Source organism: Cutibacterium avidum 44067 (genome assembly GCF_000367205.1).
GTDB classification, from domain to species: domain Bacteria; phylum Actinomycetota; class Actinomycetes; order Propionibacteriales; family Propionibacteriaceae; genus Cutibacterium; species Cutibacterium avidum.
In genome coordinates, this window is record NC_021064.1 from 807,402 (window position 1) to 865,072 (window position 57,671).

Consider the following 57,671-nt stretch of genomic DNA (forward strand, 5'->3'; position numbering starts at 1 on the left):
CCACGACTTGTTCCAGGCGATTTGTCGAGTGAATCGTCCCGATGACCCGTCGAAGGACTACGGCTACATTGTCGACTACAAGGATCTCTTCCGCTCAGTGCAGTCCGCGTTCGCTGACTACACCAGTGAGGCTTTCGAAGGGTACGACAAGGAGGACGTCGAGGGTCTCATTAAACAGCGTGCCCTTGAAGCGAAAGCCAAGATGGAGGGAGCTCGTGACTCGCTGCACCAACTACTGTCTGAGGTTCCCGCGCCGCGTGACGATGCGGCTCATATCCGGTTTTTCTGCGAACCTCCTGCTGGCGAGGATGAGGCTGATGCCGATTCGCGCAAACGCAGCACGTTCTATGGGCTGGTGTCTGCGTTGACGCGTTCGTTCGCAAACTGTGCTGATCGTCTGGTCACGGACTTCAACTACACCGATGCGGACGTTGCCAAGATTCGCATGGATGCGCACAACTACAACCAGTTAAAGGACGCGGTCATGCTGGCTGCACAAGACTGGATCGATCTGCGCAGTTACCAGGAAGATATGCGTTTCATCTTGGACACCTACGTTACTGCTCAAGACAGTACGGTTGTCTCGAAACTTGATGACACGCCTTTGGTGGAGCTGCTGCTGGACAATGCTTCAACCACTCCGATCGACCAAATCTTGGGCGGGATCACTGGGGATGATAATGCGAAGGCCGAGATCATCGATGCGAACTTGATCAGCGAAATTATCCGCAAGATGCCGATGAACCAGACCTACTACGGCAAGATGTCTGAATTGTTGAAGAGGCTCATCGGAGAGCGTCGCCTTGGGGCATTGTCGTATGCCGAGTACTTGCGGCAGGTGACCGAACTGGCTCGTCGTATCCACAGCCCGGAGGAGACCGAAAACTATCCGGTACCGATTCGTGATTCGCAGGCCAAACGTGCCCTGTATGACTTTGCGAAGGAACAGAGCGACTTCGATGGCCTCGATATTGAAGATGTGGCCTCACAAGTACACCTTGCAATCGTGGACTCAGTAGAGGTGGGATGGTTAGCGAACCGCGCGAAGCAGCAACGCATTAAGAACGCGATCGCCCAGACCCTAGAGGACTACGAGTTGTTGGAGCCAAGAATTGACCAGCTTGTGGAGGAAATCTACGAGTTGGCAACCAGGCAGGAAGAGTACTTCGATGACTAAAGAGGAGCTTCAAGTCGGGAATGTCCCCGTGACGGTTCTTCGCAAACAGAACTTGAAGAATGTGTACCTACGTATCCTGCCACCCGACGGGCAGGTAACCGTCAGTGCACCTTCTTACGTTACGACTGCGGAACTATCCGACTTTCTCCTCTCGAAGCTCCCGGACATCTACCTGCGACAGGAACGGATGCGTTCACAACCCCGGCAAACGGAGCGAACCTACGTCTCAGGCGAGGCTCACTACCTGTGGGGCAAACCGTATCGGCTGCAAGTGGTCTACGACGGCACTCGCGCCTCGGTGGTGAAAAAGGCCAGCAAACTGGTGATGACTGTGCCTGCCGGTTACACGCTCGAACAGCGCGAACGCGTGATGACGGAGTGGTACCGGGCTGAGCTGCGCAGAGTTCTCAAGTCCGCTACCAGGCGCTGTGAACAAGTAACTGGCGTTGAAGCTGAAGAGTTTCGAATCAAGAACATGAAGACCCGTTGGGGCACGTGCAATATTCCCGAGCGGCGCATCTGGTTGAACCTGCAACTGGTCAAGAAGCCACCGGAGTGCCTCGATTACGTTATTACCCACGAACTCGTTCACCTGGTTGAAGCGAACCACACCCACCGGTTCCACGAGTTGGTGGAAAAGTACTGCCCGGCGTGGCGGGAAGCCAACAAGGCGCTGAAGGAGATGCCGCTCGACCACATCAGCGAAGGAGACGTGCCGGTTGCCACCCGCGATGCGTAGCCACGCTGATGTGTACGACATCAACAAGAAAACCGGTGCCCTCATTCTGGGGAAAAACCGGCTAGACGACTACGCCGAAAAGTACCTGACCGAGCACTACCCAAAAGCGCTCGAAACGCCGATGGCCATCCCCGTCGAGGAGCTCGCGAAAGAAAGCGGCCTGCAAATCAAAGAGGCGCAGCTGTCCGCCAGCTCGGATGTATTTGCCTGCTGTGTTCTCGTCGATGGCGAGGTGAGCATTTACGATCCAGCCACCGGTGAATGCACGCCGCGCTTCTATCCAGCCGGGACGATCCTAGTTGACCCCACCTCCGAGTGGTCGATGGGCGAGGGTGCACGACGAAACGCACTCATGCACGAAATCCTCCACTGGGAAAAAGACCGCACCTTCTTTCAAATCCACCATGCGCGCCTAGCTGCCACAGGTGGAAGCCTGGAGCCAATGAAATCGCGGGTTTCCACCACGTTCTTCACGCCTTCGGAGAAATCAAGGCGCAAGGAAACCGAACTTCAGTGGCTCGAATGGCAAGCCCACCGGCTCGCTCCGCGGGTGCTGATGCCAAGGCCCACGTTCACCAGCGCGGCCAACGACATCCTGGACTCCTCACCCAATCTGAGCTGCGGCACCTTACTCGATCAGCTGGCCGCCATCTTCGAGGTTTCCCGCTCGGCTGTGAAGTATCGACTCCTTGAAGTCGGACTGAAATCCCGGATCGCCAAACTCGCCGACTACGAGCGGGTCTACAGCTTCATGGACGAAGGCAAGGAAGACTTCACGGCGCTCAGCTACCAAGATGCTGCTGTCCTTCTCAGCGGGCACCCCCGTTTGCGTAGATGGGTACAAGCTGGCGACTACATCTTCGTCGAAGGCTACTTCGTCAAGAACAGCACAAGGTACGTGCGCATCGACGCCCACGGCACCTACCGGCTCAAACCCGCTGCGAAGAAGAGCCCGGCGAAAGCCTTCCTGCGCATTCAATCCGTCGTCACAAAGGACTACGTCGGCCTCGACAAAGACCTCGACTCGCTGTTCCACCTCGAACACCGCCAAGGCGTCGACAAGCGCATCATCTACATCGACCCAGCTCATCAAGCCACACCCGACGACCACGACGACCAGAAGGTGTTCGCCTCCGCCGCCGGGACGATGAACTCTATCCTGGAGGATGCCGCAAGGCTAGACGACATCGTTGGTGATCGCCACTCATCCTTGTGCCAAACCATCGCCAACCTGCTCAAGTACCGAGAGATCCGATACCCACGCACCTTCACGGAACGCACCGGCCTGTACGACGCGCTCTTCAACAAGATCCAGAATGACACCGTGCCCACGATGAAGCGAGAAACCCTCATGGCACTTGCCATCGGTCTTGGCCTCAACGCTTACGCCACCATCAAGCTCATGGAAAAGGCGCAAATACACCTGAACAGGGACATGCGACCGGACAGCGTCTACTTGCTCATGCTCGAACGCTTCCCCGGAATCTCCATCTACGACGCCAACGGCATACTCGAAGCCCACGGAATAGAACCGCTGGGAAGCAAATCCCGCTCCAGCTAAAACTCGAAAACTCCGCAAGTCAGGATCAAGCCCCGCAAGGGGCCTTTTTCATGCCCGAAAACCGTCGAACACGGCGTTGACCAGCGGTTTCATTCCCGACTTGGCGAGTCAGGATTTAGCTCTTGGACTTCGGCAAGCTCTGGTTTATGAGCAGATCAACACACCTACGCGGGCCGCCCTGCATTGGCGAACTTCCAGCAACCTGTCCGGTTTCGACTTGTGTCGTGCCGGACAGGTGAGGGCGAGCTTGCTTGCGGTGGCCAACGGGGCTGTTCGCCCTCAAGCCCGGGTCTGGTGCCGGGTGCTCATCTGGCGGATGGGCGACCTCCACAGCGAGTGCTGGCTGTGGTTGTAGACAAGAACATTCACTAGTGAGACCTGCTCTGGGAGCGCTCGGCGGGTCACCACACCTTCCACTCCTTCACGGGGTGGCGGGTGGGGTGGCTCGCCTTTGTCGTTTTCTGGACGGTTCTCACTTGTGATCTGAGCGCTACGGCGCAGGTCTCCGAAACCCCCGTGACTGGGGAGAACGGAGACTGCCATGAAGGTCACCTTCAGGCACGAAGCCGACAACAACAAGCACGAATCCATCACCGACGTCTACGAGATCGACCCCGGCGAGTTCGCCGTGATGGTGGAAACCGACCGCCGTAAACGCGCTGCCCAAGCCGGTCGTCCGGTCGACGAGGTCAAGCCGAGGTATCCGCAGCAGATCCTCGACGACATGGCCCGGCAGGAAGAAGCCGTCTTCCACGAGGCGTACCGGGGTGATCGCGGCCCCGGCGCACGCAAGTGCAGTTGCGGTGCCGGATGCGCCCCACGCCGCGGCTGCCGGGTGCCGAAGAACACGCCGTGGTCGCTCAACTGGTTCACGGAGATCGAACGCGACCCGGAAGACTCTGCCGCGTCGCCGGAAGACCGGCTGATCGCCTCTGAAGATGCCGCCCAGAAGACCCGTGAAATTCAGGCGCTGCGGGAAGCGATCGCCGGTTTGGAGGGTAAGACGCGGCAGGTGATGGAGCTGATGCTCGCCGACGCGGACATGAAGCAGTCCGACGTTGCCCGCACCCTGGGCCTGTCGCGAGCCCGGGTCTCACAACTGTTCAAGGAAGCAGCTGCGGTCCTTCGCGCAGCGGTGGAGGCGACGCGATTTAACACTTCCGATGGTGTCGGCAGTGGGGTGAAGGGAGCAGCCACCCGGGCCACTCCCACCAGTAAGGAAGGCAGGTGAAGGAGATGACCCAGCATCGGCTCAAGCTCCATATCGCCAAGCACATCCCCGATGATCCGGGGATCGTCGGCACCCGCACAGTCACCCTGCGCGAACGCATCATGCGCAAGCTCCTGGGCCGCAAGCAGCGCGTCACCATCGTCGTGCCCGGCAACTCGGTCAAACAGATCGACATCGCCGAAACCGACGACGACCTGATGGCGCTGGCCGACGCGGTCGGTGTCACCCGCAAGGGCGGTGAGGATCGATGATCCCGGTAAGTGACGCGAACAGGTTCATCGGCGCGCTGAACCGGATCGCCGAAGGCGTCACCATGCTCGCCGCCGCAATTGAGGAGACCGCGTGGGAGGGGTTCGAGGATCACGCTGGGATGCTCGGTGCTCGTCCGATCGCAGCCGCCCAACTGACGCAACCCGACCTAGAGCAGGCCGCAGCCGAATACGAGGCCACCCACCGACAGGCACCCGAACCGACACCTGAGCCGGAGCCGGTGTCGCTGGCGCAGGTGCGTGGCGTCCTCGCCGGGCTCTCCAGCCAAGGCCTGACCGAGCAGGTCCGGGAACTGATTGTCGCTACCGGCGCAGACCGGCTCTCGGCAGTCGACCCGTCCAAGTACGGATGGCTGCTCGCCAAGGCGAAGGAGTTGTCCGATGCCTGACCAGCACGCGCTGCTCTCAGCGTCCGGTGCGCACCGGTGGCTGAACTGCCCACCCAGCGCCGTCCTCGAATCCCGCGAGCCGGACTCGTCGTCGGCGGCGGCCGAGCAGGGCACCGCCGCACACGCCCTGGCGGAGTGGAAGCTCCGGCGCGCCCTCCACCAGGCACCCGGCTTCAAGCCGGAATCGGACTGGGTAGATGAGGAGATGGAGCACCTGACCGACGACTACGTCGCCTTCGTCCAGGAACACATCTCGATCGCGCGGGAGACCTGCGGTGATCCGCAGGTGCTGATCGAGCAGCGCCTCGACTTCTCCCACGTCGTGCCGGGCGGGTTCGGCACCGGCGACTGCCTGATCATCGCCGAACCCAAGCTGCAGATCATCGACCTCAAGTACGGGCAAGGCGTCCTCGTCGAAGCCGCGCGCAACCCGCAGTTGATGTTGTACGCACTCGGTGCAATCCACGCTTTCGGGGATCTGTATGACATCGAGACCGTGGCGGTGACGATCTATCAGCCTCGCCGGGGCAACGTCGACACCTGGGAAACCTCCGTTGCCGACCTCGAAGCGTGGACTGAGGCCGAGGTCAAGCCGAAGGCCGAGCTGGCTGCGGCGGGTGGGGGCGAGTTCTGCCCCGGCTCGTGGTGCCAGTTCTGCAAGATCGCCGCGACCTGCCGGGCACGCGCCGAAGCCAACCTGGTGCTCGCTCAACACGAGTTTGCGCCACCGGCCGAACTGTCCGACAGCGAGATCGCCGAGGTGCTGGCTCGGTTGCCGTTGTTGAAGTCGTGGGCATCCGACGTGGAGGCCTACGCCCTCGCACAAGCGGTCAACCAGGGCAAGCACTGGGATGGGTTCAAGCTCGTCGCAGGCCGGTCGATCCGCAAATACACCGACGAAACCGCCGTCGCCGAAGCAGCTAAGGCTGCCGGCTACGCCGACATCTACGACCGCAAGCTCATCACGCTCACTGCGATGGAACGCCTCATGGGCAAGACCACCTTCACCGAGGTGCTCGGCGACCTCGTGGTCAAGCCCGTGGGGAAGCCGACGCTCGTGCCCGACACCGATAAACGACCAGCGCTCGACATTCGCAGCGCACAAACCGAATTCACGAAAACAGAAAGCAGGTAACCATCATGTCAAACCAGAATCCGACCCGCGTCGTCACCGGCGAAGTACGCCTCTCCTACGTCCATGTCTGGGAGCCGAACTCCATCCAAGGCAGCAAACCCAAGTACTCCGTGTCGCTGATCATCCCGAAGACCGACACCGCCACCATCACCGCGATCGAGCGCGCTATCGACGCGGCGACCGACGCCGGTACGGCCAAGTTCGGAGGCAAGCGCCCAAACAAGGCAGCCCTGAAGCTGCCGCTGCGTGACGGTGACACCGAGCGCGACGACGAAGCCTACGCAAACAGCTTCTTCGTCAACGCCAACAGCCTTACCCCACCGCAGGTTGTCGACGAGAACGTGGCCCCGATCCTCGACCGCTCCGAGGTGTATTCGGGTTGCTATGCCCGAGTGAGTCTCAGCTTCTACGCATTCAACACGAACGGCAACAAGGGCATCGCCTGCGGGCTGGGCAACATCCAGAAGATCCGCGACGGCGAACCCCTCGGCGCAGGCCGCATCTCCGCCGAGTCCGACTTCGGCACCCCCACCGCCGCCAGCGACGACTTCCTCAACTAAACCGGCCATCTCGTGGAGGGAGCCAGCAGACCCTTGTTGGCTCCCTCCCTGCACCTACACCCAAGAAGAGAGGTTCGCGTTGCAGACGTTGGCAAGCGACGTAGAATCGTTCAGCCCTGTCAACCTCGCCAAGTCCGGCGTGTATCCGTATGCCGCTGCCCCTGAGTTCGAGGTGCTCCTGTTCGGCTACAGCATCGACGGCGACCCAGTGAAGGTGGTCGATCTCGCCAGTGGCGAGCAGTTGCCCGACGAGGTGCTCGCGGCACTGACCGACCCGGGCGTCGTCAAGTGGGCGCATAATGCGGCGTTCGAACGCGTCTGCCTGTCCGCCTGGCTGCGCTCGCATCATCCCGAGCTGCTTGACGACAAGTTTCTTGATCCGACGCAGTGACGCTGCACCATGATCTGGTCGGCGTACCTCGGCCTGCCGATGAGCCTCGACGCGGTCGGTGCCGCCCTCGACCTCGACGTCAAGAAAGACAATGCAGGCAAGAAGCTGATCAAACAGTTCTGCACCCCAGCCACACCCACCGTGCTCAACGGCGGCGGCACCCGCAACCTGCCCGCATCCGATCCAACCGGCTGGGCGCAGTTCATCGAGTACAACCGACGCGACGTCGAAGTCGAACTCGCAATCCACGACCGGCTCTCCCTGTTCCCGATGCCCGAAGCCGAATGGGACGCCTACGCCCTCGACCAGGCCATCAACGACACCGGCATCAACTTGGATCGCATCTTCGCGGATGCCGCCGTCGTACTCGACGACCGGCATCGTGGGGCGACGTTGACGAAGGCGCGGGAGCTGACCGGGCTGGAGAATCCGAACTTGCCGATCCAGTTGAAGGAATGGCTCACCACCCACGGCTGCGAGATCGACTCGCTCGCCAAGGCTGATGTCGAAGCCGCCCTCGACACCGCATCTGGTGTCGTGCGGGAGGTCCTAGAGCTGCGCGGCGATCTGGCGAAATCGAGCGTGAAGAAGTACCAGGCCATGCACAACGTCGCAGGCAGCGACGGGCGGGCACGAGGCCTCATCCAGTTCTACGGCGCAGGACGCACCGGACGCTTCGCCGGACGCCTCGTCCAAGTACAGAACCTGCCCCGCAACTACCTGCCAGACCTCGAACAAGCCCGCACCCTCACCCGGCAACGCAACCACGACGCCCTCGAAATGCTCTACGACTCCGTCCCATACACCCTGAGCCAGCTCATTCGAACCGCGTTCATCCCCAGCCCCGGATGCCGGTTCATCGTCGCCGACTACTCCGCGATCGAAGCCCGCGTCATCGCCTGGCTCGCCGAAGAAGCCTCCACCCTCCAAGCCTTCCGGGACGGCAAAGACCTCTATTGCGAGACGGCTTCGCGCATGTTCGGCGTCCCCGTCGAAAAACCCGGCGTCAACGCCGAACTCCGCCAGAAAGGGAAAATTGCCACGCTGGCCTGTGGCTACAACGGCTCTGTCGGAGCGCTCAAAGCGATGGGTGCGCTACGGATGGGGCTGGCCGAACACGAACTCAAACCCATCGTCGACGCGTGGCGGGCAGCGAACCCACACATGCTTCAGCTCTGGGCCGACGTCGAGCAGGCCGCGCTTGACGCCATCACCACCCGCCGAGCCATCCGGCTGCGCAACCTCAGCTTCACGGTCGAGTCCGGCATCCTGTTCATCACCCTACCTTCGGGCAGACGGCTCGCCTACGTGAAGCCCCAGCTTGGCGAGAACCGGTGGGGCGGCACCTCCATCACCTACAGCGGCGTCACCACCGGCAGGAAGTGAGGGCGGCTGGAAACCTACGGCGGCAAGCTCGTCGAGAACATCGTCCAAGCGGTCGCCCGTGACCTCCTCGTCCACGCCATGACACTCGTCGCCCAGGCCGGGCACCAGATCGTCATGCACGTCCACGACGAAATCATCATCGACGAACCCGAGGACTCCGACTTCACCATCGCCGACGCCTGCGCTCTCATGGCCACCCCACCAGCCTGGGCAGACGGACTGCCGCTGGATGCCGACGGGTACGAATGCAACTACTACCGCAGGGATTAGACGCGCCAGAGAGGCAACTCGCGCCAGTTGTCAGGTGCGCCTGTGCGAGAAAACGGCACGATGGGATTGTGCGGGTAAGTGTCGAACAGCTTCGGTAGCCGGTCGGCTGGAGACAAGTCCAGTTGGCGGTGCAAGTATTGGATAAGGGAGAGCTGCCCGAATACGCGGTTCATTCCTTCAGCTACCGGAGCCAGCCTGACGTCATTGTTCAGTTTCGGTTTGATGTCGTAAACGCGGTTGAACATCCTCGCATGATGAGCTGCGTAGTTGCGCAGAATATTCAAGGATTTCAGCCACGATTCGTGCTGAGGACCGGTTAGGCCGCAGGGTTGGGCAATCCGTTTGCGCACGATATTGGGCGACATGCCGTACAGGTATGACAGCATTCCCCAATCCATGATTTCGACGGCCGCCCAGATGGGTAGAGTCCCGCGATATTTGGATTTGTGGTGGGCGACGAAGTCCTCCTTCGACGCTTTCAATGCCGACTGGTACTTTCTCAGCCACACCTCATGCACGCTACGCCCGTCTTTGTTTCGCTGCCGTGCCCGGGCGCTCAAACGTTGAGGATCCAAATAGATCAGCGGGTCAAGGCGGCCCAGTTCGTGACCGAGCTTGGTTCGAATAGCCAGCTCCACGCGATCAAGCTCGATGAACACGCTGTGGCGCAATTGTTCGTCAAACCCATAGAGGGCTACCACCAGGTCAAACGATGCTCCGTCAACGAATTCATCTCGGGCAGTGCCGTCGCCTTGGGAGAAACGGCGCATCGGGTACCAGTATCCGGACAAGCGGTAGTAGTTAAATCGCGCCAGCAGCGTCTCGGCATGCTCGGGATCATTCACTCGCATCCCACGCTGACGAAGCAATTCGACCTGTTCACCGTAGGTCTTGAACTGCTTCACCTGCTCCACGCGCACCCCTGTTTGATACGAAAAACGAAGACCGGCCCTGGACTCCCACCGAGGCGGGCAGTGGAACCGGTCATGTTGACTACAAGGTTACCTGATTGATGACGCCGAAGCAAGAGCACGGGGCACGGAGCCATCGGTACGTTCACACACCAGTGTGCCCTCTGACCCGTCCGGATTCGCCGGCCCTCGGGGGCGTATGGGCGAGAGCCTTTCTCACGCCGTGTCCGGTTTCGGCGCCTGCCGTGCCTGACAGGTGAGAGCCTGGCGCATCCCGCGCCCGCGATTGTCTACCTGGCTCTCAGAAAAGGAGCCGGTCATGGCTACCGCGCTACAAGCGTTCACCAACCACGAGTTCGGCACGATCCGAACCATCACCTCCGGCGGGCAGATCCTGTTCTGCGGCAAGGACGTGGCGACCGCCCTCGGCTACGCCAACACGAAAGATGCACTGGCGCGTCACTGCAAGGGGGTCGTGAATCACTACCCCCTTGAAACGCCTGGTGGCATCCAGCAGGTCAGGTTCATCAGCGAAAGCGACCTGTACCGGCTGATCGTCTCCTCCAAGCTGCCGGGCGCCCGGCAGTTCGAGGCGTGGGTGTTCGACGACGTCCTCCCGTCGATCCGCCGTCACGGCATGTACGCCATCGACGAGCTTCTGTCCGACGACGAGTTCCTGGAACGGGCGATCGCCACTCTGCGGGCTGAGCGGGCCAAGCGGCTCGCCGCCGAACAAGCCCTATTGGAGGCGGCACCGAAGGTGTCCTATTACGACGTGGTGTTGACGTCGCCGTCGCTGATCACCACCACCGAAATCGCCAAGGACTACGGCCTGTCGGCGAAGAAGCTCAACCAGATTCTGCGCGAGGAGCAGGTGCAGTTCCATCAGTCCGGCCGCTGGTTCCTCTACGCCAAGTTTGCTGAGCAGGGCTACACCCAGTCCAAGACACACGAGTACGACAAGGGCAAGACCCGCACCCACATGTACTGGACGCAGAAGGGCCGCCTGTTCATCTACGACCTGTTGAAGAACGAGCGTGGCTTGCTGCCGGTGATCGAGCGTGAAGGCGAGGACGCCCGATGACCACCACTCTCGATATCGGAATCCCGAAGAAGAACATCGAAGGATACCCCGACCCCACCTGCTACAAGGCGCTGAAAGACATCCAGCGCGCCGAATACGGCTACCGGCCGTTGGTCTACATCTGCTCCCCGTACTCCGGCGATGTGGAAGCGAACGTCCAGCTCGCCCAGCGGTTCTGCGCGTTCGCGGTGTCAGCACGCCAGATCCCACTCGCCCCACATCTGCACTATCCGCAGTTCATGGACGACATCGACCCGGACACCCGCGAGCTGGCCATGTTCTTCAACCGCATCCTGCTGTCGAAATGCGAACAACTGTGGGCCTACATCGGACAGGTCAGTGCGGGGATGCGCGCCGAGATCGGCTGGGCACACCAGATGGACATCCCGGTTCGCTTCTTCGACGCCGACTTCCAGGAGGTGCACCCCGCATGACGTCGTTCACCTTGTGCGCCGCCACCAGCAGCGGCAACCCGCACAACAACCACTACCCAAACCACCACCACATCACCGACCAGGCCGGGCTCGTAAGGGTGGCTAGGTTGGATCATGTCGCTGCCACCTACACCGGCGACCGGCGCTCCTCGGCGAGCTTCATCTCCTCGGACTGTGTCGTGATGGACATCGACAACGACCACACCGAAGAATCATCCGACTGGGTGACACCGGAGAAGCTCGGCGAGTTGATAGCGGGGGTGGTGTTCATGACCGCCACTTCCCGGAACCACCAGAAGCCGAAAGGCGTGGTGTCGGCCAGGCCGCGTTTCCACGTCTACTTCCCGATCACCGAAGTGACGGATGCCGACACCTATGCGGGGTTGAAGCGTCGCTTGGCCTCCCGGTTCGCTTTCTTTGACCGTAATGCCCTGGATGCTGGCAGGTTCATCTACGGCACCCCTAACCCACAAGTTACGGTGCATGAGGGCGATCAGCTGCTCGATGCATGGTTGGATGCGGCTGACGAGATCGACGTGTTCGCCGCCTTCGATGCTTCCACTCTTGTGATTGGTGAAGGCTCGCGCAACGCTACGTTGTCGCGCTTTGCTGGGCGGGTGCTCATCCGCTACGGGGAGACAGATCAGGCTCGTGACCTGTTTGACCGGAAGGCGAATCTGTGCGAGCCACCGCTCAGTGATAATGAGCTGGCGACGATCTGGAACTCGGCATGCAGGTTCGCTTCGAAGGTCGCTGCTGATCCAGGCTATCTGCCGCCGGAGGCTTATGAGGCGTTGGCGGGTTTGCGTCCGGATGATTTTTCCGATGTTGGTCAGGCAGACATATTGGCTGGCGAGTATGCGAACAAGATCCGCTACTCACTGGCTACCAAGTGGCTTGTCTACGACCATGGCGTGTGGGATGAGAACGACTTATCCGCACAGGGCGTGGTTCAGGAATTGACCTCCCGCCAGCTCGAAGAAGCCGACCGCTTGATCGCATCGACGTGGGAGACCATGACGGCAACCGGCGCAGATCTCGTGATGGCCTCCGCCTCGTCGAAAGCACGCGGCATCGCGAAGCTCACGCCTGTGCAGGCGTCCGCGTTTCGGGCGTGGGATGAGGCAAAGAATTACCACAAGTTTGTTCTTTCGCGGCGTTTGTCACGCAATATCACGGCCACGTTGAAAGAAGCTGGGCCGATCTTGCAGGTACGTGTCCGTGACCTTGACGTCGACCCTTACCTGCTCAACACCCCAACGGGGACGTGGGATCTGCGCGACGGTAGTAGCCACGAGCATAACCCTCGATCTATTGACCAAGCAGACCGCTGTCGGGCCCAGCGATGAGGGCGTACAGATCTGGGCCGACGCGCTCGACGTGTTCTTCCAAGGAGATCCTGAGTTGATTGGTTACGTGCAGCGCATTGTGGGGTTGGCGGCTATCGGTCAGGTTTTCGTCGAAGCGCTCGTCATCGCTTACGGGGATGGTCGCAACGGCAAGTCCACGTTCTGGAACACGATCGCCCGAGTGTTGGGGACGTATTCGGGCACGATCTCAGCTGACGCGCTCACTGTCGGGGTGCGCCGCAACGTCAAACCCGAACACGCCGAAGCTAGAGGTAAACGTCTCTTGATCGCGGCTGAAACCGAGGAAGGCATGCGCCTATCGACCTCGAACGTTAAACAGCTGGCTTCGACCGATCAGATCTCGGCAGAGAAAAAGTTTAAGGATCCCTTCGCGTTCACTCCGTCCCACACGCTGGTCTTGTACACGAACCATTTGCCGCTTGTGGGAGCCATGGATGCAGGCATCTGGCGGCGTCTGATCGTCATCCCGTTTAACGCCACCATCGAAGGCGACACGGATGTGAAGAACTACGCCGACCATCTCTACGAGCATGCGGGCGGAGCAATCCTTTCCTGGATCATGGAGGGAGCGCGCCTCATTCACACCGAGGGGTACAAGCTCAAAGCCCCACCTCAGGTCGTTCAAGCCTTACAGGCCTATAAGCCTATAAGGAAGACAACGACTGGTTCTCGCAGTTCCTTGAAGACTCATGCGACGTCGAGGATGGCTTAGCGGAGCGTGCGGGTGACCTCTATCAGACGTATCGGGCGTGGGCGCAAAACACCTCAGGATGGGCGCGCCCGATGGTCGATTTCAACGCTGCGGTCGAACAAGCCGGATTCGTGCGGAAAAAGATCAAGCACGGCATGTACGTCTACGGGCTCGCGATCGCATCCGAGTTCGGCAACTAACCCCATGGTGACGAGCTGTGACGAGCCATTCCCTACCTTACGCATGTGAAATTACATGGTGTTTTCTCTATATAAAAGGTTAGGAACGACTCGTCACATGCCGTCACCCCTGAATTGAATTCAAGGAGTGACCATGAACGAACGAACCATAGAACACCAACTGAAGAAAGCCGTCGAAGCCTCCGGGGGCTTGTGCTGGAAGCTTGTCTGCCCTGGAACCACGGGCGTACCTGACCGACTATGCCTGATGGGAGGCCGGGTCGTCTTCGTCGAAGTGAAAGCACCCGGCAAGAAGCCTCGGCCGATCCAACGCCGCCGGATGAGCCAACTCCGCGCCCACGGCTTCACCGCGCTGGTCGTTGACTCGGTGGACGGCATCAAGGAGGTGCTTGATGCGCTACCGGCCGCATGACTACCAGCAGACCGCCACCCGGTTCATCCTCGACCACCCAGAGGCCGCCATCCTCCTCGGGATGGGACTCGGCAAGAGTGTCATCACCCTGACGGCGATCTGGGAGCTGCTGCTGGACTACTTCACCGTCTCTCGCGTCCTTGTCGTCGCGCCGTTGCGTGTCGCCCGAGACACCTGGCCCGCCGAGGCCGCCAAGTGGGATCACCTCGACGGCCTGTCGGTGGCGGTGGCTGTAGGCACCAAAGCTGACCGGCTCGACGCACTCGCCAAGTCGGCGATGGTGACCGTCATCAACCGCGAAAACATCCCCTGGCTCGTCTCCCAGTTGGGTGAGGCGTGGCCGTTCGACATGGTCGTCATCGACGAACTGTCCAGCTTCAAGAATCATCGGGCGAAGCGGTTCACAGCGTTGGTGAAGATGCGCCCGCACGTCAAGCGCTGGGTCGGCCTGACTGGCACCCCAGCCTCCAACGGGCTGATGGATATCTGGGCGCAGTTCCGGCTCCTCGACGGCGGGCAACGCCTCGGCAGGTTCATCACGCGCTACCGCGACCGCTGGTTTACCCCGGATAAGCGCAACGGGATGCAGGTGTTCACCTACAAGCCCCGCGAGGGTGCGGAGGACGAGATCTACGAGGCGATCGCCGACATGACGTTGTCGATGCGCACCACCGACCACCTCCAACTCCCGCCGTTGACGGTGACGACGACACCGGTGGTGCTCGGAGCCCAAGAACGAGTTGTGTATGAGCAGCTGAAGGCCGACCTGGTGGTTGATCTGGATGGGCAGGTAGTGGATGCCGCGAACGCAGCCGCGCTGTCGGGGAAACTGCTGCAGCTCGCCTCGGGCGCGATCTACGACGAGCATGGCGAGACGGTCGAGGTGCATGGGGCGAAACTCGACGCCCTCGAAGACATCCTCGAAGCCGCCAACGGACAAACCGTCCTCGTCGCCTACTGGTACCGACACGACCGCGAACGCATCCAGCGTCGCTTCCCGGACGCCCGCGAACTTAGAATATCGGCGGATATTGCGGCGTGGAACCGGGGCGACATCCCGCTCGGGCTGATCCATCCCGCGAGCGCTGGGCATGGGTTGAATCTGCAGGCCGGTGGGCACCTGCTCGTGTGGTTCTCGCTGACCTGGAGCATGGAGCTGTATCAGCAGACCAACGCCCGGCTGTATCGGCAAGGGCAGGCCGATCCGGTCACCACACCCACCTTGCCGCCACCGGCACCCTCGACCAGGCCGTCCTGGGTGCTTTGGAGGCGAAGGACATGACTCAGGCCGCGTTGATCGACGCGGTCGCCACCGAATTTTCAACCACCCTCAGGAAGGAGTCGTCATGCATGTGATGACCAAATACCTCGACACCCGCAAAGCCGCCATCAGCGCATTGCAGGACTTCGCCGTGATGGAGCAGATCATCGACACCACCGACGAGGCGATCAAGACCGCCTACACTGATGCGACCAGTCCGGGTTCGCCGAAGCTGGACGGTCTGCCGCGTCACACGGATGTGCATGCTGGGGAGATGCGTGTGGCGGCCACGTTGGATCGGATCGACATCTACCGTGCCCGCTACGGGCAGGCGCGTGAGTACATGGCGTGGTTCCTGCCCGCCTGGCAGCTGCTCACCGACGACGACAGGTTCGTCCTCGAAGCCTTCTTTCTCGGCGAAGGCTCTCAGGATGATGCGGTGCAGGCGGTGTGTGACCACTTCTACGTGGAGCGCACCAGCGCCTACCAGAAGAAGTCCCGCGCACTCGCCCGGCTGGCGTCGGCGCTGTATGGGCAGGCGGCGTGAACCCAGCCGCCAAAAGGTGTCAAGAACAGCGGATGCATTTACTGTTTCCGGCCTGCAATGATGTAGGTGGTTGAAAAGTAGGAAAAGCCCCAGGGCAAGCCCGGCGACAGGCTGGGAGCCTTGGGGCTTTGCCATGTCAGCAAAAGGAGCGTGCGGGATGCCGGTCAAGCCTGCCTGTCCGTGCTCCCAGCCCGGCTGCCCGAACCTCACCCACCAGCGTTTCTGCGAAGCCCACGCCAAGGCCGAAGACGAACGCTACCGCAAGTGGCAGCGTGACCCGAAGATCAACCGGCGCTACGGTGCCCGCTGGCGCAAGATCCGTGCCGCCTACATCACCGCCCACCCCTTGTGTGAGGACTGCCTCGCGGCTGGCAGGTACACGCCCGCACAGGAAGTCCACCACGTCATCCCGTTGGAGCACGGCGGCACCCACGACCCCGGCAACCTCCGCGCCTTGTGTAAGCCGTGCCACTCCCGACAATCGGCGTTCGACGGCGACCGATGGAGGCAAGTACCTCGGGTGTACACCTACTGACATCTGCGCCACGTTCCGCCCTGACGCGGCCAAGAACGCGAACCTCAAAATTGCCCACCTCGACCTTGTTCGCCGCACTCGAGGCAACCTCGCGGCGCTGGCAAAGGGGGTGGGGCCTCTCGATCTCTACGACTCGTTCACGGGTCAGCGGGCGGGGCCAACCGCGCGCAAAGTTTCCGAATCAAACGAGGTATTAACACTTCGCGGCTTGTCGGCAGTACCAGTGAGGGACGAATCTCCACTGATGCTTGCACGGTTTTCTTGCGCCACCCGTCCGGTTTTGGGTTTCCCAGGGACGTACAGATGAGGGCGGACAACTCCGGGGCAGCCAAACCGGTGTGGTGAATCCCTCCATGGCAGGCGTTTGTCTGCCGTGAGTTAACAACTGATTTCTAGAAGGAGGAATCATGGCAGATCAGATGGTGCTGAAAACACAGCAATGGTTGAACGCGACCTACAGGAACAAGACGGGGTTTGGTTCAGTTGAAGAAACTGGGAGAACCGGGTGGGACACGATTTATGCCTTAATCCGTGCCCTGCAAATCGAACTGGGGATCACGGCGACAGCAAATAATTTCGGTTTGGGAACGCAATCACGTTTTAAAAGCCGCTGGCCCAACGGAATCAGGAAGAACGCCTCTGAAAGCAATGTACATGGGATCATCCAGGACGCCCTGTGGTGCAAGGGGTATCGGGTCGAGTATGGTGGCATCACTCTTGAATTCACCGATCATGTGGCAGATTCAATTATTGCACTCAAGTCCGATATAGGAATTGGTGGCACCAGTTCCACGATCGACCTCGAGCTGATGATGGCGCTCTTGTCTATGAAACAGTTCCGCATACTCGCAGACTACGGTGGTACTCAATCTATTCGCGACGCACAACAGTCGATCAATCGTAAATACAAGGAATACACCGACATCATCCCTACTGACGGCCTATACGGACGCGAGATGAATATCGCCCTGATCCAGGTACTCCAAGCACTCGAAGGGTTCACACCTGACGAAGCTACCGGAAACTTTGGTGCGGGCACACGTTCCAGGTTGCAGACTACTAGTGGAGGCACCAGCCAGTGGGTGTGGCTGGCTACTGTAGGCCTGGTCAGTAACGGTTACTCAATCACGCCAACCAGCACATGGAATAGCGAAGTTGAAAACATATTGAGGCAGTTCCAGCAAGCACACGCTCTGCCAGTGACCGGGGTGGTTGATCCAACGACCTGGATGAGCCTTCTGACCTCTAAAGGCGACCCCAACCGTGCGTGTGTGGCTTGTGATACACGTTTCGAGATCACTGACGAACTCGCCGAGCACCTTAAGGCAGATGGTTACCTGATCGCGGGTCGCTATCTTTCAGAGCCTGGTCAAGAGGACGTAGCTGAATCAGACTACTTTAAGGCGCTACGCACGGGTGAGCTAGAACGCATCGTGAGTCATGGGCTGCAGTATTTCCCGATCTTCCAGGAGTACTCAACAGCGCTTAGGCACTTTACCGCCGATACTGGGCACCGTCATGCGAAGGAAGCCCAAGCCGCTGCCCAGCGACTTGGTGTGCCACCCACGGTCATCTACTTTGCAGTGGACTACGATGCCACAGATCCCGAAGTAACCAGCAACATCCTGCCCTATTTCAAAGCGGTCACGCAGAATCTTGGCGGCGGCTATCGAGTAGCCGTCTACGCATCGCGTAACATCTGCACTCGAGTAGCTCAGGCAGGCTACAGCGTGGCCTCGTTTGTTTCCGACATGTCCACCGGATTCTCAGGCAACCTCGGATTCCCGATCCCACACAACTGGGTCTTCGACCAGTTCCACGAAATCAGCGGATACCGAGGGAAATGGGATCTCGACCGGGTAGCATTTTCTGGACGGATCGCTGCGGTTGGATCGGTTCTATCCTCAGGCGCGAATCCGCAGCCGACTGTGCCATATCAGGCACTTCCCGTGCCCAGCCTGAATGCGATTACGCCATTCACGCGGGTCTTACCGTTGATTCGAAGCCTAGAGGATGCATATTCTGATTATGCCGCAGGTGACTGGGCGAGTTATGCGACGCATCCAGACTATCACCCTAGTGATATTGTGCCCGGTGTGCTGCGGTATCTAGCACGGGATTATTTACAGCATTGGAAATTCTCCATCGCGGCAAGTACTTTCAACGATATTTCATTTGAGTTGTATCTGAAGGATTCGCACCCTGGACTGGTTAACAGTCTTGAACCCTACATTGGTGAGCAGAGAACACCGTTCACCGATACTCATCGGCACGGCAAGAACGATCTCGCCCATCTGGCCTACACTCTGTACTGCTACCTATACACAACCCTGACACCGGATCACTGGGCAGGCTGGGCAGGAGATCTTGCGACTGGCATGAATGACCTGCATCGATATATGCAGGCACATCCTCATCTAAATCGCACGCGAGCAGCAAATGCTCTCATCGGAGCCGACCCAGATTACCCGGCAACGTACTTTATCAACGCTGGTATTGACACAAACGCGTTAGGAGTATCATGCAACTTCACTGATATCTGTGACGATGCAGACGCCATCACATTGGTTCCTACGATTCAAGGACGCGGCAACAATGGCATCCGATCTCTGTCTGATTCCATGGAACAGTACTATCTGAGTATTGTCACCGCGAACCGCTACAGCGTCTACGAACATGACGGGCTTGACTACTCCTCAGTTGATTCGCTCTATGACACGACCTGGAGCAGAATGAACGGTGTCCTCGAGGGGTTCTACGGAGGGCTGCTTGAACTCGCTGGAAACTCTAGCTGTAGTTGCGCATGACGTTGGTGACGCCTTCGGGGAGTCGTGTGGCGGGTGGCTGGTCTCGGCAGGCGGTGTGGGGTCGATGGTAGTTGTAGTGGATGTTCCAGATGGCGACGGCCTGGTTTCTCTCTGCTTCTGTAGGGGCGGGCGTAGAGGAGTTCCTCGGCCAGGATCCGGTTGTAGCGCTCTACCTTGCCGTTATGCCGGGGTGTGTAGGGCCGGATCCGCTGATGGATGATGTCTTCGGCAGCAAGGCGTTGGGTGAACTTGCCGCTGGTGTAACACGAGCCGTTGTCAGTGATCACCCGGCTGATGTGGGCGATGCCGTGGGCAGCGAAGAACGCTTCCGCGTTGCGCCAGAACCCGAGCAGGGTGTCGGCGGTCTCGTCCGGGAGGGGTTCGGTGTAGGCGAGTCGGGAGAACCCGTCGATCGCCGAGTGGAGGTAGGTGTAGCCGACCTTGCCGCGTTTGGAGACGTTGCCGCGGCCGTGGAGGCGCCAACCCCCGCCCTCGGGGATCCGGCCGACCTTCTTCACGTCCAGGTGGACCATGTGACCGCGGTAGCGGGCAGTGATCGTGCCCGGTTTGCGTAACGGTTCTCCATCGACATCGAGCCAACGGCGGCGGTTCAACCCGAGCCGGGCCAGCCAGCGCCCGACCGTGGCCTGGGAGATCGAGTAGCCCCGGTCGGTGAGTTCGATCCAGATCAGACGGGCTGACCACTTCCGTTCGCGGCGCAGCGAGGCGATGAGCTCGACGACCTTGTCGGGGGTCTGAGACGGACAACGCGAGGGTCTGCTGGAGTGATCTGCAAGACCGACCTCGCCGTGGCGGCGGTACCGGTTCACCCACTTCGACGCGGTCGCCCTGCTGATGCCCATCTCGGCGGCGACATGAGCGATCGGACGGGACTGGCAACGCTCAACCAGACGCAGGCGTGCCTCGAAGGACGAGGCTGCATTACGGTGGTGAATCAAGGGCAGGCTCCTTGCTCAGACGGACGGTTTCGCAACTTCCATCCTGACGAGGGCCTGCCCCCTACGTCACCTCCACCGCGTCAACAACCTCATGCTCCGCAACATCTAGCCAGGAGGAACGGCAAGCGTGCGTGAGAGCGTTTGCTAACTACCTCTTCACTCGCTCTCACTAGAAGCACCTGACGCGGCAGGGGTGGCACTATCTGCGGTGCCGCCCCTGTTGGGCTTTGCGCTGCGGCGAAAACTGTAAAAGCGCCAAAAAACTGTTGCGCACGTAATCGTCATACCGAGACAAACCCACAAGAGGCCCTTGCTTTGCAGATACTCGATAAAGTCTCCAGGAGAAATGAATGCGGATGTGACGAAGGTGGAAGCAAGCGAGATACATACCATGGTGGGTAATTTCACTACACGGAAGGCGTTTGCAGTGGCAGCCACCCAGTGAATTGGAATAAACAGCATTCCAGTGCCAAACCCTAGAGCCAGTAACGCCCACGATATTTCAATAAAAGGGTTACTGGGTGGCGCTTCATTGCCGTATAGTTGGACGGGGTTCAAGCGCATCCACCAACCTATAAGCGGGGGTATCGAACAGATCAGCAAGTAACGCAAGTACTCGATTGCGCGAGTTCTGACTGACACATGCGTCTCCTCCTGCGCTCATGCGCGTTGAGCGATCCGAGCTGGTCGAATTCTACTGCCAGTTAATTCTAGCGATCACGTCTACTGTATCCAGCGGAGATGGCTTCATGTCTAAAGATGGCACCAACCGAGGCGGCCGCCGCGTCAGGGCAGGCGCGAAACCAGACCCTTTGAATGAGAAGCTCGCAGCCGGACGACCCGCCACCCGCCTGGAGGAACCACTGAACGAACCGTTCGATTTTGAGGGCGGCGACATCGGTGCGGGCGCGGTGCTGGCCGGGGAGACCATGCCCGAACCGTCCGACTACCTGTCCGAGGTTCAGCGCGACGGCAAACCGCTGGGCGCTGACATCGTCTACCGGGAAACCTGGCAGTGGCTTGATCAGCGGGGCTGTTCGCAGTTCGTGGCACCAAGGTTGATTGAGTCGTACGCGCAGGCCTTCGCCCGCTATGTGCAGTGCGAGCAGGCGATCTCCAAGTTCGGCCTGCTCGGCAAACACCCCACCACCGGTGCCGCCATCGCGTCCCCGTTCGTCGCCATGTCCCAGTCGTTCGGGAAGCAGGCGAATGTGTATTGGTACGAGATTTACGAGATCGTGCGCGCCACCTGCACGACCGACTATTCGGGGGCAGCTCCTGGTGATGAGGTGATGGAGCAGCTGCTGAAAGCCCGCTCCTGACCAACCCGGCCTATCTGTGTTTTTCGCGTCTGCCCGCTTCCGGGTGGGCGCTTTTTCGTGTCCTGAAAGTGAGTGTGTCCATGTCTACTGTTCATACTGCCGAGTCCGTGTGCGCTGGTCATCCGGACAAGTTGGCCGATCAGATTGCCGACCAGATCCTCGACGACATCCTCTGGGAGGACAAGGCGGCCCGGGTGGCGGTGGAGGTGATGGCCGCAGGCAGACGGATCATCGTCACCGGCGAAATCACCACCAACTACCGCCCGCGTATTCGGGAGTCGGTGCGCACCGCCCTCGCGCGTGCCGGTTACAGTCCGCTCGGGTTCTTGATCTATGTGTGGACGCGCCGCCAATCCGGCGACATCAACGCAGGTGTCACCACCTCCCTGGAGGCCCGCGAAGGCGACAGTTCGGCGTTCGCGCTGCAGGGGGCAGGTGATCAGGGCACCGTCTACGGCTACGCCACTGCTGAGACCCCCGAACGCCTCCCACTCCCGCTCGTCCTGGCACACCACATCTGCCGACGCCTCGACACCGCACGGGTCGACGGAACCATCGGCGGGATCAAGCCGGACGGGAAAGCACAAGTGAGTGTGCGCTACGACGACACCGGCACACCCATCGCGGTGGAGGCGGTTGTCGTGTCGGTGCAGCACGAGGCGGGCAAGGATCTGGCGGTGTTGGAGCGTGAGGTGCGCTCGCTGATAGTCGCCCCGGCCTGCCAGCCTTACCTGCCCGTGGACAGCAACACCGAGGTGCTGATGAATCCGTCGGGCAGATTCGTTGCGGGCGGGCCACGAGCCGACACCGGCCTGACGGGCAGGAAGGTCATGGTTGATACCTACGGCGGCCTCGCACCCCATGGCGGTGGCGCGTTCTCCGGTAAAGACCCCTCGAAGGTCGACCGGTCCGCCGCGTACATGGCGCGGCTCATCGCCCGCACGATCGTCGACGCCCGCCTCGCCGAGGAGTGCCAGGTGGCCATCTCTTATGCGATTGGGAAGGCTGATCCGGTCGCCTTCAGCGTGGACACGCTCGGCACCGGCGAATACGCCGACCTGATCCTCACCAAGGCTGCCCGGGACGTGTTCGTGCTACGTCCGGCGGGGATCATCGACGCCCTCGCCCTGCGCATACCCCGCTACCGGGATCTGGCGTTCTATGGGCACATGGGCCGGGACTGGCCGCGCTGGGAACAAACCTGGCGCTTTGAACGCGACCTGCGGAAGGCGGTGGAGACACATGCGCATCGAGCAACTGGCAATCGCTGACCTCACGCCCGCCGACTACAACCCGCGCAAAGACCTGAAGCCCGGCGACCCCGGGGCAGTCCCATCTGCCCAATCTGCACGTGACGGGCGCAGGTAGTGGTGGTCAGTTCTTCCCCCGCTGGACCTATGAAGAAGCCACCGACGACACCCTCCTGGGCGCTAGTGGCGACGTCGACGAGTGGGGTTACCGTCGCGTCGATAACATCACCGACGCGATCCTGACCCACTACCAGCAGGCCTTCGGGTCGCAGGTCACCAAGGACGACATCTTCTTCTACGTCTACGCGGTGTTGCACTCTAAGCAATATCGCACCCGCTACGCCGCCGACCTCAAGCGGATGCTTCCGCGCATTCCCCTGGCCGCATCAACCGCGGACTTCGAGGCGTTCGCCGAGGCCGGTCGGCGTCTGTGTGATCTGCACGTCGGCTATGAGAACGTCGAGCCCTACCCATTGCACGAACCGACCCACCCGCTCGACGTCGACGAGTGGGACCTGTACCGCGTCACCAAGATGCGGTGGAAGGGCAAGACCACCAAACGCGACCTTGTCTACAACTCGACCTCACCTTGTCTGACATCCCCGAGCAAGCGCACGAGTACATGCTCGGGTCGCGCTCCGGCCTGGAATGGCTCATCGACCGATACCGGGTGAAGCCCGACAAGGCCTCGGGCATTGTCAACGACCCCAACGACTGGGCGCGCGAGCATGACGACCCTCGCTACATCGTCGACTTGGTGAAGCGGGTGACCCGGGTGTCGGTTGAAACCGTCAATATCGTGAGGTCACTTCCTGAGTTGCCGATCTGACTATGTGTCTGCCAGGTGGCCAATCGACTGCTCATTGTTGGCACATCGTTGTGGGGCCGCGCCGAGGTGGTGAGGCGTCGATTTGGGTTCAGGGCAGGTAACCGTATATTCTTGTTCAGTTCCCGAAGGAACCCCCGAACCCAACGATTGCGTCGGGTGCGTCATGCGCCCGGCCCTGAACAGGAGATCTCCCAGTGGCTGCTGTGTGTGACATCTGCGCCAAGCGCCCCGGTTTCGGACACAACGTCCCCTGGTCGAAGAAGAAGACCAATCGCCGGTGGAGCCCGAACATCCAGCGCGTCCGTGTCGTCGAGAACGGCACGCACAAGCGCATGAACGTGTGCACGTCGTGCCTCAAGGCTGGCCGAGTCAGCCGCTGAGCAATTGCGTTCGACGTTAGAACCCGCCGTAAGGCGGGTTCTTTGTCGTTGTGGGTGTCATTGCCCGTCGGTACGGTGGCACTGTGAATGCAGTGACCAGGTGGCACACCCGCAGCCAGCAGGAGCTTCATCGCCCTTTGGCGGAGGCGGTGGGAGCCAAGACGGCCAAAGCATTTGCTGCGATGCACGTCGAGACGGTGGGCGAGGCCCTCGGTCACCTTCCGCGTCGTTACCTCACCGGTACCGAAACCACGGATTTGTCCCACCTCGTCGTTGACACCGAAGTCGCCTTGGTGGCCGACGTCGTCGGCGTCGAGGTCCACACCAACAAGACCGTGACAGGTCGAGAGAGGCGACCGCGTCAGCGGCTGGAAGTCATGCTGTCCGACGGCAACGCACGTCTGCCCGTCACCTTTTTCGGCAAACCTCACATCGTGTCCTACTGGCAGCGCATTTTTTCTGCCCACACTCACGGCATCTTCGTCGGCAAGGTGGGGGAGTTCCGGGGCAATCCGCAGCTCGTCCATCCCGACTTCGTCATGGTTGACCGCAACGGCAAGGTCGTGGCGGGTCGTGAGGAGGGCAAGGTGATGGCTGCGCAGGTGCAGCGTCACGGTTTGCTTGGTCTCTACCCGCAGACCTCGAAGTTGCGCACCTGGGAGATCGCCTCGGTGGAGTCGATGCTGCTCGAGTCCACCCCCGAACTTGAGGACACCCTGCCCGGATGGCTGCGTCAGGAGGCTGATCTGCCGAGCCTGTGGCAGGCCTACCACGCCATCCACCACCCGCATTCGGTGGAGGAAGCCAATCGCGGTGCCGAACGACTGGTGTGGGAGGAGGCCATCGCCACCCAGGTGACGATGGCGGTGCGTCGACGTGATGCCGAGAGTCATGATGCGCCGGTGTGTCGACGTCATGACGACGGCCTGCTGGCAGCCTTTGAGTCGAGACTCCCGTTCACCCCGACGGCAGGCCAGGACGAGATCAGCCAGGCCATCGACGCTGACCTGTCTTCCGATCACCCCATGCACCGACTGCTGCAGGGGGAGGTGGGTTCCGGCAAGACCTTCGTGGCCTTACGCGCCATGCTCCAAGTCGTCGACGCCGGGTACCAGGCCGTTCTGCTGGCACCCACTGAGGTTCTCGCCCAGCAGCATTACGCCACGATCACCGGGATGCTGAGGGAGCTGGCCGCTGGCGGTGGCCTGGATGCCCCGGAGAACTCCACCGGAGTTGCCCTGCTCACGGGTTCGATGAAGACGGCTGGAACCCGAACCGCCTTGGCCGACATCGCCTCGGGAGCGGCCGGAATCGTCATCGGAACCCATGCCCTGTTGTCAGGCAAGGTCATCTACAACAACATCGGTCTGGTCGTCGTGGACGAGCAGCACCGCTTCGGCGTCGAGCAGCGCAGTGTCTTGACGACTGGTGACGGTGCTCGACCTCACGAGCTCGTTCTCACTGCAACGCCGATTCCTCGCACGGTTGCCATGACGGTCTTCGGTGATCTCGAGGTGTCGACCTTGCGAGAACTGCCGTCCGGACGTGCCGACATCCAAACCACTGTGGTTGATCTGCCAGCCCACCGCTCGTGGCTCGCCCGCGCCTGGGAGCGCATCCGAGAGGAGTGCGAGGCCGGGCATCAGGTCTTCGTGGTGTGTCCTCGTATCAGCAGCGATGACGCTGACGACGTCGAGAGTGGTCGCCCGCCGACGGCTGAGGTCGAGGAGATCGCTCCTCAGCTGGCCTCCGGTCCGCTCACAGGACTGCGCATCGACGTCCTTCATTCTCGGCTGGACGCCGATGAGAAGAAGGCCGTCATGGATCGCTTCGCTGACGGTGAGTCCCAGGTCCTCATCTCCACCACGGTCATCGAGGTCGGCGTCGACGTCCCCAACGCCACTATGATGGTCATCATGGACGCCGACCGCTTCGGCGTCTCCCAGTTGCACCAGTTGCGCGGACGTATCGGGCGAGGAAAACTGCCGGGCCTGTGTCTTCTGGTGACGACGGCCCTGCCCGGAACGACGGCCCGTGAGCGGCTCGCCGCGGTGGCATCATCCCGTGACGGCTTTGAGCTGGCCGAATTGGACCTGGCCCAGCGTCACGAGGGCAATGTGCTCGGATCCTCCCAGTCGGGGTATTCCTCGCCGCTGCGGTTGTTGCGGGTGCTCGACCACGCCGAGATCGTCGCTGCGTCCAAGGATCTCGCCGAACGGTGGGTGCAAGAGGAACCTGAGGATCCCCGGCTGCTCGACGTCGTCACCGCGACGGAAATGCTGGCTGAGGGCGATCTCATGGAACAGGGATGAGCTGCCCAGGCGTGACAAAGGTCCGGAACGTTGATGACGATCCGGACCTTCGCGAGTGGTCTGTCAGTTGTCCTTGGGCTCCGGACCGAAGGCGAAGGTACGGCCGGTGATCTGATCGGCCTGGACACGCACGTAGTTGCGCTTCACGGTCGGCACCCACGGCAGCAGGGGCATCTTGTCGCACAGCGCGAGCTCGGCCTCGTCGGTGATGACCTCGGCGCTGCCGCGCACGACGACCGACCAGCCGGTCTCCTCGGTCCAGCCGTCGGCCTCGAAGGCCACACGGTTGTTGGTGACGATGTCCTCAAGCTTGCTTCCAGCGGCGGTGCGGAAGACGATGCTCTGCCCGTCGACGACGTAGTTGACGGGGAATACCTCGGGCTGGTCATTGACGCTGGTGGCCAGGCGGCCGACCTCAGCCGTGTCAAGGTAGCCCCAGCAGCTGTCCTCCGGGACCTCGGTGATCGGGTTCTCCTCATTGATCATGGGGCCATTCTTCCTGAACACGGCCCATTTCGGGAGCCGACCGGCACAAAGTTGCCGATATTGGTGAGGATGGCTCGCCACATGACCATGTCGAGGGCCCGCGCGGTCCAGGAGTGGATGCAATGGGTACGGCGACGATGCGGGCAGGATCGGGCGAAACCGCTAGCCTGGAGGGATGAGCAGGATTATCTCGGGTCGTGCTGGCGGACAGCGTCTGGCCACCCCGTCAGGACGTCTCACACGTCCTACGACCGATCGGGTGCGCGAGGCTGTCTTCTCTGCATTGGCAGCCTGGAACGGAACGTCTGATGAGGCTCCCGAGGACCAGCTTGCCGGGCAAGCCTTCTGCGACCTGTTCGCTGGGTCCGGAGCGGTGGCCCTCGAGGCTGCCAGTCGCGGTGCATCGACGGTCCTTGCCGTCGACCGGGACCGCTCAGCGTGTCATGTCATGACGGAGAACGCCCGGACCACGCGCCTGCGGATTCAGGTGGCCGCCCAGACGGTTTCGACATTTCTCTCCGACAACCGGCAGACCTTTGACGTCGTCTGGTTCGACCCGCCCTACGACTTGGCTGACGACGTCATGGATGGCCTTATCGCCGCCACGATTCAGAACGCCCTGGCCCATGACGGACTGGTCGTGGTGGAGAGGTCGCGCCGCAGCCGAACCCCTCACTTCCCGGAAGGGTTTGAGTCGTGGAACTCTCGTTACGGTGAAACCGTCGTCTACTACGCCCAGCGCAACCGCGAGCCCATGGAGCAGCAGTGAAAGCAGTTTTTTCAGGATCCTTTGACCCCATCACCCTCGGCCACGTCGACATCGTGACGCGAGCCGCCGAGCTTGTTGACGAGGTCGTCGTCGGGGTGGCGGTCAACTCGGCCAAGAACGGCATTTTCTCCATGGAGGAGCGGGTGACCTTTGTCCGGGATGCCGTCGCTGACATCCCGGGTGTCGAGGTCGCCCTCGTCGATGGGTTGCTCGTCGACTTCTGCACCGAGCAAGGAGCTGACGCGATCATTCGTGGCCTGCGCTTTGGTGGGGACTTTGACTACGAGCTCCAGATGGCCCACCTCAACAAGGCCATGAGCGGGATTGAGACGATCCTGCTGCCGGCTGGGCGCGAATTCGGGACGATCAGCTCCTCCATGATTCGCTCGGCGGCATGCAACGGGGGCAACGTCTCAGAGTTCGTGCCAGCCATCGTCGATGCCGCGCTGCGAGAGAGGTTCCCGCACTCATGACTACCGGGTGTTCTTGGGCCATGGCCAGGCATCTGGGAGTCGACCATGAGGTCGCAGTCAGCAGGTCAGCGGGCTAGAGCACTGGTGAGGGCCTCTCGGTCTGTGAGCCCATGGGTGGGATGAAGGACGAGCTTGGGCGCTCGTCCGGTCTGTATGGCTTCATCAACCCACCGGGCGAAGAGATCGCCCATGGGGAAGGACACCGACCGTCCCGCCCCGGTGTCCCAGTCCGCGCTGAATTCCAGCGGCTCATCGGCCTGTTCCTGAGGCTGGGCGTTGTGCAGATCGGGCAGCATGTCCGACATGGCCAGGGCTTCCGGCTTTGGCTTGCCGTCGTTGGTGAACAGGCCGAGCGAATACTCCAGCTTCGGGAAATCCAACAGCTGGTCTGACACGTCGTGGGAGCACCACCATGTCACCGCCTCAAGACTCGGGGTGGTGGCCACCGAGGCCAGGGACGACGTGACGAAGTCCGCTGCCCGGTCGTCGGGAACGTGGCTGCGAGGCGCACCAATTTCCTGCAGCCAGAGTGGACGGTGGGGATCAGGGCTCCAGGCCCGGGCCAGTTCGAGCAGATAGCGCGGGAACCACGTCAGGGCGGGATGTCCCTCCCCGAAGTGCGGTCCGACCTGCGCGAACACCCAGGAATGGATGGTCGTCGAGGAGCCCAGGGTGACGGCGTGACGCGGGGTGAAGGGATGATCGTCAACGAACCAGAGGTCGTCGTCGAACCCGAACCAGAATCGTCCGTCTGGCCACTGGTCCCGCATGGTCCCGAGCATCGTCTCCAACCACGTCTGGGCCTCATCGATGGTGCACCCGCTGCGCGTCGGATGATGATGCCCCGGGGCCAGAGCCGCATACTGCGGGAACTCATTGCCCACCGTCATGCCGGTGACGTTCGGCTCTTCCCGCAGGCGTGTTACCAGTTGGATGATGAGTTCGGTCTGGCCAGCCTTGACGAGCGGATCGGTGAAGAGATTTGACTCGTGCCATGTGACCACCCAGGAGGGCAGGAAATCATAACTCGACAGATGTCCGTTGAGGGCGTCGACGGTGACCTCAAGGTCGAATTCGCCAGCTGCGCGCACGACGGAGACGACGTCATCGAGGGCGCGGGGACGCACCAGACCGCGATTGGGCTGCAACAACGGCCACAGTGGGAAGATCCGTACGTGATCGAGGCCCAGTCGTGCAATTGCTTCGAAGTCGCGTCGTGTCGCATCGATATCGAGGTCAAGCCAGCTGTGGAACCATCCCTGCGACGGTGTGTGATTGACGCCAATCCTCATCGGTTGCGTCCCAACCTCAAGGTCGCAACCTGGAAGGGACGCATGGACAGACCGATCGTGTCGTCAGCAAGGTCAGCGGTGATGACTGACGGACCGACCTGGGCGTGCGGGTTGCCCTCAAGGGGTTCCTCGAGCAGGTCGGACTCGACGGCGGACGTGGCGCCAAAGCCCACCGTCATAGTGGTGTGAACATGACGCCCGTAGGGCTCGTACAACCGGACGATGACGTCACCAGAGCCATCCTCAGCCAATTTGACGGCCTCGACCGCAATGCCTTCGACGCTGACCAGTGGATCGACCGGCGATCCCTGACGACGACGTACGCACAGGTTGGCGGCATACCCGTCACGCACGGCATCGGTGAGATCGGCTCCGACGTGCAGAGTGTGGAAGAAGTCATGCTCTCCCTCGTCAGCGCGCGGGTCGGGGTAGCGGGCTCCCTTGAGAAGGGAGGCGCGGGCCATCGACCACGTGCCACCGTTGTCCTTGGGATGGCGGGACACATTCCACCCATAGGTACCGGAGTTGGCGATGGCGACGCCGAATCCGGGCTCGGAGATGTACACCCAGCGATGGGCATGAACCTCGAAGCGGAAGGCATCCCACGAGGTGTTGGTGTGGGTGGGGCGGGTGATGTGACCCATCTCGATCTCGTAGTCGGCGTGATCGGTGTGGACGTCCACCGGCCAGGCCAGTTTGAGCAGACTGTCTCGTTCGTGCCAGTCGACATGGGTGCGTACCTTGACGCGCGGATCTCCCGGATTCACGGTCAGCGACTGGGTAGCGCGGGAATCCCCGAACGTCCTTGTGACGCTGATGGTCACCGAATCACCGTTGCGGGACATGGTGGCCTTGCCATCATCCAGGTCGGTGACGTTGTTGGCGTAGAAGGGATCGATGTCCCACGCGTCCCACATGTTCGGGAAGTCAGGGTGAATTTGGAGAAGATTGCCACGCTGACCAGCTGGTATGGCGTCGCGACCGGAAGCAGGGTCGACGAGGTGGGTGATGAGGCCGTGCTCGTCAACGGTAAGACGCAGCAGGCCATTGTCGACGACGAATCCGTCAGCCGCATCCTCAGCCTGAACCCCGTGGGCAATTGCCGGAGCAACTCCGGCACCCATGGCCACGGTGGAAGCCCACGGACGAGTCATCGGAGCAGAATCGAAGACGACCTGCTCGTCACCCTCTCCGGCTAGCAGCTCCTGGGCATGGTGAATGAGCTCGGTGAGTTCGTCAGAGATGCGCCGGTGATCGGCGACGACCTCGCGATACACCCACGCGATCGCCGATCCAGGCAGGATGTCGTGGAACTGGTAGAGACAGATGGTCCGCCAGATCTCGGCCAACCACTCACCGGGGTAGTCCATCAGGCCGCGTACCGCTGCGGTGGCGCACCACAGCTCGGCGTCGCGCAGCAGGTGCTCATTGCGACGGTTGCCCTTCTTGACCTCGTACTGGCTGGTGAACGTGCCGCGATGCAGCTCGAGGTAGAGCTCTCCAACCCAGGCGCCCGGATCCTCGTGCTCGGCCTCGGCGCGGCTGAAGAACGTGGCCGGAGGCTCGATGGTCAGCTTGGGGGATCCGTCAAGATCGGCGACACGACGGGCCTGGGCGAGCATTTCGCGGGTGGGACCACCGCCGCCATCTCCATAGCCGAAGGGCACCAAGGAGGAATTGGCGCGGCCCTTGTCCTGGAAGTTGGACCTGGCGTGTTCGAGGTCGCGGGCCGAGAGGTCAGAACCGTAGGTGTCAGCCGGCGGGAAATGGGTGAAGATGCGGGTGCCGTCGATTCCCTCCCACCAGAAGGAGTGGTGGGGAAACTTGTCGACCTGGTTCCACGAGATCTTCTGGGTCAGGAACCACTGGGCACCGGCCAGCTTGGCCAGCTGCGGTAGGGCTCCCGAGTAGCCGAAGGAATCAGGCAGCCACACCTCGGGGCAGTGGTGGCCGAACTTCTCCATGAAGTACCGCTGCCCGTACAGCAGCTGACGGCACATCGCTTCCCCACCAGGCAGGTTGGCGTCAGACTCCACCCACATGCCTCCAACCGGGATGATCCGGCCGTCGGCGACTGCCTTCTGCAATCTGGCGAAGAGGTCAGGATGGTCCTCCTCCAGCCAGGCCGAGTGCTGAGCAGCAGGGAAGGCGAAGAGATGGGTGGGGTCATTCTCGATGAGATTGAGCTGGTTGGAGATGGTTCGAGCGACCTTGCGTCGGGTCTCGCGCAGCGGCCACAACCAGGCGGAGTCAATGTGGGCATGGCCGATGGCCGTCATCGTCTGAGCAGAGTCGTGGGCAGGACGAGCGAGGACTGGGGCCAACTCGGCCCGAGCAGCTGATGCTGTGGAGGCAACGTCGAAGAGATCGATTCTGTCCATGGAACGATCCAGAGCACGACGGATCTCCCACCGGCGCTCGGAATCCTCCGGTAGCTGGGAAGCCAAACCGGACAGAGTCATGATGTCAGCGATGAGCTCGCGGACCTCGTCGTGGACGACGACGAGATCAGCTCGCTTGAGGGTGTAGTAGGCGTCAGTCGAGGCAGTGAGTTTGTCCCCGTCCTCGGTTGGCTGGAAGGGAGGCTGGGCCAACAGGATCGGGTTGGAGGCAGCCTCGACGTAGATGTCGATGTGACCTTCCGTGTCGATCTCGACGGGAATCCACGTGTTTCGCGGGTTGAGAGCCTTGATGACCGACCCGTCCGGACGCACCACGAGGCCCTCGGACTGGAACCCGGGGGAGTCCCAGACGCCCCCGAGGTCGACGATCATCTCGAGATGGTCGTCGCGATGCTCCGGCGGAACGGTGGCCATGAGATGGAGCCAGGTCGTTCCCCATGGCGGGCCCCACTTGTCTCCCACCCGGAACGGCTCATAGCTCAGCGACAGCCCCTCGCTGATCGAGATGGGCTCTCCCTGTCCGCGGACTCCGGGGCGACTGTTCGGTCCCTCGGTGGTGTCAGTGACGGGAGCCCACTCGACGTCGAGTGGGCACACCGTGGTGGTCTCGGCGGGGCGAATCTTCTCAGCGAGATGACGGCGCACCCGACCGTCAAGAATGGGGGCGTGATCATGCATGGGGAGTCCCTGGCGGTTGCGACATTGACAACGGATAATTTCAGAATTGAAGTGTAGTGACTAATACGGTTTAGTCAACTCACTCGGAAGAAAGTGCCCAGACGATCTCCAACAGAGCGTTGCGAAGAGAGTCGGGCGCATCCTCGTCCAGCAGCATTGCGGTGAGGTCGAGGGGAGGACGGCCGCTTCGCAACAGGTCTGCCAAGCGAGTTTTCGTGGTGAATTCGATCTGAGCAGCATCGATGAGCGTGATGGCTCTCATCATGAGGTCATCGGCGCAGTCGGACGAGACCGAGATGGTGGTTTCGACGACCTCGTCCAGACGATGCTGCCCGAGATCAATCGTGACGGGACGCCCTCCTGCGTGGACGCTCACGCGCCATCGCCGCATCACAGCTGTGTGTGGACCTTCGCATGGACCGATTCGCAGCCGTCCATCGGAGTCGAGGTCGAGAGGAGTCGTCCGCAGGCTGTCGTCGTCCTCAAGCAAGTCAAAGTGGCCGGCAGCGCCCGGGACGACGACCAGAGTGAGATCGGTCGTCACGTCTCCTCTGGCCAACGGGTCGGTGGCAGTCGGAATGATGGTTCCAGGTTTGGCAAGGACAGGAACCTCGTCGATGGTGCGAGACATGGTGACGAAACGCTGTGGCGAGTAGGTGAGCCCAGTGAGGAGGTCGACCCACCGAAGACCATCATCGAGAGGGGGTAACCAGGTACGCGTGGTCGCGAGTCCCGTGACGGGGTCGCGTTTGCTGGTGACCGGCCGCACCAAGAGCTGGCTGCCGAACCAGTACTCATTGCGATCGACATAGGACTCCTCCCACTCTGGGTGAGTCCAGTAGGTAGGTCGGAGGAGAGGGCACAGGTCGCGATGGCCTGACAGATTCTCGCTGTGCAGATACGGGATGAGACGGTGACGCATCCGCAGGCACTGAGTCATGACCATCTCGGTTTCAGTGCGGTAATGCCACGGCTCCTTGGACCCGAACTCGTTCTTGGTCGAGTGCAGTCGATTGATGGGGGAGAGCACCCCGAACTGCGCCCATCGAGCCATGAGCTCGTCATCGCGGGACCCGAAGATGTGCCCACCGATGTCGTGGCTCCACCATCCGTAACCGATATTGGAGGCGGTGGCCGTGAACTCGGGCTGGAAGTCCAGAGTTTCCCAGGAGATGACGGAATCGCCCGAGAAACCAATGGGGTAGCGGTGAGACCCGGGTCCCGCGTAACGCGAGAAGGTCAGCGGGCGGCGACGGCCATCCGGGCGGGGGCGTCCCGAGTCGATGTGGTGAACGTGGTTGAGCATCCACAGTGGGTCCAGTCCGGGTACCGAGCAGGTCTGTCCTTGCTGCCAGTCCACCCACCACAGATCGACTCCCTCGTCCTCCATGGGATGAAGGACGTCATCGACGTACACCGTGGCAAAGTGTGGATCGGCAATGTCAAAGGGGATGGGATCGCCTGAGTCTGGATCGACTCCCATATCAGTGGCGACCTGTCGGTAACACTCTTCATGACGACGGATGCCATCGGCCGGGTGCAGATTGAGGCAGGTCCGTAATCCCCGCTGGTGAAGGCTGGCAAGGAAGGCGCGAGGGTCGGGGAAGAGTTCTCGATTCCATGTGTATCCAGTCCAGCCATGTCCCAGAACTGGGTCGATGTCGGTGAGGTGCCAGTCCATGTCAATGACGGCCACCGACAGCGGGATTCCGTCCGCCTCGAATCGATCCATGAGGGTCTCGTACTCGTCGGCGCTGTAATTGTGGTAGCGAGACCACCAGTTGCCCAGGGCCCATCGCGGAATAACCGGTTGCGGTCCGGTGATGCGGTAGAAATCTGCGGCTGCGGCAGCATAGTCATGGCCGTGGAGGAAGAGATAGACATCCTTGCCACCGGAATCAGCTGGGTTGTACCGACGTACCGGTTGAGACCATCGGGTGGGTCCGTCATCCTCCAGTGCGAGTGAATGAGAATCATCGAGGACGGCCCATCCCTGCGCACTCGCCACACCTGCGCCCATGTCACAACGGCCGTCGACGCAGTCGAGAGTGCGAGCGGTCCCGCCCAGATTGGTGGGGATTCCGAATGGGTTTTGCGAGAGTGGGTCATCGCCCCAGTGCCACACGGCGTGGTAATTGCCGACGCTCGTTATCGATGCGTGCAGCCCTTCCGGGGAAAACTCCATGCCGTCGTAGCGAAGCTCGTAATACCGGTTTCGAATGATGATATGGCCATTCGCCTCATCAATGGTGTTGGTGACCTCGTGGGGCGTGCGGTCCGCGACCACCTGTGTCGGTCGGTCCTCGAAGGGCTCCGTAGGGTCATCGCGCCACTCACAGCGAATGAGTCGATCGGTGATGAGGGTTATGCGGTAGTGATCTGTGGCAAGACAGGTTGTCTGAGGCATGACGTCTCCCAGCGTTGGGGACTCTCACCCTAATAGCCAATGAACCGTTCTGGAGGGCATCGTGAAGGCATCGCTGAAACGTTTTACCCATTCTCCGGTTTGGCCCTAGGATGATGCTGCGCGGGTGAAGGCCATGTGCTCCCGGGCGAGGATGCCTTGTGACCTGCGCCCATCAGGGCATTCATGCTTCCGGAAGGGACCGTGGCTTCATGGGCAGGACGACGATCAAGGACATCGCCAGAGTCGCCGGTGTGTCGCCGGGCGCGGTGTCCTTTGCCCTCAATGACAAGCCTGGAGTTTCTGAGGCTACCCGAGCTCGTATCAAGGCTGTGGCCAAGGACATGGGATGGCGTCCGAACGTCGCCGCGAAGGCGTTGTCGGTCAATCGAGCCGGTGCTGTCGGTCTCGTCATCGCCCGTGACGATCGCAGTTTCGCCGGGGAAGGGTTCTTCCTGCACCTCATCGCGGGGATGGAGGAGGTTCTCACTCCTGCTCGAATCGCCTTGGTGTTGCAGCTGGTGGGCTCTCCTGAGGAGGAGTGTGAGGTCCATCGACAGTGGTGGGCTCAGCATCGTGTCGACGGTGTCGTCCTGGTCGACCCGGCCCGCAATGACCCGCGGTGGTCCCTCATGTCGGAGATCAACATGCCGTGCACCGTCGTCGGAGCCACGGAGGACACCCCGTTGCCCGGCATTCATATCGATGACGCCACTGCTGCGCGGAGCATCGTCAACCACTTGGCCGACCAAGGGCATCGTCGCATTGCCCATATCGGCGGTGACCCGACCCTTGAGCACAGCATGGTCCGACGCCAGGTCTTCGCCCAGGAGGCGGAGAGTCGCGGAGTGGTCGTCATCGAGGCAGCGGCCAGCGACTACTCCGAGCAGTCCGGAATTCAGGAGACCAGCGCTCTTCTTTCCAGGCCTGACCGTCCCACCGTCATCGTCTATGACAATGAAGTATTGACTCTGGGGGGCATCACCTCCCTGACGCAACACCGGTTGCGGATTCCTGCTGACGTCTCGGTCGTGTCCTTCGAGGATTCCCCGACATGTCGAGTGATACCGCCCGGAATTACCGCTCTGCGTCGTGATCCGTCAATTCTGGGTAGGGACGCCGTCGCGATGTTGATGAGCATCATTGATGGCCAGGACGTGGAGGACATCACCGAGCAGCCGCCTGAACTCGTCGTCCGGGGTTCCACAGGGCAGCTCTGAACGTCTGCCTGCCCCGGGACATTGGAATGGGCCAACGACAAGACGGTCGGAACCCTTCTGGTTCCGACCGTCTCCTGATTTGGGTGTGGGTCGCTCAGCCTTTCACGCCGCCGCTCTCCACGCCACGGAAGAAGACCTTCTGCATCGAGGCGAAGACGACGATGATCGGTATGAGGGCGATGATCGTTCCGGCGGCGACCTCACGCGGGTCGGTCGACATCGTTGAACTGAGGTACTGCATGCCGACGGTCAGGGTGTACTTGTCAGGATCGTTGAGGACGACCAATGGCCACAGGAAGTCGTCCCAGGCCCCGATGAAGGAGAACACCGCAACCACCGAGGCCATCCCCTTGATGTTGGGCCAGACCACGTGCCGGATCTTGTCCCATGTGTTGGCTCCGTCAACGGTCGCCGCATCGAGGACCGACGGAGGGACCGCCCGACAGGCGGTGGCCATGAGGAGCACGTTGATGGCACCGACGACACCGGGGATGGCGACGCCGGCCAAGGTGTTCGCCAGGCCCATGCCCTTGATGACGAGGTACTGGCTGGTCAGCGTGACCTCACCGGGAAGTAGGAGGACCGACAGCAGGATGCCCATGACGACCTTCTTGCCGCGGAATTTCATGCAGGTCAGCGCATAACCTGCCAGGGAGGCCAGCACGACGTTGCCGATGACGCAGACCGCGGCGACGATGACCGAATGCCAGGCGTAACTGAAGATCGGGACGACATGGGCAACGCGACGGTAGGCGTCGACGCTGAAGTCTTGGGGGATGAGATGGGGCGGGAAGGAGTAGACGTCCTCGCTGACGCCTTTGAGGGAGGTGGACAGCTGCCACAGGAAGGGGCCGACCGAGATGATGACCACGAAGATCAGCAGGATGTAACGCCCGATGAGTCCGGCAAGGGTAGGGCGGGTTGGGTCGAATGCTCGCCGGCTACGCCACGGCTTCTGCTTGACAGGACGAGTTGGGCTGGAGGTGCTCATGCCATCGTCTCCTTCGTGGCGGCCTGGACGGCTGCTGCCCGGCGGGCACGACGGCCAGCCTGCTTGGGCTTGCGGCCAGACCGCAGGTCCTTGTTGTTCGCCCAACCGATGGTTGCTAGCGGAATGAGGGTGAGGAAGAACAGCACGACTGACAGGGCCGACGCATAGCCGAGCTGTCCGGACAGACCGGTACCGACCTGTTTGATGATCATGACGAGGCTGGAGTCCTCACCGCCTGGGCCACCAGTTCCATTCGTGAGGACGTAGAGCTCGGAGAAGATCCTCATCCCGGACACCGCAATGAGGGCGATGATGAGAACCATGGCCGGCCTGATCCCGGGGATGGTGACGTTGCGGAACCGCTGGAAGCTGCTTGCGCCATCGAGGGCGGCGGCTTCATGGAGGTCATGGTCGACGTTTCCGAGGGCCGCGAGGTAGACGATCATGTAGTACCCGAGGCCCTTCCACACCGTCAGCAGGATTGCGCAGCCCAACAGCTTCCACCGATCGACGAGGAAGGGGATGGAGCTGTTCGCGACACCCATCCACTGCAGGGACTGGTTGATGAGACCACGGGAGTCGAACATCCAGCTCCAGATGAGGGCCACGACGACGACCGAGGCAATCACCGGGAAGTACGCTACGGTACGGAAGAACGAGATCCCGGGGATCTTCTTCTCGACGAGCAAGGCCAACAGCAACGGCAGGATCGTCAACAGTGGGATGCACACGATGACGTAGATGAAGGTTGTCGCCATGGCATTCCAGAACATGTCGTCGTGCCACAGCTCGACGTAGTTGTCGAAGCCGATGAACTCCCCGCCGACGAGGGGCCGGGTGTTCGTGAAGGACAGAATGATCGTGTTGATGAAGGGGTAGAGGGCGAACACGACGGTCCACACGACTGCCGGAGCCACCAACAACCACGGGGTGTACCAGCGGTGGGAGTTCATGGGCGCAGATCCTTGGCGGGGTAGGGGCGTTGTCAGCGGGGAGGTGAGCCGGCCCCGCGCGGGGAGCGGGGCCGGCTGAGGATCACTTCGCGATGTGGTCGTTGCAGTACTTGACGGCGTTATCGAGGGCGTCCTTGGCCTTGATGTCACCACGCATGGCCGAGGAAATCTGCTGGCCGACGTAGGTCTTCATGGCGTCGGTGTAAGCCATCGGCTCGCCGATCTGCGCATCCTTCATCTCCTCCGCGAGGGCCTCGGCAGCCTTCTTCATCTGTGGATCATCGATGACCGAGGTGAAGGACTCCGGGTTCTCGTTGGCCTCCTTGGTGCCGGGCAGGAAGCCCTGGGCCAGCTTGACGAACTCGACTTGGTTCGCGTTGTTGGTGACGTACTTGGCGAAGGCCAGCGCCAGGTTCGGGTTCTTGGAATCGTTCGAGACGCAAATACCCTGGACGAAAAGCGGTGGAACGCCGATGCGCTTCGTCATCGCGACGTGAGGAGCGAGCTTCGGGGCGTCCTTCTTGAGATCGATCGGGAAGGAGGCCGAGCCGGTGGTCCAGGCAACCTTGCCCTGGATGAAGAGCTTGGAGTTGCCCAGGTAGTTGTTCTGCAACACCTCCGGCGGCATGGCCTTCTTGGCATAGAGCTCGACGTACTTCTCGATGATCTTGACAGCCTTGTCGGTGTTGAAGGTGAAGTTGCCGTCCTTGAAGACTTCGACGTCCTGGGCTGCGAGATCGCCGAGGGTTGGAGCGGTGGAGATGAGGGGCATCTTGCCGCCGGACTTCTCAGCCATGGTGATGGCCTGCTCGTAGAGCTCGTCAAGGGTGGTTGGCAGCTTCTTGGGGTCGAGACCGTACTTCTCGAAGGCCTGGGTGCTCCACCAGTTGAGGTCGGTGCCGAGGTACCACGGGTAGCCGTAGACCCCGTCGTGACCATCGAAGGTGTAGGCATCGATGCCGCCCTTGGTGTATGTGTCGATGGTCTTGGTATCGGCCTTCTTGAGGTCCATGACCTTGTTGGCCTTGAGGAGCTGCCATGCGAAGTTCGGGGGCATGTTGACGACGTCGGGCAGTTGACCGGCGGTGGCCTGCTGCTGGACCTTCTCCTCGTAGCCCTCACCCGGCTGGTCAATCCACTTGATGGTCGTGCCGGGATGCTCCTTCTCGAAGGACTTGACGAGCTTCTCGAAGTACGGGGTGAATTTCTCGTTCTTGAGCGACCAGGTCTGGAACTGGATGCTGCCCTCGAGCTTGGCGGAGGAGTCGATGGATGCCTGGCTCGACGGCTTGTCTCCCGATCCGCTCATGCCGCATGCGCTGGCAGCCAGGACAGTTGCCAGTGCGGCCGTACCACCGAGAAGTTGACGTCGGCCGATGGTGAGGTTTGCCATGTTCTCTACTTCTTCCTTGAAGGGGGTCCCCAGTGGGATCCGACTCCAGCGTCGGTGTCGAATCCCAGCGAACTAATACGCTTTAGTTCAGAGTGCCTGAAACGGCGTGCACAGTCAAGCTGACACACAGTTTTGGTCTGGCGTCGATCTCCGTTGTACAGTGGCCAGTCGGTCATGACCTCGTCGTGTTCCACCGGTCGAAGGGATCTTTGCGATGAATACCACCCATCGCCACCCCGACGCACACTCGGATCTCGTCATCGAGACCCATTCGCTGCGTCGGCAGGTGGGTCAGATGACCCGGGTTCAACGGACGGTGCCCGCTCCGGCGGATCTCGGTGTCGACATGATCGGCGTTCCCGAGGACTCCCCTCTCGATCTCGACCTTCGGTTGGAATCAGTGGGCGAAGGAGTTCTCGTCACCGGGGCCGTCGAAGCCACCCTGAAGGGGGAGTGCTCTCGCTGTCTGGATCCCATCGAGGAGGATCTCGTCCTCGACATCCAGGAGCTGTACTTCTACCCGGACAAGGAGGCTGAGGAGGACGCTAGTCGGGTCAGTGCCGAGGAAACGATCGACCTTGACCCTGTCGTCCGTGCTGCGGTGGTGCTGAACCTGGCGTTCAGCCCGCTGTGCCGCGACGACTGTGAGGGACTTTGTCCAGACTGCGGCGCCAACCTCAACGAGGACCCGGACCATGACCATCCGGATCGGATCGATCCACGTTGGGCGGCTCTGCAAGGGCTCGTCAGCGAGGATGATTCGGACAAGTCCTGAACGTTCCCCTCAACGGCGTCCGTATCATACGGATGCCACACCTGAAGCACACCAAGGAGAAGATCGTGGCCGTCCCGAAGCGGAAGATGTCCCGCAGCAATACCCGGCACCGTCGTTCGCAATGGAAGACGGTTGCCACCAATCTCGTCACCTGTGCCAATCCGGCGTGCGGTGAGAAGCACCTGCCTCACACCGCATGCCCCGCGTGCGGCGAGTACGGCCCGCGTGGTGATCGCCGCCAGGTTGCCGAGGTCTGAGATCAGCACCGTGAGCGCACGAAAGGACCAGAACGTCAGTTCACCCGAGTACGGGGAGTGGCCTTTCCTGGGTCTTCTCAAGGAGTTGGGGATCAGATGTGACCCCCAACTCCTCGATCTCGCGCTCACGCACCGCTCCTATGCCTTTGAGAACGGTGGGATTCCCACCAACGAGAGGTTGGAGTTCCTCGGTGACGCCGTCCTCGAGGTCGGCGTCACTGATTACCTCTACCGCGCCTTCCCGGACAAACCGGAAGGTCAGCTCGCCAAGCTGAGGTCAGCCGTCGTGAGCACGGTGTCCTTGGGGCGGTTGGCTCGTCGCCTCGGCATCGGGCCGCGTATCAAGCTGGGCAAGGGCGAGGAACGTACCGGCGGCCACGACAAGACGTCGATCCTGGCCGACACCACCGAGGCCCTGCTGGGTGCCGTCGAGCTGTCCTCGGGACTGCCGGACGTTCTGCGCCTCGTCCATCATCTCTTCGATCCCCTCGTTGACGAGGCGGATCGATCCGGAGCCGGTACCGACTGGAAGACAGTTCTCCAGGAGTACTGCGCTGAGCAGGGGTTTGAGGCTCCGCGCTACGACATCGTCGGATCAGGCCCGGACCACAATCGCCGCTACTGCGCCAGGGCAGAAGTGGATGGCAAGCTGCACGCTGCCTACACTGGCCACAACAAGAAGGAGGCCGAGCAGGGAGCGGCCCAGCTTGCGGTTGCCGCACTGATCCCTCCTCGCACTGGTGCCTGAGCTTCCTGAGGTCGAGACGGTGCGAGCCGGACTCGAGATCCTCGTCATCCCCTCCGTCGTCGAGCGTGTCGACGTCGTCGATGTCCGCGGTTTGCGCACAACCGGTGGTTCAGAAGAAGCCAGAACCTTCGAGACGATTCTGACTGGTCGCCAGTTCACCGCCATCAATCGCCGGGGCAAGTACCTGTGGTTCGTCCTCGACGACGGCACGGCGATGCTGGCCCACCTAGGGATGAGCGGACAGTTCCGTGTCGTCGACAGGGAAGCCCCACGGCATCGCCATACCCGTGTTGTCATTGGCCTTGGTGACGACCGTGACCTACGTTTTCTGGATCAGCGCACCTTCGGCGGACTCACTCTCGCCCCGCTGGTTGACGATGTGCCCGGCCCAGTCGCCCACATCGCCCCTGATCCCTTCGAGGATTCCTTTGGCGTCGATGAGGTTGCGCGACGACTGCGCGCACGCAGGTCGACCATCAAGCGCAGCCTGCTCGACCAGACACTGGTATCCGGTATCGGCAACATTTATGCCGACGAAACCCTGTGGCGGGTTCGTCGTCACCCGGAGACCCCGTGCTCGCGCCTCAGCCAGCGCAAGGCTGTGGAGTTGTTGGAGACAGCTCGTGAGGTGATGTCCGAGGCGATTACCCAGGGTGGGACATCCTTTGATGCCCTGTACGTCAATGTCAATGGTGAGTCGGGTTACTTATATCGGACCCTTGACGTGTACGGACGCCAGGGCAAGGAATGTCGACGTCGCTGCACCGTCATAGTTCGGGAGTCCTTCGCGAACAGGTCGTCGCACCGGTGCCCCCGGTGTCAGCGCTCGCGTCGGTGACCCGGTCATGTCCGTTCCCAGACCTCGACAGGTCCTGGTACGACGACGAACAATGGGCGAGGTCGCGGCGCGTCGAGGTGGGGAGGCCACTCCGGTGATCTGGCGGTGACCTTGGCATGAAGGTGCTCCATCTCGTGATCGAGCTGTTCAGAGGTCACAGTGAGTGACCTTCATGGCGCTGGATCGGATGTGATCCTCGTCCGGTCAAAGCGGTAGCCGCGCTCAATGGCTTCGTCGGTCAAGCCTGTCAGGATCAAGCCTCCACAATCGCACGTGTTGTCTCCGCCCTCGGGTGTTGCTGATGGGCACACCCATTTCTTGGTCCTTCCTCGTCGGGCATATCATGTCGCGGGTGACCACTGAGCCATCTGTATCTGCGAGACGACGCATCAAGAAGCGTCACTTCATCGAGTTCTTGAAGTTCGGAATCGTGGGTGGCTCCGGATTCGTGATCAACATCGTCGTTGCCATCATCATGAACAAGGTGAATGGTGGCACCGAGCATGCCCAGGACATCCTGTTCAACTTGGCGGGGACACGATGGAACTTCCGTTTCACCAGCCTCGTCTGGTTGGTGGGCTTCGTGGTGGCAAACGTCACGAACTTCCAGCTCAACCGCTCCTGGACCTTCAAACGGGAGCATCGCCGCGGCTGGTGGCGCGAGTTCTGGCCCTTCTTCGCCGTGGGGTCCGTGGCAGCGATCATCGGCATGTTCATCAAGATTCTGTTCACCAATCCAACCTCTCCGATCTACCTCCCCGAGCCGTGGTTCCATGAGAGCAAGGGATTTCACTCTCGTGAGTACTGGTCGCAGATCTTCGCCATCATCGTGACCATGCCCATCAACTTCGTCGTCAACAAGTTGTGGACGTTCCGAGCGGTCAAGCACTCTGGTGAGGTTCCCATGGTGGGTCCCGCTGTTTCTCCGGAGAATCTTGACGCGGACGACTCGTCCGAGGCGCGTCAGCACGTCTGAGAGACGCTTCGCATCAGGTACCCTGAATTCGGTACCCCGTTGACGGAAAGGTCGTGCTCGGATGGTCGTTTTCATCATCGCGATGATTCTTATCCTGGCGGTCGCGCTGGGCGTTTGTGCCGTGGTGATGTTTGGTTTGCGCCATCCTGGTGACGACCCCGATGCGAGTTTTTGGCGTCATACTGCCACCCGGGTCGGGGAGGATCTCAGTGGTGTCAGACGCCGTTGAGGCGTTGCGAATCCTTGGTGCCGTGATGTGAGCGGCTAGTATCGGCGGACGTGGACCTGACTTACCTGATTTGGATCATTCTCGGCATCCTCGTCCTCGTGACGGTGGTTGCCGCCATCACCGCTGGCATCTCACGACGTAAGGCGCTTCGTGAGGGTTCCAAGCCTGCGGAGGTTGATCCGACCCCGACCAAGGAACCCGAGGCCACTGGTGAGGAGAAGCCTGAGGCCGGTGCGACCTCGGCCCCTGCTCCTGCGCTCGAGCCTGAGGCGCCGTCCGAACCCAGGGTTGAGACTCCGGAGGCCGCGGGCTCGCGGATGGCACGACTCCGTCGCCGTCTGGCCAACAGCAACAACGCCTTGGCCCGTGGTCTGGCAGAGCTCCTGAGCGCCGACAAGCTCGACGACGACACCTGGGATGACTTCGAAACCACCCTCATCACCTCTGATCTTGGCGTGGGCCCGACCACGGAACTGGTCGAGAAGCTGCGCTCGGAACTGGCGATTGACGGCGTCTCCGAGCCGGCCCAGGCTCGCGGGATCTTGCACCACGAACTGGTCGAACTTGTCGGACCAGACATGGATCGGTCCATCAACCTCGATCATGCGGAGGGTAAGCCGGCAGTCGTCCTCATGGTCGGAGTCAATGGCACGGGTAAGACGACGACCTGCGGCAAATTGGCCCGCGTCCTGGTCGCCGAGGGCAAGACGGTCCTCCTCGGTGCCGCAGACACTTTCCGCGCCGCAGCTGGGGAACAGCTGGAAACCTGGGGGGAGCGCGTCGGCGTGCGCACCGTTCGCAAGGACGAAGGGGCTGATCCCGCCTCGGTAGCCTACGAAGCTGTTCAGGCCGGTATCGACGAAAGCGTTGACGTCGTGCTCGTCGACACTGCTGGCCGTCTTCACACCAAGGCCGGTCTCATGGACGAGCTGGGCAAAGTCAAGCGCGTCATCGAGAAACTGGCCCCGGTCAGTGAGGTCCTGCTCGTTCTCGATGCGACCACCGGCCAGAACGGTCTCACCCAGGCTCGTATCTTCTCCGAGGTCGTCGACGTCTCCGGCATCGTGCTGTCCAAGCTCGATGGCTCTGCCAAGGGCGGCATCGTCGTACAGGTACAGCGCGAGCTGGGCGTTCCGGTCAAGCTCATCGGTCTGGGTGAAGGTGCCGACGACCTAGCCCCCTTTGACGCCGACGACTTCGTTGCCGGTCTCATGGGCGATGACCCCTCCGAACGCTGAGGACCAAATAGATGACAGGCATCGCGTCGTCTGCCTCGATACGCGGGGCCATGATGGTGAGTATTCTCAGCCGAAAGCTGTGTGTAGCGGTATTAATTGCTGCGTTCGTTCTGCCGCTGGCATTTGTTACATGGCGAACCATCGTGGGGACCGGTAGTTGGTGGCTGAAGGCCCTGCGTGGCCTCGGACATTTCGTCGTAATTGTGCTCGCACAGGCGTTACTGATTACAGGGGTCTTTCTCTACGTCAACCATGACTATGGATTTTTCACCTCCTGGGATGACCTCCTGGGCGAGGCTGAGCCCCAGGCACCTGTTCATGATCTGGTTCCAATTCGGCGTACGAAGGTGGAGAACATCCCGATCAGTAAGTCCAACCCACACCCCAATGGGCAGATGGTTGGCATGACGATGCCCGGTGCGGATTCTCAATATGCGCGCATTCCCGTGTGGTTGCCACCACAGTACTTCGAGAAGTCGGAGCAGGGCACCCGCTTTCCGGTGTTGTACTACATCGGAGGTGTTAATGACACCGGCGAGCGCGACAATGTATCGATTGACATCCTTGATCCTGCCGTCGAGCTCATTAAGAGCAAGAAGGTCAATCCCTTCGTCATTGCGTTCTTGCCAGGCAGGATTCGCAACGGCGTCGACAGCGAATGCGTTGATGTTGGTCCGTACAAGCACGAGACGTGGATCATGAAGACTGTTATTCCGCAGATCGAGTCGCATTACCGGGTTGGCCATGAGCGTGGGTCACGCTTCATCGGTGGGTGGAGCACTGGCGGCTACTGCGCTGCCAATCTCTCGACGAAGTACCACAGAATGTTTAATTCCGGATTTTCGTTGGGTGGGTATTACCATCCGATGTTTGAGAGAACGCCCATCGCGGACATGGCTCGGTCCTCGATGGCTGAAAATTCCGTAGTCCGTCGGGCGCAGGAACGCAAGGTTAACCGCAGCGTGCGCTTTTTGTCTGTGCTCAATCGCAGTGATCTGCAGAGTTGGGGACCCGGTCGTCACCCCATAGTTGCCAACGGTCAGATAGGCCCGGACGGAGGCCAGTTTCACCATGTGGCTAAAGGCATGAAGCAGTTCACCTTCATCGTGCTGCACGGAGGTGGGCATCGCAACACCGTGTACATGCCTTACGTCCAGCAGTGTCTGGAATGGCTGGGCCAGTTTGGTCTGTGACCTCGCTCTGAATCATCATGTCAGACCGGGACGGTAGGCTGTCCCGGTAAGGAACTAGTGCGCTGAAGGACAACCGTGTTCGACACTCTCCAGGACCGCCTCGCATCCACCTTCAAAGGACTGCGTGGCAAGGGACGTCTCACCGATGCCGACATCGACGCCACGACTCGCCAGATCCGCATCGCCCTCCTCGAGGCCGACGTCAACCTGGCGGTCGTCAAGGAATTCGTTGCGGCGGTCAAGGAACGCTGTCACGGCGAGGAATTGTCGAAGGCGCTCAACCCTACTCAGCAGATCGTCAAGATCGTCAACGAGGAGCTCGTCGAGATCCTTGGCGGTCAGACCCGCACCGTCCGGTTCGCGAAGACCCCGCCCACCGTCGTCATGCTCGCTGGACTTCAGGGTGCCGGTAAGACGACCCTGGCGGGCAAGCTCGCTCGGTGGTTCAAGGAGGAGGGGCACTCGCCGCTGCTGGCCGCCTGTGACCTGCAGCGTCCCAACGCGGTCACCCAGTTGCAGGTCGTCGGTGAGCGAGCCGGTGTGCATGTCTTCGCTCCTGAGCCCGGCAACGGTGTTGGTGATCCCATCCAGGTGGCTCGTGACGCCGTCGTCGAGGCCCAACGCAAGCTCTATGACGTCGTCATCATCGACACCGCCGGACGCTTGGGTGTCGATGCCGAGATGATGGCCCAGGCTGCCGACATCAAGGCGGCCACTAACCCTGACGAGACGCTGTTCGTCGTCGACGCCATGATCGGTCAGGACGCGGTCAACACCGCAGTGGCCTTCCAGGAGGGAGTCGGCTTCGACGGGGTCGTCCTCACCAAGCTCGACGGCGACGCCCGTGGCGGTGCCGCCCTGTCCATCGCCCGGGTCGTCGGCAAGCCGATCATGTTCGCCTCCTCCGGTGAGGGGCTCAAGGACTTCGACGTCTTCCATCCCGATCGGATGGCCTCACGCATCCTCGACATGGGTGACATGCTCACCCTCATCGAGCAGGCTGAGAAGGCTTTCGACCAGGAACAGTCTCAAGCCGCTGCGGCCAAACTCATGGCCGGCAAGGGGGAGTTCGGTCTCGACGACTTCCTCGGGCTCATGCGCCAGATGCGCCGCATGGGTCCGATGTCCAAGATCATGGGCATGTTGCCTGGCGTCGGTCAGATGAAGGATCAGATCGAGAACATTGACGAGCGGGAGATCGACCGTATCGAAGCCATCATTTGTGCCATGACCCCGGCAGAGCGTGCCGACGTCTCGATCCTCAACGGTTCGCGTCGCGCCCGTATCGCGAAGGGCTCCGGCGTCGAGGTCCGCGACGTCAACAACCTCGTCAACCGCTTCGTCGATGCCCGCAAGATGATGAGCCAGATGGGCCAGATGATGGGTCCGGGCGCTGGTCGCATGATGGGGTCGATGGCCAAACGCGGCTCCAAGCAGTCCAAGAAGAAGCAGAAGAACCGCAAGGGTTCTGGTAACCCAGCGAAGCGCGCGGCCCAGGCCCGTCAAGTGGCTGAGAAGCCGCAGCACAACAGCGGCGAGGCATTCGGTGTTCCCGGTCAGCAGCAGCCGAGCCAGGAAGATCTGCAGAAGGCGATGAGCGAGTTCAAGATGCCGCCGTCGATGCAGCAGATGTTCAACCAGACCAACAAGGGCCCGCGCTGATCTGACGTTGGCAATGCCTCACGAGGTCGCGGGTTTGACGTTTCGTCTTCTGCAGCCTCGTGCCACGATGAGGACATGGATGAGGACACCCAGCCGCTGTTCCACACTCATACCCATGACGGGTGGACACACACTCACGTAGCTCCCGAGGCCCAGACTGCTCCTGCCGAGGATCTTCGCATCCGGGGAGTTGTCCTGCCCGACGTGGAGGAGCGTGAGCTATGGGTTCACGACGGCGTTCTTGTCGAGGGGCCACTGCCAGGCGCTCGCACCCTCGCCGACGGTTGTTGGATCATCCCGGGCCTGGTTGACGCTCACAACCACATCGGGCTGGACGGCCATGGTGCCGTCGACAAGGAGACGGCTGAGGACCAGGCTCGCACCGAGACGAGGACCGGCACCCTCCTCATCCGCGACGCTGGGTCCCCGAGTGACACCCATTGGATTGACGATCGCGACGACTTGCCTCGAGTCATCCGCGCCGGACGTCACATCGCTCGTCCCAAGCGCTACATCCGCAACTACGCAGCCGAGGTCGACCCGGAAGACCTCGTCGCCGAGGTGGATCGTCAGGCTCGAGCAGGTGACGGCTGGGTCAAGCTCGTCGGTGACTGGATCGACCGTGCTGAGGGGGGCCTGGCACCGCTGTGGCCGGCTGACATCGCGAAGGAAGCAATCGATCGTGCTCATGAACTCGGCGCCCGTGTCACGGCCCACTGCTTCTCCGAGGAGGCTCCGGCCCAGCTCGTCGACGCAGGCATCGACTGCATCGAGCACGGCACCGGACTGACTGACGAGACCATCGCCACCATGGCCGAGCGTGGGGTCGGACTCGTCCCGACCCTGGTCAACATTGAGACCTTCCCGTCCATCGCAGCCCAGGCCGACGCCAAGTTCCCCACCTACGCAGCCCACATGCGTCATCTGCATGCTCACCGGATGGAAACCATCGGCAAGGCTGTCGATGCCGGGGTTCCGATCTACGCAGGTACTGACGCCGGCGGCACCATCGAACACGGTCTGATTGCCTCGGAGGTGCGGTTGCTGGCCGCAGTCGGAGGAGCGGAGATGGCATTGGGGGCAGCATCCTGGCGAGCTCGAACCTGGTTGGGCGGGGAACAACTGGGGATTGGGGACTCCGCCGACCTTCTCGTCCTCGATCGCGACCCGAGGGTGGACATCGGAGTCCTGGAGTCTCCCACCCACATCCTGCTGAGGGGTCGAGTCGTCATTCGGTGACGGGTCGCCGGACTCGCGTCGACGCTCTGGATGTGGCACAATGTCGAGAGCTTCTGTCCGTTCGGTGCCCTCTCTAGCCGGCGGACGGTTCCACCCGAGTGCGGTCGCGGTGTCCCCACATCGCAATCCGCGCTCACCCGTAACTTCCCGGGTTTCATCCCGGGCGTCTCACTACAGGAGATACCACACACGTGGCTACCAAGATTCGTCTGAAGCGTCTCGGCAAGATCCGCACCCCGCACTACCGTGTCGTCGTCATGGACTCGCGCACCAAGCGCGACGGTCGTGCCATCGAGGAGATCGGCCAGTACCACCCGAAGAACGACCCCTCGGTCATCGAGATCGACTCCGAGCGCGTCCAGTACTGGCTCGGCGTCGGCGCCCAGCCGACCGAGGCCGTCGTCGCCCTGCTCAAGCGCACCGGTGACTGGCAGAAGTTCACCGGTGACACCTCGGCCTCCGGTGTGACCCCGCAGGCTGAGCGTTCCAACAAGGACGACCTGTTCAACGCCGCTCTGGCCGAGGCTGATGAGGCCCCGCGCGAGGCCATCACTAAGAAGGCTGAGGAGCCCGCTGCCGAGGAGGCTGCGGAGCCGGCCGCCGAGGAGAAGTCCGACGAGAAGGCTGAGGCCTGATCGTGCTTGCCGACGCCCTGGAACATCTCGTCTCCGGCATCGTCGCCAATCCCGACGACGTCCGGGTTCGGGAGAAAGACCTGCGACGCGGCCGGATGCTCGAGGTGCGTGTCAACCCCTCCGACATCGGCAAGGTCATCGGTCGTCAGGGCCGTACGGCCTCCTCGCTGCGCACGGTCATCGATGCCCTGGCCGGTGATGAGCAGATCAGGATCGACTTCGTCGACGTCGACCGCCGTGGTTCGGGACGCCGTTCCGAGCACCGTGGCCGTCGTCACTGAGCCGCTAATCCTCTGATACGCCAATCAATTGGCAATATGGGCCGTGGTCCCGCTTAGGTGGGGCTACGGCCCATTTGTCGTGTTCGACATTCTTGTCCAGCCGCTGATGCGGCAATACCCATGAGCTTCAGGAGTCACAGTGGAACAGCAGGCAACAGTGGAGGTTGTCGTCGGCCGGGTGGGGCGTGCCCATGGTCTGCGGGGAGACGTCGTCGTCGAGGTTCGTACCGACGAGCCCGACGAGAGGTTCGACGTTGGTGCGACAGTCTGCATCGAAGGCACGCGGCGGGAGTTGACAGTTGCCAGATCGCGATGGGCCAGGGGTAGCCTGATTGTCGCCTTCAAGGAGGTCGCCGATCGAAATGGCGCCGAGGAGCTGCGAGGTTCGGTGTTGGTGGTTGACGTCGAGGCCGATGAGGAGCCAGCTGATCCAGAAGAGTTCTGGGACCGTCAGTTGCGGGGGCTGGCAGTGGTTGACGAGTCCGGTCAGGCCCGGGGAACCGTCAAGGACATTCTCCACATGCCGGCCCAGGACGTGCTCGTCATCGATGTCGACGGCGACGAACATCTGGTGCCGTTCGTTCGCCAGCTCGTTCCCACCGTTGACGTCGCTGCCGGTCAGATCGTTGTCGCCAGTATCCCTGGACTTCTTGACGACGATACCGAGGAGGCAAGGTGACGATGAGGCTGGACTACCTGTCGATCTTCCCCGGATACTTCGACGTTCTCGACATCTCCCTGTTGGGAAAGGCCGTCGACAACGGTTTGGTCGAGGTCCACGCCCATGACCTGCGCGACTGGACCCACGATCGTCATCGCACTGTCGACGACACCCCGTGCGGCGGTGGCGCCGGCATGGTCATGAAGCCTGATCCCTGGGGCGAGGCCTTCGACGGGATCATTGGTATTGAACCCGATCCGTCGGTCCACGTGATCTTCCCGACTCCCTCCGGAATTCCGTTCACACAGTCCGCTGCCCAGGAGCTGTCGACGGTTGAGCGGGTCGTCTTCTGTTGCGGACGCTACGAGGGCATCGATCACCGGGTCATCGACTACGCGCGAACCATGTGGACCGTCCATGAACTGAGTCTGGGCGACTACGTCCTCAACGGGGGAGAAGTCGCTGCCCTGGCCATCACCGAAGCCGTCGTCCGTCTGATCCCCGGATTCATGGGCAATCCGGAGTCCCTCGCGGAGGAGTCGTTCTCGCCGGGGCAGGAACGACTGCTGGAGTACCCGCTGTTCACCCGACCGGTGTCATGGCGAGGGATGGATGTCCCTGAGGTCCTCATGAGTGGGCACCACGGCCGCATCGCCGAATGGAGACGAGAGGAGTCGTTGTTGCTCACTCGTGATCGTCGCCCGGACTTGACTGATTAGGACTCAGGGAGACAACGTATTCGAAGTCGCCAATACCCTAAATTCGAACCAAAAATGTTGCGTTAATATGAACTAAAACAGGTAGTCAGAGTGCAGTTGTAAGGAGATTCTGAAAACACTGGGGGTCGTGAGGCAAAGGGACTGTTGATTGGATAGTCTTTGCCCCGTGGCGACTACAACACTTACTACTCATCAGAGAGCAGTGCGATCAACTGTCGCGGCGAAGGCCCTCATGGCCGTCACCGGCATCATCTTGGTCCTCTTCCTGCTCATGCACATGTTCGGCAACTTGAAGTTGCTCGGTAGCAACGAGGAGTTCAACGACTACGCCAGCTACCTCCGTACGATTCTCAACCCGATCCTTCCGGGTGAGTCGTTCCTGTGGATCTTCCGAATCTTCATGCTGCTGGCGATTGTGCTGCACATTTGGTCGGCGATCCGCGTCACCAAGCAGCGTCGCATCGGCACTGGTGGCGCTGGTCGTTACTCCGTGAAGAAGAACCTCTCCCCGGAGAACACCTACGCGGCCCGCACGATGTACTGGGGCGGTTGGATCATCTTCGCGTTCCTCATCCTTCACCTGCTGCAGTTCACCATCAGCCCTGATCTGCTCAACAACCCGCCGACTGACGCGGCTGGGCGTGCAGGCATGGTGCTCACAGCCTTCAGTCATTGGTGGTTCGTGCTCATCTACCTCATCGCCATCATCGCGGTGTGCATGCACGTTTCCCATGGTTTCTGGAGCGCCTTCGCGACCCTCGGTGTCAACGTCTCTGGTACCGCTCGCGCTGTGCTGCGCGTGTGCTCCTGGATCGTCGCCATCGTGATCCTCGTGGGCTTCATGGTTCCTCCCTTCCTGATCCTGTTCGGGGTGATCTCCTGATGACTGCAACAGCTACGTCGAATAACAACGCCGCTCTGGCCGACCAGTACTGGACGACCGGCGACGAGATTCATGACACGAAGGCCAACCACGACCTTCCGATCGAGAAGATCTGGACTGATCGTCAGTTCACCTCTCGTCTGGTCAACCCGGCCAACCGCCGCAAGATGACCGTCATCATCGTCGGCACTGGTCTGGCCGGTGGCTCCGCTGCTGCCACCCTTGGTGAGGCTGGTTACCGCGTCGAGAACTTCTGTTACCAGGACTCTCCGCGTCGTGCCCATTCCATCGCCGCCCAGGGCGGCATCAACGCTGCGAAGAACTACAAGAACGACGGTGACTCCATCTACCGCCTGTTCTACGACACCGTGAAGGGCGGCGACTACCGCTCCCGCGAGACGAACGTCTACCGTCTGGCCGCGGTCAGCGCGAACATCATCGACCAGTGCGTCGCCCAGGGCGTTCCGTTCGCCCGTGAGTACGGTGGCCTGCTCGACAACCGTTCCTTCGGTGGCGTCCAGGTGCAGCGCACCTTCTACGCTCGTGGACAGACGGGTCAGCAGTTGCTGATCGGCGCCTATCAGGCCCTCGAGCGTCAGGTCCATGCCGGAACCGTCCACATGCACACCCGTCACGAGATGGTCGAGCTCATCGTTGCCGATGGTCGTGCCCGCGGCATCGTGACCCGTGACATGGTCACCGGCAAGATCGAGGAGTGGTTCGGCGACGCCGTCGTCCTGGCTACCGGTGGTTACGGCAACGTCTTCTTCCTGTCGACGAACGCCATGGGCTGCAACGTCACCGCTTCGTGGCGTGCCCATCGCAAGGGTGCCTACTTCGGCAACCCGTGCTACACGCAGATCCACCCGACCTGCATCCCGGTGCACGGCGAGAACCAGTCGAAGCTGACCCTGATGTCGGAGTCGCTGCGCAACGACGGTCGTATCTGGGTGCCGAAGCGCGCCGAGGACTGCGAGAAGGATCCGCGTGACATCCCCGAGGAGGATCGCGACTACTACCTGGAGCGCATCTATCCGTCCTTCGGCAACCTGGTTCCTCGTGACATCGCCTCTCGTCAGGCCAAGTACCGCTGTGACGAGGGTCGCGGCGTTGGCCCGAAGGTCCGTGAGGTCGATGCCGACGGCACCGAGCACATGCGCTCCCGTGGTGTCTACCTCGACTTCTCCGAGGCCATCGAGCGTATGGGCAAGGATGCTGTCGAGAAGAAGTACGGCAACCTCTTCGACATGTATCAGCGGATCACCGATGAGAACCCGTACGAGGTTCCGATGCGGATCTACCCCGCTGTGCACTACACCATGGGTGGCCTGTGGGTCGATTATGACCTGCAGTCGACCATCCCGGGCCTGTTCGTCTGTGGCGAGGCTAACTTCTCCGATCACGGTGCCAACCGACTCGGTGCCTCGGCCCTGATGCAGGGTCTGGCTGATGGTTACTGGGTGCTGCCCAACACCATCACCGACTACCTGGCCGACTCCCCGAAGTTCGGCAAGGTGGACGAGAAGCACCCGGCCGCCGTCGAGGCCCGTCAGGCCGTCGAGAGCCGCATCAACAAGCTCCTGACGATCAACGGAACCCGCACCGTCGACTCAATCCACAAGGAACTCGGCCACATCATGTGGGAGTACTGCGGCATGGAGCGCAACGAGGCCGGCCTCGTCAAGGCCATCGGTCTCATCCGCAACCTGCGCAACGAGTTCTGGACCAACGTCAAGGTCACCGGCGTCAACGAGGAGCTCAACCAGACCCTCGAGCGTGCCGGACGTCTCGTTGACTTCCTGGAGCTCGGTGAGCTGATGTGCATTGATGCTCTGCATCGTCGCGAGTCCTGTGGCGGTCACTTCCGCGCCGAGTCTCAGACCGAGGAGGGCGAGGCCCTGCGTCACGACGATCAGTACCAGTACGTCGCTGCCTGGGAGTGGACCGGTGAGGGCCACAAGCCGACCCTGCACAAGGAGCCGCTGGTCTACAAGTCCATCCAGGTCAAGCAGAGGAGCTACAAGTGAAGATCAACCTGCGAATCTGGCGCCAACGCAACACCCGGGATCAGGGCCGTCTCGTCGAGTACACCCTGGACGGTGTCTCCGGTGACATGTCCTTCCTCGAGATGCTGGACATGCTCAACGAGAACCTCACCGCTCAAGGTGAGGAGCCCGTGGCCTTCGACTCGGACTGCCGCGAGGGCATCTGTGGCCAGTGTGGCGTCGTCATCAACGGCGTGCCGCACGGTGGCATGGGCGTCGCCCAGCCGGTGCGTACCACCACCTGTCAGCTGCACATGCGCTCCTTCGCTGATGGCTCGACCATTACGATTGAGCCCTGGAAGTCCGGTGCCTTCCCGATCCTGCGGGACCTCATCGTGGACCGCTCGGCCCTCGACCGCGTCATCCAGGCTGGCGGCTACATCTCCGTGAACACCGGTGCTGCCCCGGATGCCCATGCTGTCCAGGTCAACAAGAAGCGCTCTGACCGCTCCTTCGATGCCGCTACCTGCATCGGCTGTGGTGCTTGTGTGGCTGCCTGCCCGAACGGCTCCTCGATGCTGTTCACCTCGGCGAAGATCACCCACCTTGCCATGCTTCCGCAGGGGCAGCCGGAGCGGATGCGTCGTGTCAAGGCCATGGCTGCCCAGAACGACGCCGAGGGATTCGGCGGCTGCACCAACATTGGTGAGTGCGCCTCGGTGTGCCCGAAGGGCATCCCGCTGGAGTCCATCAGCCAGCTCAACCGCGACCTCATCGCCTCGCTGTTCAAGCATGACGGCAAGGATGACTGAGTTCTGACCCATGTGGTCGACCACACGGGCCCCGGCACCATCTGGTGCCGGGGCCTCGTCGGTTCCATGGGGCTGACGGATCCAGCCTCGTGGTATGCAATTTGGTGTCAGGCCTTCGAGTGTGGAAAAATATCCTGCTGTTGTCCGTGTCCGGCTCCTGCCACAGGGGGATCGTCCGGAGCGCGGGGACCACATCTTTTGAACACGAGCACCAGGTGACCTGTGGCACCGGCGAGGAAACACCATGAGCAACATCATCGACGAGATCGACAAGGCCTCGATGCGCGACGACATTCCCGAGTTCCGTCCTGGCGACTCGGTGAAGGTCCACGTCAAGGTCGTCGAGGGCAGCCGCACCCGTGTGCAGGTCTTCGCTGGAACCGTCATCTCGCGTACCGGTGGTGGCGTCCAGGAGTCCTTCACCGTCCGCAAGCTGAGCTTCGGAACGGGTGTCGAGCGTACCTTCCCACTGCACTCCCCGATCATTGAGAAGATCGAGGTTGATCGCCACGGTGCCGTCCGTCGCGCCAAGCTGTACTACCTGCGCGGTCTGCGCGGCAAGGCTGCCAAGATCAAGGAGAAGGGCGCGGCTCGCTGACGTCGTCCTCACAGTAACGGGGTTTCGCTTGCGCGGGGCCCCGTTTTCGTGTGTCTGATGAGGTCCGGGTCGATCGACGCTCGACGAGGCGACCAGAGTGTGTTCTGGACGTTGGTTACACTGCAGGTTGGCACTTGCCGGGACGTTCCCGGGGGTAAGAGGGAGAGGTATCGCCGTGGCGTATGACTACGAGGCGCGAAGGACTGCTGATGGCGACACCGCTGGCCCGCATGCTGCAGGCGCCACGACTGGGTCGCAACGACCGAGCGGATGGCAGCGGTTCCGATCCGGGATGATGGAAATCGTCCTCATCATCGTCGGAGCTCTCGTCATCTCGGCCATCCTGCGAGCCTTCGTGGGACAGATGTTCGTCATTCCCTCCAGATCTATGCAGAACACCCTGCAGGTCGGTGATCGCGTGGTGGCCGTCAAGGCAGCGGACTTCCATCGTGGTGACGTCGTCGTGTTCAAGGACACCGAGCACTGGCTTCCCGCTGCTCAAGATCGTCGCTCTGTCCCGGGCAAGGTGCTGGAGTTCGTGGGTCTGCTGCCCAACACGAGCTCCAACTACCTCATCAAACGCGTCATCGGAATGCCCGGCGACACCGTTGCCTGCTGCAACGTCAAGGGTCAGATGACCGTCAACGGGAAAGCCCTTGACGAGCGTTCCTACCTGTACTCGGAGAACGGTCAGATGGTCGAGCCGTCGACGATGAAGTTCCGGGTCACCGTCCCCAAGGACCGGATGTTCGTGATGGGGGATCACCGCAATGCGTCGGGAGATTCCCGCTACCACATCCAGGACCTCGATCCTGACGGGTACACGGGTGCTCCCGGGTTCGTTCCTCTCGACAACGTCGTCGGGCCGGCAAAGGCCATTCTCATGCCTCTCAACCGTATTGACGGGCTGGGGACCCCTGACACCTTCAAGGGCATTCCCGACCGGTCTGGCTCAGCCCCTGACAAGGCGCGCATCTGCGTCGGCGACGAGTGCTCGCCCCGGTGACGACGCCATGGCCGTGACGGTGCGCGTCGGGCCTGGCCTGATGGGCCATGAAAGGGCTCTGACGAGAGCAGGTCTGGGGCCGGTCGCCGGGTGTGACGAGGCCGGCAGGGGAGCCTGCGCCGGGCCTTTGGTGGCCGCTTCCGTGATCCTCGATGATCGCAGGTCATCACGGATCGAAGGGCTCGCCGATTCCAAGACCTTGTCTGTCGTCAAACGAGAGCGACTGTTCGACATCATCATGGACAAAGCGTTGGCCGTGTCATGGGTTCGCGTGGAGGCCGACGAGTGCGACCGGTTGGGCATGCAAGAAGCCGACATCAGCGGGCTGAGACGCGCTGTCGCACGGTTGGATGTCGAGCCAGGGTACGTGCTGTCAGACGGGTTCCCCGTGGATGGACTGACCGTTCCGGACCTGGGAATGTGGAAGGCCGACGCAGTGTGCGCCTGCGTGGCAGCGGCGTCGATCGTGGCGAAAGTGGCCAGGGACCGCATCATGATTGCCATGGACGAGGAGATTCCTGGTTATGACTTCGCGGTGCACAAGGGATATTCGACGGCCTTGCACCAACGACGTCTGGAGGAGCTGGGGCCGTCACCCCAACATCGGATGAGCTACGGCAATGTGCAACGAGCGGCTAGGCTGCATTCATCATGAGTGCCGAGGATCTGGAACAGTACGAGAACCGCATGGAGCTTGAGCTCTACCGCGAGTACAAGGACGTCGTCGGCATCTTCAAGTATGCCGTGGAGACCGAGAGACGGTTCTACCTGTGCAACGTCGTTGACCTCAAGGTACGTACCGAGGGCGGTGACGTCTACTACGAGGTGTCCATGGCGGACGCTTGGGTGTGGGACATGTATCGGCCGTCCAGGTTCGTCAAGAGCGCCAAGATCCTCACCTTCCGCGATGTGTCGATCGAGGAGATCGTGCATCCCGACCTCGATGAGGTTCCCTCCACGTAAATGGCTGCATCGTCTGGGGACAACTCATGGTGTTCATGGCAGACCAGATTTGTCTGTGGATAACTGAATGATCAGCATTCCTGCGACGACAACTGTTGTCGGAGGTGGTGCATGATGACACCCAAGCCGTTGTCGGCAGAACTGACGACCCCTCGCGGAGCAGCCTTGCGTGGGCGTCGTGGCGGCAGACTCGCGTTCGGTGCGTGGGGTGAGGACATTGCCGCCCAGTACGTGGATTCCCTCGGGTGGACGATCGTCGCCCGAAACTGGGCGTGCCAAGTGGGGGAGATCGACCTCATCGCGCAAGATGACCGGACGATCGTCTTCATCGAGGTCAAGACGCGGTCCGGCACTGGATTCGGTGATCCCCTGGAATCCATCACGACGACGAAGATCCGTAAGCTTCACGAGCTCGCGTTGGTCTGGTTGGTCGACCAGGAGAAAGGAATGCACTCGGTACGGATCGACGCCATCGGGGTCATGGTGCGCCCCGGCGAACA

At 61.4% G+C, this 57,671-nt stretch carries 57 protein-coding genes and 2 pseudogenes (2 of these 59 cut by a window edge); 50 read left to right on the forward strand and 9 right to left on the reverse strand.

Annotated elements, in window-relative coordinates; genetic code table 11:
- The 11 genes from PALO_RS03665 to PALO_RS12800 form a co-directional block, all read left to right on the forward strand.
- Positions 1-1,177, forward strand: the final stretch of a protein-coding gene (locus tag PALO_RS03665) for a type I restriction endonuclease subunit R (protein ID WP_015582463.1). It extends 1,979 nt beyond the left edge of the window; 1,177 of the gene's 3,156 nt are visible here — the last part of the coding sequence; the start codon falls outside the window, past its left edge; it ends in the stop codon at positions 1,175-1,177.
- A gap of 28 nt (positions 1,178-1,205) precedes the next feature.
- A complete protein-coding gene (locus tag PALO_RS03670) occupies positions 1,206-1,916 on the forward strand; it encodes a M48 family metallopeptidase (RefSeq protein ID WP_200860634.1) in 711 nt (236 codons plus the stop codon).
- A gap of 10 nt (positions 1,917-1,926) precedes the next feature.
- Positions 1,927-3,477: an ImmA/IrrE family metallo-endopeptidase gene (locus tag PALO_RS03675; protein WP_161493742.1), complete on the forward strand. Its 1,551-nt coding sequence runs from the start codon at positions 1,927-1,929 to the stop codon at positions 3,475-3,477.
- Between the two features lie 541 nt (positions 3,478-4,018).
- Positions 4,019-4,708: a sigma factor-like helix-turn-helix DNA-binding protein gene (locus tag PALO_RS03680; protein WP_015582466.1), complete on the forward strand. Its 690-nt coding sequence runs from the start codon at positions 4,019-4,021 to the stop codon at positions 4,706-4,708.
- Between the two features lie 5 nt (positions 4,709-4,713).
- Complete coding sequence (locus tag PALO_RS12795) at positions 4,714-4,959, forward strand: hypothetical protein (RefSeq protein ID WP_036910532.1); 246 nt, start codon at positions 4,714-4,716, stop codon at positions 4,957-4,959.
- On the forward strand, positions 4,956-5,366 hold the full coding sequence (locus PALO_RS03690) for a hypothetical protein (RefSeq protein WP_015582468.1): 411 nt from the start codon (positions 4,956-4,958) through the stop codon (positions 5,364-5,366). Before PALO_RS12795 ends, PALO_RS03690 begins: the two co-directional genes overlap by 4 nt.
- Positions 5,359-6,501, forward strand: a complete 1,143-nt coding sequence (locus tag PALO_RS03695) for a DUF2800 domain-containing protein (RefSeq protein ID WP_015582469.1) — start codon at positions 5,359-5,361, stop codon at positions 6,499-6,501. Before PALO_RS03690 ends, PALO_RS03695 begins: the two co-directional genes overlap by 8 nt.
- 5 nt (positions 6,502-6,506) lie before the next feature.
- Positions 6,507-7,061, forward strand: a complete 555-nt coding sequence (locus tag PALO_RS03700; RefSeq protein ID WP_015582470.1) for a DUF2815 family protein — start codon at positions 6,507-6,509, stop codon at positions 7,059-7,061.
- 79 nt (positions 7,062-7,140) lie between these two features.
- On the forward strand, positions 7,141-7,452 hold the full coding sequence (locus PALO_RS11655) for a hypothetical protein (protein WP_023033474.1): 312 nt from the start codon (positions 7,141-7,143) through the stop codon (positions 7,450-7,452).
- 9 nt (positions 7,453-7,461) lie between these two features.
- A complete protein-coding gene (locus PALO_RS11895) occupies positions 7,462-8,838 on the forward strand; it encodes a DNA polymerase (RefSeq protein WP_023033473.1) in 1,377 nt (458 codons plus the stop codon).
- A 78-nt stretch (positions 8,839-8,916) separates the two neighbouring features.
- Positions 8,917-9,108 carry a bacteriophage-type DNA polymerase gene (locus PALO_RS12800; protein ID WP_015582471.1) on the forward strand — a complete coding sequence of 64 codons (192 nt, stop codon included), beginning with the start codon at positions 8,917-8,919 and terminating at the stop codon, positions 9,106-9,108.
- Here the strand turns inward: PALO_RS12800 and PALO_RS03715 are convergent.
- Positions 9,105-10,022 carry an Abi family protein gene (locus PALO_RS03715; RefSeq protein ID WP_015582472.1) on the reverse strand — a complete coding sequence of 306 codons (918 nt, stop codon included), beginning with the start codon at positions 10,020-10,022 and terminating at the stop codon, positions 9,105-9,107. The genes PALO_RS12800 and PALO_RS03715 overlap by 4 nt on opposite strands.
- 316 nt (positions 10,023-10,338) lie before the next feature.
- On the opposite strand from PALO_RS03715, the gene PALO_RS03720 reads away from it, so the two are divergent.
- The 9 genes from PALO_RS03720 (at position 10,339) to PALO_RS03755 (ending at position 19,360) form a co-directional block, all read left to right on the forward strand.
- Positions 10,339-11,103, forward strand: coding sequence for a phage antirepressor (locus PALO_RS03720; RefSeq protein ID WP_015582473.1), 765 nt, complete (start codon positions 10,339-10,341; stop codon positions 11,101-11,103).
- On the forward strand, positions 11,100-11,537 hold the full coding sequence (locus PALO_RS03725) for a DUF7768 domain-containing protein (protein ID WP_015582474.1): 438 nt from the start codon (positions 11,100-11,102) through the stop codon (positions 11,535-11,537). The genes PALO_RS03720 and PALO_RS03725 overlap by 4 nt, the downstream gene beginning before the upstream one ends.
- Positions 11,534-12,886, forward strand: a complete 1,353-nt coding sequence (locus PALO_RS12805) for a primase C-terminal domain-containing protein (RefSeq protein WP_023033471.1) — start codon at positions 11,534-11,536, stop codon at positions 12,884-12,886. Before PALO_RS03725 ends, PALO_RS12805 begins: the two co-directional genes overlap by 4 nt.
- Positions 12,852-13,619: a DNA primase family protein gene (locus PALO_RS12810; RefSeq protein ID WP_235044037.1), complete on the forward strand. Its 768-nt coding sequence runs from the start codon at positions 12,852-12,854 to the stop codon at positions 13,617-13,619. The genes PALO_RS12805 and PALO_RS12810 overlap by 35 nt, the downstream gene beginning before the upstream one ends.
- A 312-nt stretch (positions 13,620-13,931) precedes the next feature.
- On the forward strand, positions 13,932-14,210 hold the full coding sequence (locus tag PALO_RS03735; protein WP_015582475.1) for a VRR-NUC domain-containing protein: 279 nt from the start codon (positions 13,932-13,934) through the stop codon (positions 14,208-14,210).
- Positions 14,191-15,492, forward strand: coding sequence for an SNF2-related protein (locus tag PALO_RS03740; RefSeq protein WP_015582476.1), 1,302 nt, complete (start codon positions 14,191-14,193; stop codon positions 15,490-15,492). Before PALO_RS03735 ends, PALO_RS03740 begins: the two co-directional genes overlap by 20 nt.
- Positions 15,493-15,556: 64 nt before the next feature.
- A complete protein-coding gene (locus PALO_RS03745) occupies positions 15,557-16,018 on the forward strand; it encodes a hypothetical protein (protein WP_015582477.1) in 462 nt (153 codons plus the stop codon).
- Between the two features lie 157 nt (positions 16,019-16,175).
- Complete coding sequence (locus PALO_RS03750) at positions 16,176-16,553, forward strand: HNH endonuclease (RefSeq protein ID WP_015582478.1); 378 nt, start codon at positions 16,176-16,178, stop codon at positions 16,551-16,553.
- A 407-nt stretch (positions 16,554-16,960) separates the two neighbouring features.
- Positions 16,961-19,360, forward strand: a complete 2,400-nt coding sequence (locus tag PALO_RS03755; protein ID WP_015582479.1) for a glycoside hydrolase domain-containing protein — start codon at positions 16,961-16,963, stop codon at positions 19,358-19,360.
- Here PALO_RS03755 and PALO_RS03760 read toward each other — a convergent pair.
- Positions 19,341-20,316: pseudogene (locus PALO_RS03760) on the reverse strand (IS481 family transposase). The gene PALO_RS03755 and the pseudogene PALO_RS03760 overlap by 20 nt on opposite strands.
- A 752-nt stretch (positions 20,317-21,068) precedes the next feature.
- Between PALO_RS03760 and PALO_RS03765 the strand changes: the two are divergent.
- The 5 genes and pseudogenes from PALO_RS03765 to PALO_RS03790 all read left to right on the forward strand — a co-directional run bounded on the left by PALO_RS03765 (position 21,069) and on the right by PALO_RS03790 (position 26,412).
- Complete coding sequence (locus PALO_RS03765) at positions 21,069-21,641, forward strand: P27 family phage terminase small subunit (RefSeq protein WP_015582481.1); 573 nt, start codon at positions 21,069-21,071, stop codon at positions 21,639-21,641.
- Positions 21,642-21,721: 80 nt separating this feature from the next.
- Complete coding sequence (gene metK, locus PALO_RS03770) at positions 21,722-22,912, forward strand: methionine adenosyltransferase (RefSeq protein WP_015582482.1); 1,191 nt, start codon at positions 21,722-21,724, stop codon at positions 22,910-22,912.
- Positions 22,913-22,992: 80 nt separating this feature from the next.
- A pseudogene (locus PALO_RS11910) lies at positions 22,993-23,720 on the forward strand (type ISP restriction/modification enzyme).
- A gap of 194 nt (positions 23,721-23,914) precedes the next feature.
- Positions 23,915-24,100: a 50S ribosomal protein L28 gene (rpmB, locus tag PALO_RS03785; protein WP_002514277.1), complete on the forward strand. Its 186-nt coding sequence runs from the start codon at positions 23,915-23,917 to the stop codon at positions 24,098-24,100.
- Between the two features lie 92 nt (positions 24,101-24,192).
- Positions 24,193-26,412: an ATP-dependent DNA helicase RecG gene (locus PALO_RS03790; RefSeq protein WP_051048740.1), complete on the forward strand. Its 2,220-nt coding sequence runs from the start codon at positions 24,193-24,195 to the stop codon at positions 26,410-26,412.
- A 63-nt stretch (positions 26,413-26,475) separates the two neighbouring features.
- Here PALO_RS03790 and PALO_RS03795 read toward each other — a convergent pair whose 3' ends face one another.
- Positions 26,476-26,898 (reverse strand): pyridoxamine 5'-phosphate oxidase family protein, encoded by a 423-nt coding sequence (locus PALO_RS03795; protein WP_004808626.1) that lies wholly within the window; start codon positions 26,896-26,898, stop codon positions 26,476-26,478.
- A 175-nt stretch (positions 26,899-27,073) separates the two neighbouring features.
- On the opposite strand from PALO_RS03795, the gene PALO_RS03800 reads away from it, so the two are divergent.
- Both PALO_RS03800 and coaD read left to right on the forward strand, forming a co-directional pair.
- A complete protein-coding gene (locus PALO_RS03800; protein ID WP_015582486.1) occupies positions 27,074-27,667 on the forward strand; it encodes an RsmD family RNA methyltransferase in 594 nt (197 codons plus the stop codon).
- On the forward strand, positions 27,664-28,140 hold the full coding sequence (gene coaD / locus PALO_RS03805; protein WP_004808624.1) for a pantetheine-phosphate adenylyltransferase: 477 nt from the start codon (positions 27,664-27,666) through the stop codon (positions 28,138-28,140). Before PALO_RS03800 ends, coaD begins: the two co-directional genes overlap by 4 nt.
- A 65-nt stretch (positions 28,141-28,205) precedes the next feature.
- Here coaD and PALO_RS03810 read toward each other — a convergent pair whose 3' ends face one another.
- The 3 genes from PALO_RS03810 to PALO_RS03820 all read right to left on the reverse strand — a co-directional run bounded on the left by PALO_RS03810 (position 28,206) and on the right by PALO_RS03820 (position 34,919).
- On the reverse strand, positions 28,206-29,432 hold the full coding sequence (locus PALO_RS03810) for a glycoside hydrolase 5 family protein (RefSeq protein ID WP_015582487.1): 1,227 nt from the start codon (positions 29,430-29,432) through the stop codon (positions 28,206-28,208).
- Positions 29,429-32,512, reverse strand: coding sequence for an alpha-mannosidase (locus PALO_RS03815; RefSeq protein ID WP_015582488.1), 3,084 nt, complete (start codon positions 32,510-32,512; stop codon positions 29,429-29,431). Before PALO_RS03815 ends, PALO_RS03810 begins: the two co-directional genes overlap by 4 nt.
- Positions 32,513-32,591: 79 nt before the next feature.
- Positions 32,592-34,919, reverse strand: coding sequence for a TIM-barrel domain-containing protein (locus PALO_RS03820; RefSeq protein ID WP_023033464.1), 2,328 nt, complete (start codon positions 34,917-34,919; stop codon positions 32,592-32,594).
- A gap of 209 nt (positions 34,920-35,128) precedes the next feature.
- Here PALO_RS03820 and PALO_RS03825 point away from each other — a divergent pair, with 209 nt between their 5' ends.
- The gene (locus PALO_RS03825; protein ID WP_015582490.1) at positions 35,129-36,136 is read left to right on the forward strand and encodes a LacI family DNA-binding transcriptional regulator; all 1,008 of its coding nucleotides are present in this window, start codon (positions 35,129-35,131) and stop codon (positions 36,134-36,136) included.
- Between the two features lie 94 nt (positions 36,137-36,230).
- Here PALO_RS03825 and PALO_RS03830 read toward each other — a convergent pair whose 3' ends face one another.
- The 3 genes from PALO_RS03830 to PALO_RS03840 form a co-directional block, all read right to left on the reverse strand.
- Positions 36,231-37,127, reverse strand: a complete 897-nt coding sequence (locus PALO_RS03830) for a carbohydrate ABC transporter permease (protein WP_004808619.1) — start codon at positions 37,125-37,127, stop codon at positions 36,231-36,233.
- Positions 37,124-38,080, reverse strand: a complete 957-nt coding sequence (locus PALO_RS03835) for a carbohydrate ABC transporter permease (protein ID WP_015582491.1) — start codon at positions 38,078-38,080, stop codon at positions 37,124-37,126. The genes PALO_RS03830 and PALO_RS03835 overlap by 4 nt, the downstream gene beginning before the upstream one ends.
- Positions 38,081-38,162: 82 nt before the next feature.
- Positions 38,163-39,473 carry an ABC transporter substrate-binding protein gene (locus tag PALO_RS03840; protein ID WP_015582492.1) on the reverse strand — a complete coding sequence of 437 codons (1,311 nt, stop codon included), beginning with the start codon at positions 39,471-39,473 and terminating at the stop codon, positions 38,163-38,165.
- A 214-nt stretch (positions 39,474-39,687) separates the two neighbouring features.
- On the opposite strand from PALO_RS03840, the gene PALO_RS03845 reads away from it, so the two are divergent.
- The 22 genes from PALO_RS03845 to PALO_RS03950 all read left to right on the forward strand — a co-directional run.
- Positions 39,688-40,248: a YceD family protein gene (locus tag PALO_RS03845; RefSeq protein WP_004808615.1), complete on the forward strand. Its 561-nt coding sequence runs from the start codon at positions 39,688-39,690 to the stop codon at positions 40,246-40,248.
- 65 nt (positions 40,249-40,313) lie between these two features.
- A complete protein-coding gene (gene rpmF, locus PALO_RS03850; protein WP_015582493.1) occupies positions 40,314-40,505 on the forward strand; it encodes a 50S ribosomal protein L32 in 192 nt (63 codons plus the stop codon).
- Positions 40,506-40,515: 10 nt separating this feature from the next.
- Positions 40,516-41,253, forward strand: a complete 738-nt coding sequence (gene rnc, locus PALO_RS03855) for a ribonuclease III (RefSeq protein WP_015582494.1) — start codon at positions 40,516-40,518, stop codon at positions 41,251-41,253.
- Positions 41,246-42,091, forward strand: coding sequence for a bifunctional DNA-formamidopyrimidine glycosylase/DNA-(apurinic or apyrimidinic site) lyase (gene mutM / locus PALO_RS03860; protein ID WP_015582495.1), 846 nt, complete (start codon positions 41,246-41,248; stop codon positions 42,089-42,091). Before rnc ends, mutM begins: the two co-directional genes overlap by 8 nt.
- 301 nt (positions 42,092-42,392) lie before the next feature.
- The gene (locus PALO_RS03870) at positions 42,393-43,067 is read left to right on the forward strand and encodes a GtrA family protein (protein WP_004808605.1); all 675 of its coding nucleotides are present in this window, start codon (positions 42,393-42,395) and stop codon (positions 43,065-43,067) included.
- Positions 43,068-43,128: 61 nt separating this feature from the next.
- Positions 43,129-43,296, forward strand: a complete 168-nt coding sequence (locus PALO_RS12470) for a hypothetical protein (RefSeq protein ID WP_004808604.1) — start codon at positions 43,129-43,131, stop codon at positions 43,294-43,296.
- Between the two features lie 50 nt (positions 43,297-43,346).
- A complete protein-coding gene (gene ftsY, locus PALO_RS03875) occupies positions 43,347-44,534 on the forward strand; it encodes a signal recognition particle-docking protein FtsY (RefSeq protein ID WP_015582497.1) in 1,188 nt (395 codons plus the stop codon).
- A 50-nt stretch (positions 44,535-44,584) separates the two neighbouring features.
- Entirely contained in the window at positions 44,585-45,727 is a 1,143-nt protein-coding gene (locus tag PALO_RS03880) for an alpha/beta hydrolase (protein WP_187290340.1), read from the forward strand.
- Between the two features lie 75 nt (positions 45,728-45,802).
- Positions 45,803-47,389, forward strand: coding sequence for a signal recognition particle protein (gene ffh / locus PALO_RS03885; RefSeq protein ID WP_015582499.1), 1,587 nt, complete (start codon positions 45,803-45,805; stop codon positions 47,387-47,389).
- 75 nt (positions 47,390-47,464) lie between these two features.
- Positions 47,465-48,628, forward strand: coding sequence for an amidohydrolase family protein (locus tag PALO_RS03890; protein WP_015582500.1), 1,164 nt, complete (start codon positions 47,465-47,467; stop codon positions 48,626-48,628).
- Between the two features lie 191 nt (positions 48,629-48,819).
- Complete coding sequence (gene rpsP / locus PALO_RS03895; protein WP_015582501.1) at positions 48,820-49,263, forward strand: 30S ribosomal protein S16; 444 nt, start codon at positions 48,820-48,822, stop codon at positions 49,261-49,263.
- Between the two features lie 2 nt (positions 49,264-49,265).
- Positions 49,266-49,544: an RNA-binding protein gene (locus PALO_RS03900; RefSeq protein ID WP_004808588.1), complete on the forward strand. Its 279-nt coding sequence runs from the start codon at positions 49,266-49,268 to the stop codon at positions 49,542-49,544.
- 139 nt (positions 49,545-49,683) lie between these two features.
- Positions 49,684-50,223, forward strand: coding sequence for a ribosome maturation factor RimM (gene rimM / locus PALO_RS03905; RefSeq protein ID WP_015582502.1), 540 nt, complete (start codon positions 49,684-49,686; stop codon positions 50,221-50,223).
- A 2-nt stretch (positions 50,224-50,225) separates the two neighbouring features.
- The gene (gene trmD, locus PALO_RS03910) at positions 50,226-50,924 is read left to right on the forward strand and encodes a tRNA (guanosine(37)-N1)-methyltransferase TrmD (protein WP_016665666.1); all 699 of its coding nucleotides are present in this window, start codon (positions 50,226-50,228) and stop codon (positions 50,922-50,924) included.
- Positions 50,925-51,126: 202 nt separating this feature from the next.
- Complete coding sequence (locus PALO_RS03915) at positions 51,127-51,807, forward strand: succinate dehydrogenase cytochrome b subunit (RefSeq protein ID WP_015582503.1); 681 nt, start codon at positions 51,127-51,129, stop codon at positions 51,805-51,807.
- Positions 51,807-53,834, forward strand: coding sequence for a fumarate reductase/succinate dehydrogenase flavoprotein subunit (locus tag PALO_RS03920; RefSeq protein ID WP_004808575.1), 2,028 nt, complete (start codon positions 51,807-51,809; stop codon positions 53,832-53,834). The genes PALO_RS03915 and PALO_RS03920 overlap by 1 nt, the downstream gene beginning before the upstream one ends.
- Entirely contained in the window at positions 53,831-54,604 is a 774-nt protein-coding gene (locus PALO_RS03925; protein WP_015582504.1) for a succinate dehydrogenase/fumarate reductase iron-sulfur subunit, read from the forward strand. The genes PALO_RS03920 and PALO_RS03925 overlap by 4 nt, the downstream gene beginning before the upstream one ends.
- A gap of 244 nt (positions 54,605-54,848) precedes the next feature.
- Entirely contained in the window at positions 54,849-55,202 is a 354-nt protein-coding gene (gene rplS / locus PALO_RS03930) for a 50S ribosomal protein L19 (protein ID WP_004808571.1), read from the forward strand.
- A gap of 175 nt (positions 55,203-55,377) precedes the next feature.
- The gene (gene lepB / locus PALO_RS03935; protein ID WP_041710007.1) at positions 55,378-56,208 is read left to right on the forward strand and encodes a signal peptidase I; all 831 of its coding nucleotides are present in this window, start codon (positions 55,378-55,380) and stop codon (positions 56,206-56,208) included.
- A 7-nt stretch (positions 56,209-56,215) separates the two neighbouring features.
- Positions 56,216-56,863, forward strand: coding sequence for a ribonuclease HII (locus PALO_RS03940; RefSeq protein ID WP_004808567.1), 648 nt, complete (start codon positions 56,216-56,218; stop codon positions 56,861-56,863).
- A complete protein-coding gene (locus PALO_RS03945; RefSeq protein ID WP_015582506.1) occupies positions 56,860-57,171 on the forward strand; it encodes a DUF2469 domain-containing protein in 312 nt (103 codons plus the stop codon). The genes PALO_RS03940 and PALO_RS03945 overlap by 4 nt, the downstream gene beginning before the upstream one ends.
- 111 nt (positions 57,172-57,282) lie before the next feature.
- Positions 57,283-57,671: the 5' portion of a YraN family protein gene (locus PALO_RS03950; protein ID WP_004808563.1), read on the forward strand. 34 nt of this gene lie beyond the right edge of the window; the window shows 389 of its 423 coding nt (coding positions 1-389); its start codon is at positions 57,283-57,285; the stop codon falls past the right edge of the window.

Excerpts from the sequence above, each read along its gene's own strand:
- PALO_RS12795 (WP_036910532.1), top strand. The coding sequence starts at position 4,714 with ATGACCCAGCATCGGCTCAAGCTCCATATCGCCAAGCACATCCCCGAT.
- PALO_RS03680 (WP_015582466.1), top strand. The coding sequence starts at position 4,019 with ATGAAGGTCACCTTCAGGCACGAAGCCGACAACAACAAGCACGAATCC.
- PALO_RS11895 (WP_023033473.1), top strand. The coding sequence starts at position 7,462 with ATGATCTGGTCGGCGTACCTCGGCCTGCCGATGAGCCTCGACGCGGTC.
- PALO_RS03800 (WP_015582486.1), top strand. The coding sequence starts at position 27,074 with ATGAGCAGGATTATCTCGGGTCGTGCTGGCGGACAGCGTCTGGCCACC.
- PALO_RS03725 (WP_015582474.1), top strand. The coding sequence starts at position 11,100 with ATGACCACCACTCTCGATATCGGAATCCCGAAGAAGAACATCGAAGGA.
- PALO_RS03765 (WP_015582481.1), top strand. The coding sequence starts at position 21,069 with ATGTCTAAAGATGGCACCAACCGAGGCGGCCGCCGCGTCAGGGCAGGC.
- PALO_RS03700 (WP_015582470.1), top strand. The coding sequence starts at position 6,507 with ATGTCAAACCAGAATCCGACCCGCGTCGTCACCGGCGAAGTACGCCTC.
- PALO_RS03795 (WP_004808626.1), bottom strand. The coding sequence starts at position 26,898 with ATGATCAATGAGGAGAACCCGATCACCGAGGTCCCGGAGGACAGCTGC.
- PALO_RS03745 (WP_015582477.1), top strand. The coding sequence starts at position 15,557 with ATGCATGTGATGACCAAATACCTCGACACCCGCAAAGCCGCCATCAGC.
- PALO_RS03920 (WP_004808575.1), top strand. The coding sequence starts at position 51,807 with ATGACTGCAACAGCTACGTCGAATAACAACGCCGCTCTGGCCGACCAG.
- PALO_RS12805 (WP_023033471.1), top strand. The coding sequence starts at position 11,534 with ATGACGTCGTTCACCTTGTGCGCCGCCACCAGCAGCGGCAACCCGCAC.
- PALO_RS03830 (WP_004808619.1), bottom strand. The coding sequence starts at position 37,127 with ATGAGCACCTCCAGCCCAACTCGTCCTGTCAAGCAGAAGCCGTGGCGT.
- PALO_RS03755 (WP_015582479.1), top strand. The coding sequence starts at position 16,961 with ATGGCAGATCAGATGGTGCTGAAAACACAGCAATGGTTGAACGCGACC.
- PALO_RS03870 (WP_004808605.1), top strand. The coding sequence starts at position 42,393 with ATGGGCACACCCATTTCTTGGTCCTTCCTCGTCGGGCATATCATGTCG.
- PALO_RS03945 (WP_015582506.1), top strand. The coding sequence starts at position 56,860 with ATGAGTGCCGAGGATCTGGAACAGTACGAGAACCGCATGGAGCTTGAG.
- PALO_RS03740 (WP_015582476.1), top strand. The coding sequence starts at position 14,191 with ATGCGCTACCGGCCGCATGACTACCAGCAGACCGCCACCCGGTTCATC.
- PALO_RS03880 (WP_187290340.1), top strand. The coding sequence starts at position 44,585 with ATGATGGTGAGTATTCTCAGCCGAAAGCTGTGTGTAGCGGTATTAATT.
- PALO_RS03835 (WP_015582491.1), bottom strand. The coding sequence starts at position 38,080 with ATGAACTCCCACCGCTGGTACACCCCGTGGTTGTTGGTGGCTCCGGCA.
- PALO_RS12800 (WP_015582471.1), top strand. The coding sequence starts at position 8,917 with ATGACACTCGTCGCCCAGGCCGGGCACCAGATCGTCATGCACGTCCAC.
- metK (WP_015582482.1), top strand. The coding sequence starts at position 21,722 with ATGTCTACTGTTCATACTGCCGAGTCCGTGTGCGCTGGTCATCCGGAC.
- PALO_RS03810 (WP_015582487.1), bottom strand. The coding sequence starts at position 29,432 with ATGAGGATTGGCGTCAATCACACACCGTCGCAGGGATGGTTCCACAGC.
- PALO_RS03820 (WP_023033464.1), bottom strand. The coding sequence starts at position 34,919 with ATGCCTCAGACAACCTGTCTTGCCACAGATCACTACCGCATAACCCTC.
- PALO_RS03750 (WP_015582478.1), top strand. The coding sequence starts at position 16,176 with ATGCCGGTCAAGCCTGCCTGTCCGTGCTCCCAGCCCGGCTGCCCGAAC.
- rplS (WP_004808571.1), top strand. The coding sequence starts at position 54,849 with ATGAGCAACATCATCGACGAGATCGACAAGGCCTCGATGCGCGACGAC.
- PALO_RS03890 (WP_015582500.1), top strand. The coding sequence starts at position 47,465 with ATGGATGAGGACACCCAGCCGCTGTTCCACACTCATACCCATGACGGG.
- trmD (WP_016665666.1), top strand. The coding sequence starts at position 50,226 with ATGAGGCTGGACTACCTGTCGATCTTCCCCGGATACTTCGACGTTCTC.
- PALO_RS03845 (WP_004808615.1), top strand. The coding sequence starts at position 39,688 with ATGAATACCACCCATCGCCACCCCGACGCACACTCGGATCTCGTCATC.
- PALO_RS03840 (WP_015582492.1), bottom strand. The coding sequence starts at position 39,473 with ATGGCAAACCTCACCATCGGCCGACGTCAACTTCTCGGTGGTACGGCC.
- PALO_RS12470 (WP_004808604.1), top strand. The coding sequence starts at position 43,129 with ATGGTCGTTTTCATCATCGCGATGATTCTTATCCTGGCGGTCGCGCTG.
- PALO_RS03825 (WP_015582490.1), top strand. The coding sequence starts at position 35,129 with ATGGGCAGGACGACGATCAAGGACATCGCCAGAGTCGCCGGTGTGTCG.
- PALO_RS03735 (WP_015582475.1), top strand. The coding sequence starts at position 13,932 with ATGAACGAACGAACCATAGAACACCAACTGAAGAAAGCCGTCGAAGCC.
- PALO_RS03695 (WP_015582469.1), top strand. The coding sequence starts at position 5,359 with ATGCCTGACCAGCACGCGCTGCTCTCAGCGTCCGGTGCGCACCGGTGG.
- PALO_RS03815 (WP_015582488.1), bottom strand. The coding sequence starts at position 32,512 with ATGCATGATCACGCCCCCATTCTTGACGGTCGGGTGCGCCGTCATCTC.
- PALO_RS03940 (WP_004808567.1), top strand. The coding sequence starts at position 56,216 with ATGGCCGTGACGGTGCGCGTCGGGCCTGGCCTGATGGGCCATGAAAGG.
- PALO_RS03720 (WP_015582473.1), top strand. The coding sequence starts at position 10,339 with ATGGCTACCGCGCTACAAGCGTTCACCAACCACGAGTTCGGCACGATC.
- PALO_RS03690 (WP_015582468.1), top strand. The coding sequence starts at position 4,956 with ATGATCCCGGTAAGTGACGCGAACAGGTTCATCGGCGCGCTGAACCGG.